The following is a 57671-nucleotide window of genomic DNA, read 5'->3' as shown; positions in this document are numbered from 1 at the left end:
CGAAGTCCTCGAAAGAGACCGTCTGCGTGGCGTTTTCGGCCGCATACCGGGCGAAATCAACGCCGGCGGCGATGATGTCGTTGCGCTGCGCGGCGTCCAGCACGAAATCGATCGGCTCGACCGCGGGCAACCCCTGAGCCTGTGCCCCGGATCGGGCGGCGTGCTCCGGCGCGGGCACCTCCAGCATGGCGTCCACGAAGGACAGGATGGTGGTGCCGTCCAGCCCGCAATGCTCGACATTGATGCCCGCCTGGCCGTCCTCGAAGACGATGAACGACACCGCCTTGTCGAACCAGCGGTTGGCACTGTCGCCGTGCAGCAACTGATCACAGGCGTGCAGCTCGTCGCGCGGCGCGAAGTCCTCCAGGCAGACACAGAACAGCGCGGTCTCGATGGTGTCCAGCGCCGCTGCGTTGGCCGGTTCGGCGAGCAACGCCTGCCTGCTCGCCGCCCATTCGGCGCGCGCCTTGGTGGTGAGATGTCCCACGGCGGAGTCGGTTCGGGTCGAACGCGCACCGGCCTTCAGCACCTCGCGCAGCCCGCAGGCCAGATCTTCCAGCGAGTGCGGCGCACCGTCCGGGCCGAGCACATCCATCCGGAAGATGCTGCCGCGGAAGAAGACCACCACATGCTTGGCATCGGACGGGCCCGGCCACTCCTCGCTGTAGGGCACCCGGACGCTGTCCTGGGTTTCGCCGGGGATGCGGGTCTCGGAGAACAGATACTTGTTCTGCCACATCGACAGGGCCTGCCCGCGCTGCAACACCGGCGGGATCGCCTCGGCGTCCAGGGAGAGCTTGTAATCGACTGCGGCGGAGATGATTCCGGCCGCCCGATCCACCTGGGTGGCGGCCGTGGAGGTGGCCAGCGTGGTGTCGTCGCGGAAGAGGAAGAAGAAGTTGGCGTTCAGGGCGATGCGGTCGCGCCTGCCCAGGTATCGCGACGGCCAGAACAGATCCAGCCAGCTGCCCACCCCAGGGGTGGCGTCGTATTCCGCGAGGGCCGCGTGCAGCGTGTGGCCGGGTCCGTCCGGGCGCAGCAGGTCGGCGACGGCGGCCTCGGTGGTCGCGAGTTCGTCCGCGGTCAACAGCGGCGCGCACCACTGCAGGAATCGGCCGCAGCTGTCCTCCAGCGTGGGCAGGGGCACCCGGGGCAGGCTGTCGTCGGCGGCGAAGGTGCGTTCGGTCAATGCTGGTCCTCGGTGTCGGCGTGGTGCTTGGGCAACGGTCGCGATAGGTAGAGCCCGGCGTAGAGCCAACCGTCGGTTTCCCGGTCGGTGGTGTCGATTCCCTTGGCGGACAAGGTGTTCAGCACCTGGGTCTGCTCGGTCGCGGAGGCGAACCTACGCTGCTGGAACAGACCGGGCGCCTGCTCGGTCCGGTAGCCGAGCGCGGCGAGTTCCGCGGCGATCGGGGCGAAGTCGAACATGCGCAGCACGAAGTGTGCCATCCATGGTCGCCGACGCGGATGCGCGGTGGCGACTCGGGACAGAGTTTTCTCGGTGACGTAGCCGATACAGCCGGTGGAGATGATCAGGTGGGCGGTGGCGAGTACCTCGCGCTGCTCGTCGGTCGGCTCGCCCGACTCGAGATCGGCATGCACGGTGTCGTGCAGCAGGCCGCTCTCCTTGGCGTAGGCGAGCGCGGGCGCGGAGGCATCCATGCCGAGGAAGCGGACATCGGTGAGACCGGTCCTGGCACCGAGTGTCGCGTGGTCGCGGGCGATGAGGGTGGCGCGATCGCCTGCCGCGGTGCGGTAGTGCTCGGCGAGCTCGCGCATGGTGGTGTCGAAACGCAGCAGTGCCGCGTTGACACCGTAGGAGCAGCCGAGGTCGAGCACGGTGGGCGTGGCGACCCGGGCGGAGGCGCGGAGCTCCCGGATCTGCTGCTGGAAAACAGGTTTCGCCAGTTCTGGAATGCGATAGTCGAGATCGGACATGCGGGCGTAGTAGTCGCGTGGATCGGGCCGGTCGTAGATATCGTCGAAGGAGGCTTTCCCGGTCGTGTGTAACGGCACTGCCACAGTCGTTCCTCTCGGGGTCGAGCGGTGTGTCCCGATCCCTGGGATGGATCGGGCCGTTCGGCTCAGTCGAGCAAGCGGTCACCGCGGACGACGTCGGCCGCGGCGGCCAGATGGTCGGGTAGCACCCGGCCGAAGAGTTGCCGGGTGCGCTCCACCGTGCCGATCACGCCGGGGCGGTCGGTGTAGGCGAAGATCGCCGAATGCCGTTGCGCGGCACCGGCGACCGGCGACACGCGGTGCAGCGAGAAGCGTCCCTGGAACAGCTGCAAGTCGCCGGGGCGCAGGTCGAGCCGCTGGATGAGGCGCTCGCCGGTGCCGTCGAGCACGGCGCGCACGTCATCGAGGTGCTCGGCCGTGGGCGTGCGAATGTTGGGGCAGTACTCGAAGATTCCGCCGGACTCGGCGGGCTGGGTCAGCATGCTGACGGTGAATTCGTTGGTGTCGAAGTGCCACGGATGCGACATGCCGGGGGCGACGACGTTCAGGCACAGCCCGGCCAGCGGGTCGGCGAATTCGTGCAGTTCGGCCAGGCCGAAGCAGTCCGCGACGAAACGCTGGAAGCGCGTGTCGATGTACAGCTGGTGGATCAGCGCGTCGCCGGGGATGCGGTCGCGCGGCACGAACGCGTTGCCGCGCTCGAGCACGATCCGCCCCGGATGATCTTCCGGCAGTTCGGTATCCAGCGGGATGTTGTAGGCGTTCACCCGCTCGACCTCGTAGTACGCGTGCGGGGCCATCGCCTCGCCTTGGGCCCGCAGCGTCTCGGTCAATTCCGGCCGGATGAAGCCGCGCAACACGGTGCAGCCGATCGCGGCCAGGTCGGCTCTGGCTCGCTGCACCGCGGCCTGCCGCTCGGCATCCGTCGGATTCGCGAGGGGATACCGTGCGGTATCAACGATCTCGTCGAGGACGCCCAACGCTGCCATGGCGACATTCTGGTAGAGCAGACCGCCGACACGCCCGAGATTCGGCGAGATTGCCGGTGATGGCAGTCACACCTATCTATCTGCGCGCACTCCCATTGCGGCACAGTAACTCTCGGTGAAGCGCGGTCGGGAGTGTCGAGCTCGGCCAGCTCAACCGCGCAGCTTCAGCGCCTGCTCGAGGTCATCGATCGTCAGCCCGACCAGGGTGTCGCGGAAGCTTCGCCCCGGTCCGTCGGGCACCGGAATCTCACAGGGGATAACGATCACCGCGCAGCCCGCCGCCTGTGCCGCGCGCGTGCCGGTCGGCGAATCCTCCACCGCGACACAGTCCTTCGGATCCACGCCGAGCAGCTCCGCGGCCCGCAGGTAGACGTCCGGCTCCGGCTTACCGAGGGCTACCTCGTCACCGCAGACCGACACGTCGAAGAAGTCGCGCCCCAGCGTGTTCAACCCGAACTCGGTGAGCGACCGCTTGGTATTGGTCACCAGCGCCGAGGCCAGCCCCGCCTCCCGCACCATCGCCAGCGCGTCTTCAGCACCCGGCCGCCACGGAATCGGACCGGTCATCAACTCGGTCACCCGCCACTCCAGGAACTCCCCCGCCGCCTGCAACGCCTCCACAGTCGGCGGCACCCCCAGCCCCTCGAAGATCATCCGCAACGCATCCACCCCCGACGCCCCGATCAGCGCATGCCGCAACTCATCGGTCATCTCATGCCCGTGCTCACGAGCCAACTCCCGAACCGCCACGTCCCAGAGCTTCTCCGAATCCAGCAGCGTGCCGTCCATGTCCCACAGGACGGCGGCTAGTCGGGGCGTCACGCGCCGGAACCGGAGATCAACATCCGTCCATTGTCCGATACCACCTGGATCCACCGGCTCTCGGATCTGGTCTCGCCGTTCTTCATGCGGTAGGTCAGCGAGACGACCGCGCGATTGTCGCCGCTCTGGGTGACCTTGCCGGCGCTGACCGAGCTGACCGTGCCCCACCAGCGGGAGTACTCGGTGTAGCCGCCGGTCTGGGCCTGATAAGAGGGTGTCAGCTGTGCCCAAGCTCCGGAGGTATTGCCCGGCAGCATGCTGTAGTAGCCCTGCACGAACTGGACGACATTGGCGGACTGGGGCGCGCCGAATGGCGTCGCCGTGACGGTCGGCGGCGGCACCGTCGTGGGAGCCGGGGTCGGGGTGGGCGACGGTGGGGCCGAGGACGGGGTGGGCGACGGGCTCGGCTGGGGGGTCGGGGCCGGCGGGGATTCCTGGGTCGTCGGTTCCTGTGGTCCGGGGGCCGCCGCGTTGGAGGGTGGTGCGGGGCTTTCGATGGACGAGGAGGGGGCTGCGGTCGCGGGTGGGGCGGCGGTGTCACCGCCCTTGCGGTCGTTGGTGAGCACGGCGATGAGGCCGATCACGGCGAGCACCACGACGAACGCGGTCGCGGCCAGGACGAGGGAGCGGTTGCGGGAGGGTCCGTTGTTCGTGCCGCCGGGCAGGGTGGCGGGGCCGGGGCGCGGCGGGATCGGGGGTTGGGCGGAAACGGATTCGGCGGCAGCGGAATTCGCCAGCGCGGCGGTCGCCACGATGGAGGTGGCGTCGTTGGCGTTCGAGGTGCTGCCGTCGGTGCCCGGGTGCGGGATGACGGTCGTCGCGTCGGCGCCCGGCGCGGGCAGGGCCTTGGTGAGCGAGGGGGTGCCGAGCTTCGGATCACGGCCTTCCGCAACGGCTTCGAGGGCTTGCTGCGCCTCCCGCATGGTCGGGCGCGCGTCGATCGTCGGGGCGAGCAGCCGCATCAGCACCGTGCCGAGCGCACCGGCGTGCTCGGGGTGCGGCACCTGGCCGCGCGCGACGGCATGCAGGACGGCGAGGGGGTTGTCGCTCTCGCCGAACGGCGGCTGACCTTCGACGGCGGCGTAAAGCGTTGAGCCGAGGGCGAATACGTCGGAGGCGGGTTCCGGGTTCTCGCCGCGTGCCACCTCGGGGGCCAAGTAGGCGGGGGTGCCCGCGAGGAAGCCGGTGGCGGTGACGGTGACGTCGCCGACCGCGCGGGAGATGCCGAAGTCGGTGAGTTTCACGGTGCCGTCGTCGCCGACGAGCAGGTTCGCCGGTTTCACATCGCGGTGCATGATGCCCGCATCGTGGGCGGCGGCCAGGGCGGCCGCGGCTTGCGCGCCGATGCGCGCGACCTCCACCGGCGGCAGGGTCCGTTTGCCGGAGAGTTTGGCCGCCAGGCTGGGTGCGTTCATGTATTCCATGACCAGCCAGGGCTGGCCGTCTTCCTCGGCGACGTCGAAGACGGTGATGGCGTGCGGATGGTGCAGCCGGGCCGCGATCCGGCCCTCGCGCATGGCGCGCAGCTTCGCCTCCAGCGCCGCGGTCCGGGACAGTCCGGGCGCGAGGATCAACTGCTTCACCGCGACCGTGCGCCGCAGGCGGACATCGGTCCCCCGCCACACAACGCCCATGGCACCTGTGCCGATCGGATCCGTGAGTCGATACCGTCCCGCGATCAATCGGTCCGCCGTCATGCTGTTGTGCCTTCCTGCTTACGCGCCGAGCTGGTCCTGCACTGGCGCGTACCGCCGGGAAAATCCCGAAAATGCCACGCGCCGAAGTCCTTTGCACCCGTATGCAGCGATGGCGACGCACCCGCCGACTGCCCCGGATGCAGTTGCAACGCCTCCGACAATGGCATACCCACCCGACACACATCCACCTCACCGAAACTCCCTGAGCAATCCCCCAGGTCAGCGCCGCGCCACGCCGAGACACGAAATACCCTCGGCGCGTCGGGATTTGCCCGAATCACGACATACGAGCAGGTAGCCAAGGCCCTCGCCGGACGCGAACAGTGTTCCGCGACACCGTGACCACCATCACTATTCGATCACGACAGTTATAACCGATTTCGCTGCACAACGGCCGTCCGCGGTGCCCGAAATTCGGGTTCACCAAGACCGCACACCCATTACATAAGCCGCACACCCGCTGTAGACGGTGTGCGGCTTACGTAAAAGGTGTGCGCCGGGTGAAAGTCAGGCGTTGAAGTACTTCGCCTCGGGGTGCAGGAGGACGAACGCGTCGGTGGACTGCTCCGGATGCAGCTGCAATTCCTCGGAGAGGACGACGCCGATGCGGTCGGCTTCCAGGAGGTCGACCAGTTTGGCACGGTCGTCCAGGTCGGGGCAGGCGCCGTAACCGAACGAGTAGCGGGCACCGCGGTAGCCGAGCTTGAAGTACTCCAGGACGTCGGCGGGGTCGGAGTCGGCGACCGCGTGACCGTCCAGGGTCAGTTCCTCGCGGATTCGGCGGTGCCAGTACTCGGCCAGCGCCTCGGTGAGCTGCACGCCGATGCCGTGCACCTCGAGATAGTCGCGATAGTTGTCGGCCGCGAAGAGTTCGTTGGCGAAGTCGGCGATCGGCTGACCCATGGTGACCAACTGGAACGGCAGCACGTCGACCTGGCCGGTCTCCTCGGCCCGCTCGCGCGAGCGGATGAAGTCGGCGATGCACAGGAAGCGATCCCGCTGCTGACGCGGGAAGGTGAACCGATACCGTTCCGGCGCACCGGGATTCGGCTCGGTGAGCACGATCACGTCGTCGCCCTCGGACACCGCGGGGAAGTATCCGTACACCACGGCGGCATGCTGGAGCACGTTCTCGGTGCTCAGCCGGTCCAGCCAGGCGCGGAAGCGCGGCTTGCCCTCGGTCTCCACCAATTCCTCGTAGCTGGGCCCGTCGCCGCCGCGCTGGCCGCGCAGACCCCACTGGCCCAGGAACAGCGCCCGCTCGTCGAGCAGCCCCGAATACTCGTGCAGCGCCAGGCCTTTCACCACGCGGGTGCCCCAGAACGGCGGGGTCGGCACCGGCACATCCGCGGCCACGTCGGAGCGCGCGGGCACCTCGATCGGCACCTCGACCAACTTGCGCTCCTCGGCGATGCGCTTGGACCGCTCGTGGCGCGCCTTGCGCTCGGCCGCCTTCTCCCGCTCCGCGATCGCCTCGGGGCTGTCGGGGTCGAGGCCGCCGCCACGCTTGCGGGTCATGATGTCGTCCATCAACCGCAGGCCCTCGAAGGCGTCGCGGGCGTAATGCACGTCGCCCTCGTACACCTCGGTCAGGTCGTTCTCGACGTAACCGCGGGTGAGCGCCGCGCCACCGAGCAGCACCGGAAACTGTTCGGCCACGCCCTTGGTGTTGAGCTCCTGCAGGTTCTCCTTCATCACCACGGTCGACTTGACCAGCAGCCCGGACATGCCGATGACGTCGGCCTTCTTATCTACCGCGGCATCGAGAATGGTCGCGATCGGCTGCTTGATGCCGAGGTTCACCACCTCGTAGCCGTTGTTGGACAGGATGATGTCGACCAGGTTCTTGCCGATGTCGTGCACGTCGCCCTTGACGGTGGCCAGCACGATGCGGCCCTTGCCGCTGTCGTCGGTGGCCTCCATGTGCGGCTCCAGGTAGGCGACCGCGGACTTCATCACCTCGGCCGACTGCAACACGAACGGCAGCTGCATCTGACCGGAGCCGAACAGCTCACCGACGGTCTTCATGCCGGAGAGCAGCGTCTCGTTGATGATCTGTAGCGGCGGCACTTCCTGCATCGCCTCGTCGAGGTCGGCCTCCATGCCGTTGCGTTCACCGTCCACGATCCGCCGCGCCAACCGCTCGAACAGCGGCAGCTGCGCCAACTCCTCGGCGCGCGAGGCCCGCGACGACGAGGTCGACACACCCTCGAACAGCCCCATCAGCTTCTGCAGCGGGTCGTAGTCCTCGCCGCGGCGGTCGTACACCAGATCCAGCGCGGTCTCGCGCTGCTCGTCCGGAATCCGCGCCATCGGCAGGATCTTCGACGCGTGCACGATCGCGGAATCCAGTCCGGCCTGCACGCATTCGTGCATGAACACCGAGTTCAGCACCTGACGGGCCGCGGGATTCAGGCCGAACGAGATGTTCGACAGGCCCAGGGTGGTCTGCACCGCGGGGTGCTTCTCCTTGAGCAGCCGGATGGCCTCGATGGTCTCGATGCCGTCCTTGCGCGACTCCTCCTGGCCGGTGCCCAGGGTGAAGGTGAGGGTGTCGATGATGATGTCGCTCTCCCGCACCCCCCAGTTGCCGGTGATGTCGGCGATCAGCCGCTCGGCGATCTCCACCTTCTTCGCGGCGGTGCGGGCCTGGCCCTCCTCGTCGATGGTCAGCGCGACCACCGCGGCGCCGTGTTCGGCGACCAGCTGCATGGTCTGGTGGAAACGGGATTCCGGCCCGTCGCCGTCCTCGTAGTTCACCGAGTTCACCGCGCAGCGCCCGCCGAGGTGCTCCAAACCCGCCCTCAGCACCGGGGTTTCGGTGGAGTCGAGCATGATCGGCAGCGTCGACGAGGTGGCCAGCCTGCTCGCGAGGGCGACCATGTCCTTGGCGCCGTCGCGGCCGACGTAGTCCACACACAGATCCAGCATGTGCGCGCCGTCGCGGGTCTGATCCTTGGCGATATCCAGGCACTTCTGCCAGTCCTCGGCCAGCATCGCCTCGCGGAAGGCCTTGGAGCCGTTGGCGTTCGTGCGCTCACCGATCATCATGATCGAGGCGTCCTGCTGGAACGGCACCGCCGTGTACATGCTGGACACGGCGGGCTCGTGCGCCGGGGCGCGGCGCGCGTCGATCGGCGGCAGCTTCGGCTCGATCTCGCGGACCGCCTCGGTCACCTGCCGGATGTGCTCGGGCGTGGTGCCGCAGCAGCCGCCGACCAGCGCGAGCCCGAACTCGGAGACGAAGCCGCTCAGCGCGACCGCCAGCTCCTCGGGGGTCAGTGGGTATTCGGCACCGTTCGCGCCGAGCACCGGCAGGCCGGCGTTCGGCATCACCGACACCGGAATCTGGGCGTGCCGGGACAGATGCCGCAGATGCTCGCTCATCTCGGCCGGACCGGTCGCGCAGTTGAGGCCGATCATGTCGATGCCGAGCGGCTCCAGCGCGGTGAGTGCCGCGCCGATCTCACTGCCGACCAGCATGGTGCCGGTGGTCTCCACGGTGACGTGGGTGATGATCGGAATGCGCCTGCCGAGCTGCCGCATGGCCTCGCGGCTGCCGGTGACCGCCGCCTTGACCTGCAGCAGGTCCTGGCAAGTCTCGATGAGAATGGCGTCGGCGCCGCCCTCGAGCATGCCGAGCGCGGATTCGGTGTACGCGTCACGCAGCGCGGTATAAGGAGCATGGCCGAGGGTGGGCAGCTTCGTGCCCGGCCCCATCGAGCCGAGCACATAGCGCGGCGTCCCGTCGGCGGACGGCCCCATCTCGTCGGCGACCTCGCGGGCCAGCCGGGTGCCGCGCTCGGACAGATCCCGGATGCGGTCCGCGATGTCGTAGTCGGCCAGGTTCGGCAGGTTGCAGCCGAAGGTATTGGTCTCGACGGCGTCGGCGCCCGCCTCGAAGTACGCGCGGTGGATGCTGCGCAGCACGTCGGGGCGGGTGTCGTTGAGGATTTCGTTGCAACCTTCCAAACCGAGGAAGTCGTCCAACGTGAGGTCGGCCGCTTGCAACATCGTGCCCATCGCACCGTCCCCGATCACGACGCGGCGGCGCAACGTGTCGAGTAGCGTGGTGTCGAACTCGGCGGGCAGTGACGCAGACATGAGGACCAGCGTAATGGTCCGGTCGGACAGACCGACCCCCCGAGCCGGGTGGACACGGACACACCTGCGCCGCCGACGCCGTCGAACACGCCGGGCCCGGCCACGGCATACGACACGCCAGTTCGCCGCACACATTAGGCTGACCGAGTGAACCCCAGTGAAACTCCCGATCCGGAACTGCCGACGTTGCGGGAACCGGTGCTGGTCGCGGCCTTCGAAGGCTGGAACGACGCGGGCGACGCCGCAAGCGGCGCCGTAGAGCATCTGGAATTGATCTGGGACGCGGAGCCGCTAGCCGAACTCGACTCCGAGGACTACTACGACTACCAGGTCAACCGGCCGACGGTCCGGCAGGTGGACGGCGTGACCAGGGAAATCCAGTGGCCCTCCACCATGCTCTCGGTCTGTTCGCCGCCCGGCAGCGACCGCGACATCGTGCTGCTGCGCGGCATCGAACCCAATATGCGCTGGCGCAGCTTCTGCGAGGACCTGCTGGAGTTCATCGAACAACTCGGCGTGCAAACCGTCGTCATCCTCGGCGCGCTGCTGGCCGACACTCCGCACACCCGCCCGGTCCCGGTCACCGGGTCCGCCTACAGCAAAGAAGCAGCGGAGCGTTTCAACCTGGAGCAGACCAGGTACGAGGGGCCGACCGGCATCACCGGCGTGCTGCAGGATCAGTGCGTGAAGGCGGGCGTGCCCGCGGTGTCGTTCTGGGCCGCCGTGCCGCACTATGTTTCGCAGCCGCCGAACCCGAAGGCCACCATCGCGCTGCTGCACCGGGTCGAGGACGTGCTCGATATCGAGGTGCCGCTCGGCGAATTGCCCACGCAGGCTGAGGAATGGGAGACCGCGGTCAACGAGATGACCGCAGGCGACGACGAGGTCAGCGAGTACGTGCGCTCCCTGGAGGAACGCGGCGACGCGGCGGTCGACGTGAACGAGGCGATGGCCAAGATCGACGGCGACGCCATCGCGGCCGAGTTCGAGAAGTACCTGCGCAGGCGCGGCCCAGGCAGCTTCGGACTCTGAACACGCCCGAGCGCCAGCGATTTCGGGTTTGCTCGGCGTTCACCAGGGGGCCGCTTGTTGGCCGGAATGCCGCTGCCCCCTATTCTTTTTAGGGTGACCTTTCCCTCGCTCGTCGCGCACCTGCGTAGTTTCGACGAGCGGGTCGCCGTCCTCTGCCCTGGCTCGCCCGGGGCGGATGGCGCGGCGCCGGAAACGGCGGCCGACGAGGCGCGGCGGGTCACCTACGCCCAGCTGGCGACGCTCGTCGAGGATTTCGCGGCCGAGCTCGGAACGAACCGGCGGCTCGTCGCGCTCGCGGCCCGCAACGATCTGCGTTCGCTCGTCGGGTATCTCGGCGCGCTCAGCGCAGGCTGCGTCGTGCTGCTCACCGCGGAAGTCACCGACGAGTTGCTGAGCGCCTACGATCCCGACGTGGTCATCGAGGACGGCCGGCCACACATCCGGCGCGCGACCTCCGCGCACACCTTGCATCCGGATCTCGCGCTGCTGCTCAGCACCTCGGGCTCCACCGGCTCACCGAAACTGGTCCGGCTCTCCTCGGCGAACCTGTTGGCCAATGCGGCCGCCATCGCCGAATACCTGGCCATCGGCCCGGACGACCGGGCGGCGACCACCCTGCCGATGTTCTACTGCTACGGGCTTTCGGTGGTGCACAGCTACCTGCTGCGCGGCGCGAGCCTGCTGCTCACCGAACGGTCGGTACTGGACGACGTGTTCTGGGACGAGTTCCGCGCCTGTCGCGCAACGTCTTTCGCGGCCGTCCCTTACACCATCGATCTGCTGGACCGAATCGGCTTCGCCCACATGGCATTGCCCGATCTGCGGTATGTCACGCAGGCGGGCGGCAGGCTCGCCCCCGACCGGGTCCGCGACTACGCCCGGCTCGGCGCACAGGCGGGCTGGGACTTCTTCGTGATGTACGGCCAGACCGAGGCGACCGCCCGAATGGCCTATCTGCCACCGGATTTGGCGGCCGAGCGACCGGACTGCATCGGGGTGCCCATCCCCGGTGGCGAATTCAGTCTGGAACCGATCGAGGAGACCGGCGGGCACCAGCCCGGGGTCGACCTCGGTGGGCACGCGACCGACACCGTGCCGCACGAACTGGTGTATCACGGACCCAACGTTATGCTGGGTTACGCCGAGTCGCCCGCCGATCTCGCGCTCGGGCGCACCGTAACCGCTTTGCGCACCGGCGATCTCGCCCGCCGCACCCCCGAAGGTCTGTACCAGGTGATCGGCCGCCGCAGCCGGTTCGCGAAGATCTTCGGCCTGCGCATCGATCTCCAGCGCCTCGAATCCGGGCTGGCGGCCGCGGGTTTCACCGTCTGCTGCACCGACGACGACGAACTGCTCGTCGTCGCCGTGGAGAGCCCCGCCAGCGATCCGACGGAGACCGCGGCGCAGCTGGCCGGGCTGCCCGCCGCGTCCGTACGAGTATGTGCCGTCGAGGAATTGCCGCGACTGGCCAATGGCAAGCCGGACTATCCGGCCGTTCGCACGTTGTCGGCACCCCCGCCGGAGAGCCGGGGCATCCGCGCGCTCTACGCGACCTCGCTCGGCCTCGACCCGGCGCTCATCCACCCGGACAGCACCTTCGTCGACCTCGGCGGCAATTCGCTGACCTACGTCACGACCGCGGCCAGGGTGGAACGCGCGCTCGGCAGGCTGCCCGCCGACTGGCCGACCATGACCGTCGCCGAGCTGGACCGGATCCCACACGGCGGCAGGCGGTTCGGCCGGACCGTCGACACCAGCACGCTGCTGCGCGCCGCCGCCATCGTGCTGATCGCAGGCACGCACATCGGCCTGTTCGTGTGGTGGGGCGCCGCGCACGTGCTGCTCGGCGTGGCCGGATTCAACTTCGCCCGCTTCGCGGTGACCGCCTCGCCGCGTGCCGAACGGTTGCGGCACGTGCTGCGCACGGTCGCGCTGATCGCCGTGCCGACCGCCGCATGGGTAGCCGTCACTTTGCTGTTCACCGACTACTACGGCTGGCAGAACGTGCTGCTGCTCAACAAGATTCTGGGCCCGCACGACAGCGACACCGCGGGGCATCTGTGGTTCATCGAGGTACTGGTCTACTTCATGGTGGCTGCCGCGCTGCTGCTGCGGGTACCCCTGGTGGACGCGCTGGAACGGCGCGCACCGTTCTGGTTCGCCATCGGCCTGCTCGCGCTCACCTTGGTGCTGCGCTATCAGCCGTTCGGTCTCTATCCGGCAAAGGATGTGCCGTTCTCACCGCTGGCCGTGTGGTTCGTCGCCATGGGCTGGGCGGCCGCGAAGGCGACGACGGCGTGGCAGCGACTCGTGGTCAGTGCCGTCCTGTTGGCCTGCGTGCCCGGCTATTTCGGCGTGCCGGATCGCGAGCGATTGGTGATGGCCGGGCTGCTCTTGCTCATCTGGCTGCCCGCGATCCGGGTGCCCGCCCTGCTCGCAGTCGTCGCGGCGGTGCTCGCCGACAGCTCGCTGTTCGTGTATCTGCTGCATTGGCAGGTGTATCCGCTGTTCGGGCAACACCATGTTGCGGCGTTGCTCGCCTCGCTGCTGGCCGGTGTGGCCGCGACGAGAGTGCTCGCGGAAGTGCGACGGCGATCGGGACGGACCACTCGCTGGGCGATACCCCACTGGTCCGGCGTGCCGTCGTGGCTGTCAGGTCTCGATGGTCCAGACCTGCGCCGCCGCCTCGCGCGCCAGCTTCGCTAGCAGAATATCCCGTGGGATCGTCTGGCCGGCAAGGTGATCGAGCGACGGAACCACTACGTGGTGCGCGTCCGCCCGCTTGAGCTCCTGGGTCAGCTCGACAAATGCCGTGCCGTCACCGGAAGTCGATTCATGGAACGTTGCGGCGAAGCAGAGCCCTTCCTCACGGGCGAGGCTGCTCATCGCATCCTCGAGCTCTGCACTGTGGCCATCGGCCAAATCGTCACGCAAGTATCCATAGATCAACGCTTCCACCCGAACCTCCGTTGGATTGGGTACCGCTGTTCTCATGTGGATCTCCCCCATTGTGGGGCACTGCGCCTTGCAAGAACAGATGCAATTGCATCTGGCTGTAACAAGAAGGGTCCGGCAAACTTTCCGCTCCCATGGGTCCAGCATGCACAACGCCAAACTGCGAATGCAGATGTCAACCCACTGACACCTATATGCCCTATCTCGGCCACCGGGCGTTAACTGGTGCGATACTACTGACGTGGCCGCTGGAGACGATCGACCCGTCTGGGCTGTCCGGATGCGTTCTGAACGCGATGCGCGGGGGTGGTCACAAGCAGATGCCGTCCGCGTGATGCGCGCCAAGTCATCCCACAACCTGCCGACAGACAGTACACTGCTGCGTAACTGGCGCCGTTGGGAATCGGGCGAGTCGCGGCCGGATGATTTCTATGCCCCTATCATCGCCGCCGCTTTCGACACCGTCACGGCGGCGTTCTTCCCCAAGGCCCGGCCGAACCGGGACGACGAGGTGCTCTCGGCAACGGGCATGGACACGCTGGAATTCATCGGCCGCCTGCGCATGTCGGACGTCTCGCCCGCCACCCTCGATGCCATCCGCATCACCGCGGAACGCCTCTGCTGCGAGTACTCCTATGCCGATCCGCACGAGCTGCACGCCGAGGGCACCGGATGGTTGCGGAGAATTACCTCACTGCTGGACGGCCGACTGACTTTGGCGCAGCACCGCGACATCCTGGTGCTCGCGGGATGGGTTGCGTTGCTGGTGGGTTGCGTGGACTACGACCTCGGCCGGCGCACCGCCGCCGAGGCGACCCGACGCGCGGCGTACTCGCTCGGCCAGGAGGCCGAGAATGCCGAGATCACCGGGTGGAGCGCGGAAATGGCGGCCTGGTTCGCGCTGACCCAGGGCAACTACCGGGGTGCGATCGACGCGGTCGACCAGGCCCTCGAGGCCAGCCGAAACCTGGGCGTCGGTGTGCAACTCGCGGCGCAGCGGGCCAAGGCGTGGGCGCGACTCGGCGACCGGCACGAGGTCGAAACGGCCCTCGATGAGGGCCGAGCAATTTTGGAGCGACTCGACCATCCGATCAACCTGGACAACCATTTCGTGGTCGACCCACAGAAGTTCGACTTCTACGCGATGGACTGCTGCCGCGTCGCGGGCGAGGATCGGCGCGCCGAGAGTTACGCCAACGAGGTCATCCGCAACTCGACCAGAGCCGACGGCACCGTTCGCAATCCGATGCGGGTGTCCGAGGCGCATCTCACCCTCGCGGTGGTCGCCGTGCGCAACCGCGATCTGGAACTCGCCGTCGATGAGGGACTGCGCGCGTTCGCGGGTAAACGCCGTTCACTGCCCTCGCTCATGTGGATCGCGGGCGAGGCCGCGCGGGAAATCATCGCCCGATACCCCGGGGATCCGCGCACCCGCGTGTATTTCGACCAGCTGCGCGCCCTCTCTACCGAGTGACCGGTACCGACTCCAGCGGCTGCCATCCCCTGTGACACACCCCGATTCCACGGCGAACATCCGGCAAACAGGACACGGCCACGCCGAACTGGGTACGTTCGCGTTGTCGGCGACCGGCCCGCTACTACCCTGTTCCCGGTGACCGACTCCGTCGACGGCTCAGCCATCGCCTCCGTCCTGTGGGACGACCGGCTGCGGCTGTTCTCCTTCGCCACCGCCGAGCGCCGCGCCGACTATCTGTGGGTGCTGCGCGCTTTCGACAGCGCCCGCGCCGCCTACGTAGTGCTGCTGCACGCCGACGATGTGGCGGAGTGGATCGAACGCAACGGACACAACCTGCGCACACCTGACCTGCTCGAATCGGAATCCGCGTCTGACGTCGAGAGCCAGCAACATATAGAGGACAAGTCGGCCGGTCGGTCCGGCGGCACCGCGCCGTCCGATGACACAGCGCAGGTCGGCGGCGCAGCACAGTCCGACAGTCCAGCGCAGTCCGGTAACCCAACGCAGTCCGACAACTCAGCGCAGTCCGATAGCGCAGCGCAGTCCGATAGCGCAGCGCAGTCCGATAACCAGGCGCAGTCCGGCGACACATCGCAGTCGGACAGCCCAGCTCACGCCGACGATGGTCCCGCGAGCGCCGCCGTCTGGTCCACCGAGCGCGGCGCCCGCCCGAACGCACCTCGCCTCACCGCCGCCGAAATCGGCCCGCTGCTCGATCAACTCCATCAGTGGGGAGTGCTGGAGCGCAGTTACGACGGCACCCGCGCCGCCACCCTGGCCGAATATCGGAACCGGCACTTCGTCTACCAGTTCTCCCAGGCCGGGTTCCAGGCTTACCGCGCGGTCGCGGGCGTACTGAACGCCCGGCTCGATGAAGCGTCGCTGTCCCGGCTGGTGCTGCCGGAGTTGCTCGCCGACCTGCACACCCTCGCCGCGGCCAATCGCGAGGGCGACGCCGAGCGGGTCTACCGCACGCTGCGCCGTCTCGACGCCGCGTTGACCGATATGGCAGCCCGCGCCGCACACTTCTATCTCTCCCTCGGCGATCTCGTGCGGACCACCGAGATCACCCCGGAATCCTTTCTGGCGCACAAGGACGCGCTGCTCGCGCACATGCGCGAATTCAGCCTGGACCTGGCCCGATTCACGCCACGGCTGGCGGGCGCGATCGCCGAGATCGAGGAGACCGGTGTCGAGGAGTTGATCGAGCGCGCCGCAGGCTGCGACGAACGGGTGCTGCTGAGTTTCGCGGAGCGGCAGGCCGATTGGCACGCACGCTGGGACGGGCTGCGGACCTGGTTCGTCGCGTCCGGCTCCGGCGAGCACGCGGGCACCACCGAGGCGGAACGGTTGCGCGAGGCGACCATGAGCGCTATCGCGGCCGTGCTCTCGCTGCTGCGCCGGGTCACCGAGACGCGGCGCGGCGGAGTGAGCCGGGAGTCGGCGCTGCGGCATCTGGCGGGCTGGTTCACCGCCGCGCCGAGCGCGGACAGCGCGCACGCTCTCTTCGACGCGGTGTTCGGCCTGGGCAGGCCGCGCCACCTGGCCATGGAGCATCCGGACGCGGACCTCATCCCCCCGCAGCGGTCCTGGTGGGAGGCGCCGCCTTTGGAGATCTCCCGCACCCTGGCCGAGACGGGCCGGCCGCCGTCGGCCGGCGCGCCCGCGCGAATCCATCGCAACGACGCCGGTATTCGACGGTTGCGTGAGGCGCAGCTGGACGCGCAACGGGCGCGGGCCGACGCGGCCAAATCGCTGGCCGCCGCCGACGTGCACGAGCGGGTGCTCGACGAACGCGAGACCGAGGTGCTGTTGCGGCTGCTCGACGCGGCGTCCACCGCGTGGGTGCCGGTGAGCGGCCGGGTCGCCGGGACCACCGGATCCGACAGCGGGGTCACGCTGACGGTGTCCGAGCACGACGGTTCTACCGTGGTGCAGACCGCACACGGGTTGCTGCATCTGAACAATCGCAGGCTCGAGGTGCGCCAGACCACCAAGACCCGGCCGCGCGGCGCCAAGGAGGCTCGATGAGACAGGCCCTGACGCCCGGCCCCGGGTGGCGCGGATGATGCACGGACGCAAGATCGATTCCCTTGCGCTGGACAACTATCAGCGCGCGGCCAGGGTGATCCTCGCCAATCATCTGGTGACCAGGACCTATCCGGATCGGATCGCGCTGCCGCTGATCCGCCGGTGGGCCACCGAACTGCGCGAGGACCTGGCCGAGCTGTTCGGCTACCGGTTGGAGGTCACCGAGACCACCGCCCGGGTGTTCCCCATCATCGACAGGCTGGACGCGGGCAAGCCTGCGCGCACGCCCGCCGACCGACTGTTCGATCGACGCCGCTACGCCTACCTCGCGCTCTCCATCGCCGCGCTCGGCCGGGCCGGCGACCAGACCACGTTGTCGGAGTTGGCCGATCAGGTCGCCGCGTACGCCGGCCGGGTGGAGGGACTGGAGCTGTCCACCGATCGCGCGGCCGACCGCGACGCCTTCGTGGACGCGATCGGCTGGCTGACCCATCGCGGCGCGCTCACCCTGGCCGACGGTGACGCGGGTGGCTGGGCCAGCGATCCGGAGGCGGGCGAAGCGCTCTACGACATCGACCGCCCGGTGGTGTTCGCGCTGTTCCGGCCGCCGCGCGCGCTGCAGCATCTGCACAGCGTGCGCGGGTTGCTCACCGAAGAAGCCGCGGGCGCAAGCGGTCCCGCGCACGCGCCGACCGCCGCCGACCTGGCGCGACGGGTGCGCCGGGCGCTGGTCGAGCGGCCGGTGGTGTACCTCGACGACCTCGAGCCCGCGGAACGGCCGGTGCTGGGGCAGGATCGGATCGTCGCCGACGTCGAGCTGTTCACCGGGCTGCGAGCCGAACGCCGGGCGGAGGGGGTCGCGCTGATCGACATCTCCGGGCGGCTCTCGGATATCCGATTCCCGAGCACCGGAACGTTGGCGCAGGTGGGGCTGCTGCTGGCCGGTGAGATCGCCGACCGGGTGCTCGACCTCGACAGCCCGCTCGAACAGCGCCCCGCCGCACCGGATCCGGGCGAGGCGCTCGCGGCGCAGCTGGACGGCGCGATCCCGGAATCGACGGTCTTCGCCCCGCTCGCCGAGTTGCGGGCGCTGGATGACTTTTCGGCACAGTCGGATTCGGCGTTCGATGCCGACGAGGACACCGAAGATCCGGTCGAGACAACGTATCCGGTGATCGATGCGGCGTGGGTGCGCGAGACCGTGCAGGCGCTCGCCGATCGGTACGGCGCCACCTTCGCCGCGCAGTGGCAGGCCGATGTGCCCGGCCTGACCACCGAGGTGGTGGCGCTGCTCGAACGGCTGCGCCTGGTACAGACGGTCGAGGACGGGCTGCTGGTGCTGCCCGCCCTGGCGCGCTATCGCGGCGCCGTCGTCACCGTGCGCGCCAAGCGCACCGAGGAACTGTTCGTCACCGCGGCCGACACCTATGGGTCCGACAGCATTGGCACGGAAGGGAACTGAGGCGATGTCGCTCATTCACGGCGGAGTGCGGTTCATCCCGACCCGCGCCGGAATCGTCAACCTGTGGGACTACCGCGACCAGGAATTCTGCTTCGCCGACGGCAGATTGGTGCTGCGCGGACCGAACGGGTCCGGCAAGACCAAGGCACTCGAGGTGCTGTTCCCGTTCGTGCTGGACGGGCGGATCGAGCCACGCAGGCTCAACCCGTTCGCCGGCGAAGAGCGCACGATGAAGTCGAACCTGTTGTACCGCAAGCAGGAATCGGCCTACTCGTATGTGTGGATGGAGTTCGCGCGCGGCGACTGGGACGACCCGGAGGCGGTGACCGTCGGCATCGGCATGCGGGCCACCCGCTCCTCGGACAAGGTGACCCGCTGGTACTTCGTGGCCGACGGCCGGGTCGGCGTGGACTTCTCGCTGATCGGACCCGACGACCGGCCGTTCACCCGCAAGCAGCTGGCCGAGCAGATCGGCACCGATGCCATCGTCGATCGCCCCGTCGAGTACCGCAACGCCATCGACGCCAGGATGTTCGGGCTCGGCACGCAGCGCTACGACCAGCTGATCAACCTCATCCTCACGCTGCGCCGCCCGCAGCTGGCGAAAAACCTGGACCCGCGCGGACTTTCGCAGGCGCTCACCGACGGCCTGCGCCCGCTCGACGAGCAGCTGATCCTGGACGCGGCCCGCTCGTTCAGCGACATGGAGGAGGTCGGCCGCACCCTGGAGGGGCTGGTGCACGCCGACAGCGCCACCCGCGCCTTCGTCGATGTCTACCGCAAATACCTTGCGGTGCAGGCCAAGACGGACGTCGACCAGTTACGCACCCGGCTCGACGCGGTCACCCACGCGAGCACCGCGCTGTTCGCCGCGACCGCGCTGCGCGAGCGGCGCGAGGCCGAACGCGCCACCGCCGAGACCCGCGCCGAGGACGCCGACCGCGCCTACGAGCAGGCGCTCGGCGACCGGGAGAACCTGCAGCGCTCCAGCGCGTACGAGGGCAAGCAGCAGCTCGACGATCTCGCCGACGCGGTCCGCCGGCTGGAGACCTCGGCCAGCGTGCACGGGGACAAGGCGCTCAAGGCGCGCCAGACCCTCGACCAGCGGGCACAGGAGGCCGAGCGGGCCCGCACCGCCGTGCGCACCGCCGCCGCGGCGCTGGCCCGTGGCGAGGACGAATTGCGTTCCGCCGCCGAGGAAGCCGGCATCAACTGGACGGCCCTGTCGGAGACGGCGCGGGCCGAGCAGCTCACCGCGACGGTCCGTGGCCACGCCGAGGAGCGCGATGCCGATGTGCGCGCGGTCCGGCAGGCCCTCGGGGTCATGGAGACCGCGGCCGCCGAACGCACCAGGGCCGAGCGGCTCGCCGAACGGGCACGCGAGTTGAGCGAGGCGGCCGCCGCCGAGGTCGCGCACGCCGAGGCGGCGGTGGTGCTGGCCCGCACCGAAGCCGCCGCGGCACTGCGCAAGTGGTGGGATGAGCACCGCGAGGTGTACGCCCCGCTCGGCAACGGACTGTTCGAGGCGTTGGATACCGCGCTGGCGCAGGCGGGTTCGGAGGAGGCGACGGTCGCGGAGGTGCTCGCCGAACGCACCGAGTCGCTGATCGACGAGATCCGCAACGAGCGCCAAGAAGCGCGCGGGCGCGCGGGGATCGCGCGCGAGCAGATCGCCGAGTTGACCGCTGAGCGGGACCGGGTCGCCGCGCAAAGCGATGACGCGCCACCGGCTTTCGCCGCGCGGGCCAGGAACACCGACGATCGGCCCGGCGCTCCGCTGTGGCGGCTGGTTCGCTTCGCCGATGACGTCGCACCGCAAGCCGCCGCGGGCATCGAGGCCGCCCTGCACGCCGCCGATCTACTCGACGGCTGGATCTGCGCCGAGCCGCCCGCGAAGTACGACTCGGACCAGTTCCTTGTCCCGCTGCCCGCCAAGGAACGGCCGAAGGGTCGCACGCTCGCCGATGTCCTTGTCGTGGAAGAGGATTCGAGTGAGCCGACGGTGCCCAGGCAGGCCGTCGCCGACGTGCTCGCCTCGATTGCCCTGCACGAGGGCAAGGGTGATCCGACCGCCGGTATCTCGGTGAGCACGGCAGGAGCCTTCCGGCAGGGCGTCCAGGTGGGCAGGCATCACAAGGCCGACGCCGAGTTCATCGGCGCCACCGCCCGGGCCCGCCGCCGCGAACTGCGGCTGACCGAGCTCGCCGCGGCGCTCGAGGCGGCCGATGAAGCCCTGCGGGCCGCCCAGGATCAGGAGGCCGACGCCAACGCCGAACTCGCGCGAATCTCGGCCGCCGCCAAGGCGTTGCCGCGGGCCACGGCGGTCGCCACCGCGTTGCGCGCGGTCTCCGAGACGGCGGGCATGATGCGCTCCCGCTCCGAGGCGGCCACCCAGGCCGAGCGCGACCTCGATCAGGCCGTCGCCGAGGCGACCGCGGTCGAGAAGAAGCTGCGCGCGGCCGCGACGAAACACCGGACGCCGCGCGATCCGCGCGAACTCGACGCCTTGGCCGCCGCCATCCGGCATTTCGAGAACACCGGCACCGGGCTGCTGCGGCTGCGCACCGAACACGAGCGGGAACGCGAGCGCGAGCGCGAGGGCAGCGATCGCCACGACGAGGCCAAGGATCTGGCCGAGGCGTTCGCCGAGGAGGCCGAGGCCGCCAAGTCGGGCTACCAGGAGCAGCTGCGCAAACTCGAAACCCTGCGCGAGGCCCTCGGTGCGGGCGCCGCCGACATCGATCAGGAACTCGAGCGGGCGCGCGCGAAGATCGAGGCGACCAAGGCCGAGCAGAAGGCGGCGCGCAAGGCCGCCAACGAGGCGATCGAGGCGATCGGCGACGCGGAGGCCGCCTATCGGACCGCGCACGAAGCACTGGGCACCGCGCTCAACGAGGTGCTCGCCGACGTGAAAGCCCTTGCCCCGTACGCCCGCCCGGACCTGCTCCGGCTGCTCGGCGCTACGTCCGAGGGCCGTTGGCCGAGCAGCGAGGCCGCCTGGTCCACGCCGGAACAGTTGCTGTATCGGATTTCCCAGGCGGGGCCGGAGGCCGAACCGCAGGTGCTGCCGGACGAGGTCGCCGAACTCTTCGAAAGTCTCACCACCGCAACCGCTTCGGTGCGGGCCAGCGAGGCGACGCGTAAGTCCACCCGCAGCGCGGTGACGGCGGCGCTACAGGAATTCGATGCCGCCCTCGCCGGATCCGGGCGCGACTACCGGCTCCAGTGGGACGCCGCGGACGGGCTCACCGTGGTGCAGGTGCAGGACGACGACGGCATGTCGGCGCTCGCCGATTTCGCCGCCCGCATCGACAGTGCGCGCAAAGACCAGGAGCTGCTGCTCACCGACGCCGAACGCCGCATCCTGGAGGACGCGCTGCTGACCGGGCTGGCCCAGCAGATCTACGAACGCACCAGCGACGCCCGCGATCTCATCGCCAGGATGGGCGCGGAGATGAAGCAGCGGCGGATGTCCTCCGGCAACACCATCGGCGTGCACTGGGTGCTCGCCGACACGCTCTCCGACCCGGCCCGGGCCATGTGCAAGCTGCTCGACCGTGACGCGTCGGCCCTCGGCGCGGACGAACTCGCCACCATCCGTGCGCATTTCGCCTCCGAGATCCGGACGGCGCGGGCCGCGCACCCCGAGCGCTCCTACCCCGAAATCCTGGCCGCGACCCTGGATTACCGCACCTGGCGGGTGTTCTCGTTCACCCTCATCTCCGCCGACGGCAGCGAGGACAAGCTCACCGTGGCCAGGCACAGCGCGCTCTCCGGTGGCGAGCAGTCCGTCTCGCTGCACCTGCCGCTGTTCGCCGCCGCCCACGTCATGCTCGACTCGGCCGACCCGCAGGCCCCGCGCCTGCTCGCGCTGGACGAGGCGTTCGCCGGTGTCGACGACAACGGCCGCAGCGAATTGCTCGGGCTCAGCGTGCAATTCGACCTCGACCTGTTCATGACCGGCTACGACCTGTGGATCACCTACCCGCACGTCCCCGGCTGCGCCCACTACGACCTCGCGCACGCCGCCGCCGAGAACACCGTCAGCGCAACCCTGCTCGTGTGGGACAGCGGCGACCTGCTCGCCGAACACGACGGCACCGACCTCACCGCCGCCCTCGGCTCTCCCAACCGGCGCCGCGTGCACTCCACGATCGAAGGTGGGATCGAACTGACAACGGTCGGCTAGGGCCTCTGTCGAAGTCCGGATCGGACTTCGACACAAAGCCTAGGCCTGCCGCAAAGTCCGGATTGGGACATTGCGGCAGGCCCTGGTACTCGGGTGACTAGTCGGCGGTGCGGCTGGTGAAGTCGAAGGAGCCGCCGTCGATGCCCCAGGAGATGATCCGTTCGGGGTGGATGCGGATGATCGCGCGTTCCTGGGGTGGGAACGGCGGCTCCTCGTCGTCGAGTGCCTCGGCGGTGCCGCGGACCTCGATGCCGCGAATAACGTAGGGGTCCAAGGAAACCTGTTGGTCGATGACGAACGAGACGCGGCTGCCTGCCTCGACATTTCGGAACTTACGACTGGCCTGCATGCGCATGCCGCCGATGTCGATCGTGCCGTCGGCGTTCACCCGATAGCTGGTCGGGTTGTTCTGCACGACGCCGTCGGGCGACACCGTAGCCAGGCGACCGATCCCGGCCTCGGCGAGGAACTGCTGTTCATTGGTGGTGAAGGTCATGTCGGTTACTCCTCGATTCGATATCAGGCGTGCCCGGCGATCGGCCGGAAGTTGTCGGGTGTGGAAAGTGCTGGGTCAGAACAGGATCAGCGCGGCGCACAGTCCGGCGATGGCGATGAACTGCAGGGGGACGCGGTACTTCAGCAGGCTGTCCCACTCGTCCTGCAGCGCACGGGCATTGGGCGGGATGATGCCGCTCTGCGCGGCGGCGGTCTGCTGGGCGTTGATCGGCTTGGCGATGCGGACGTACAGGGCCAGCCAGGTCAGCAGCGCCGCGACCGTGATCCCCGCCGCGACCGCGGCGCCGGTCTGCCCGGCCACAATCGCGATCAGCAGCGTGAGCACCGCGGTGACCACACCGCCCGCACCGACCACCGGCATGCGCTTGTCGCCGTAGTAGTGACCCCATCCCGCGCTCACGGTCACGGTCGCATCATCGAGCTTGCGGTAGACCGACCGCATGATCACCGCCCCGCAGACATCGGTGCCGTAGACGACGGCATTGGCGAGAACGGCGACTACGGCAATGATCTGGCCGGTGACGATGAGCATTTCGGCTTCCCTTTCCAAAATCTAGCAGCGCTAGAAGCTGGAGCAAAGGTAACATTCCGCTACTAGCTTGTCTAGCGTTGCTAGATTTCAGATCAGGTGCGCGACAGTCAGCGCGGGCCGTGGCTGAGGCCGAGCAGAGCGGCGACGATCTGGCCGGTGGAGTCGAGCATGTTCGCGAAGATGTCCTGCGGCACCAGCTTTCCGTTGCACCACAGCACATTGCAGTTCGACGGGGCGTACGGGCCGACACCGAAGAGGATCTGGGCGGTGTGTGCCGGGTCGACCCAGAAGGCGAGATCGTCGAGATCACTGATGATGGGGCCGAAGGTGTCGCCGTAGCGGTACGGGTCGTCGAACGGCTCGGCGGGCACGTCGGTGACGGCCGCGACCACCCGGCGCAGGAACTCTTTGTTGTCCGGATTCGATTCGGCGGCAAGGGAAGTCTGCACATTCCCGGTGTCGATGCCGCCGGGTACGCCGAGCCGGACGATCACCATGTCGCGGCTCGGGATCACCACGTTGAACTGGCCGAACGCGCCCACGAATGCATACAGGTCGCGGGGTGCGCCGGGGAACATCGGATGGTCGAACACCTTGGCGGTGGGCACCGTCGCGGTCTTGTAGGAGTCACCGGCATTGAGCCAGAACAAGAATCCGTAGCCACCGTTGGCATCGGTCGGCTGACGCGCCTGCCGGATATAGCCCGGATCGATCAGTTGCGTTCCGCCCCAGCGCCCTTCGTGCAGCAGGAGCAGGCCCAGCCGGGCGAGATCGTCGGCGCGCATCGCGAGACCACCGTTGACAGCGGTGTTTCCGCTGCGGTCACGCAGCCAGACCCACTGGTCGCGGGCAATACCCAACGGCTGCATGAGTTCTCGCTGGACGAAGTCCTGGAAGTCCGTGCCGGTGGTGAGCTCTACGATCTTCGGCAACAGGGCCAGCACGGCCTGGGCGTACTGGAAGGTCGTGCCCGGCTCGAAGGCGGGCGGGGTGTGCAGGGATTGCAGCACCTCGTCGGTGGCGATACCCGCGATATCGGCGGCCCAGGAGAAGCGCAGGCCGGTCGTCTGATTCAGCACCTGCCGGACGGTGAGTGCGGCATGCGCGGCGTCGGCCTGCGGGAAGAACTTGCCGAGCGGGTCGTCGAGGCCGAAGTAACCGAGCGTGATCGCGCGACCCACCGCGACCGAGGTGACGCCCTTGGACGAACTGGCCAGTGGCACCGGCAGATTGCCGGTGCCGGTGCGGTCACCGACCAGGCAGCCGTGGCGGTACACCTGGATCGCGTACGCGCCCTTGGCCGAGCCGAAGTTCAGTGCGTCGGTCAGTGCCGCGGGGTCGAAGCCGACGGTGGCCGGATCGACGCGTTGCACTGCTCGGCCTGCGGGCGGCTCGGCACACGCGGCGCTGGACTCCGCCGCGACGCCGGGTTCTGCCGCAGCGCTGGGTTCTGCCACGGCGCTGGGTTCTGCCGCAGCGCTGGGCCCCACCAGTGCGAAGGTGACCACAGCGGTGACACAGAGCCCACCGGCCCACGCCCGACGGAAATTCATGCTCGACCCATTTCTGTTCTGTTCCTTGCTGATTTGGTGGAGCTGTTGAGTGCGTCGGCGCTAGGTCAGCGCATTGGCGAGAGCATTGCGCTCCACGCTGAAGAAGGTCTTGTCGGCGGGCAGCCGCCAGTCGGGGCCGACGAAATACGCCTTCGCGACCTCGTCCCCGAACGCCTGATATCGCAGCCAAGCCAGCGCGGTGCCCGTGTGCAGATAGCTGTCCAGCCCGTCGACCGGCGAGAAATGGCTCACGCCACGGGCATTGGCGATCCACGCGGGCGCCTGGAACGACAGGTTGTATTGCCACCAGCGGACCCAGGCGAAGTCGGGCACCACGAAATCGTTGTAGCCGGTGAGGAACAGCGTCGGCACCGAGACGAGCGCACCCACCGCCAGCGGGCCCGGTTCGATGGCGAGCACGCCGCGCACCCGCATCGCCGGATCGATCGTCGATGCGATACCCGGGAACACCGTTCCCGCTTGCAGCGCCGCCTGCCCGCCGCCGGAATGACCGCCGAAGATCGTGCGGCTCAGATCGATTTTGTTGTACAGCGGCGAATTCGGATCCCGATCGGCGACCACGGCGGTGGCGACGCCGAGGGCAGGCACGTACACCAGCGAGTTGAAGAACTCGTATGGGATCACCACGACGAAGCCGTGGCTTGCCCACTGCCGGGCGAGTGCGTCGTACATTCCCGGGTTCGCGCCGAACCCGGAGGTGAACACCAGCAGCGGCGCCGCGGGAAGTTCGGCGATATCGGCCGGGTAGTAGGTGTTCACCCCGATCGGCGAGTCCAAGCCGTTGGGAAAGGCCTGGGTGCAGGTCATGTCGTCGCGGTTGCCGAGCATGTGCACGACGATGTGTTCGACCATGCCCCAGACCGATTCCTGACACGGATTCGTGCGCACCGGGGTCGCGACCGGATGAGGACCGGGCTTGTTGAACACGCTCTGCGCGGTGGTTCCCGGTTCGGGTATGTCCGCGGTCGCGGCCGGCGCCACCGTGGCGAACACCGCGATCGCAGCCGCCACCATCGCGGTCCCCGCGCGTATCCGAGTAGCAAACCTCATCATCGAGGGCTCCCTCATCCTCCGGCATCGTTGCCGGACCTGCCTATCCGATAGTGAAACCATTCAGTCTCGAATTGCAGACAGTACTCGGTAGTGGCCTACGACACAATGGGGTTCGGCACCGATCCAGGCCGGTCAGTCCCCTTTTGCCAGGTCGCGTCCCGCGATCCAGCCCCAGGTGAGCGCCGAAGCGATCGTCAGTCCGCCCGCGATCGTGCCGGGTCCGAACACTGCCGCAGCCGCGTTGCCCGCGGCGTAGAGACCGGGGATCGGCCGGTCGGACCAGTCGAGAACACGGGCGCGGTTGTCGGTGCGCGGGCCGCCTTTGGTGCCGACCGCGCCGGGGTACACGGGAACGGCGAAAAACGGTGGCTCGCTTACCGGTCCGAGATTCGGATGAGCCGCGGTCGGGTCGCCGAACGCGTGCTCGTATCGGGTACGGCCCCGCTGGAAATCGTCGTCGCGCCCGGCCTCCGCCATCGCGTTGAAGCGAGTGACGGTGTGCGCCAACGCCGCCGGGTCGATACCGATACGCTCGGCGAGTTCGGCGAGGTTGTCGGCGCGGATCAGCCAGTCCGGGGCGGGCGTGCCGGCGGGGATGCCCGCGACCGAGTATTTGGCGCGGAACTGCGCGTCACCGATGGCCCAGGCGGGCAGGTTGCGCGGCCGGTGGGTGTTGGGATCGAGATCAGCGAAGGCGCTCGCACAGTTGTGGCTGGTCTCGTTGACGAAGCGGCGGCCCGCGGAGTTCACCCACAACACATGGGGCAGTGACCGTTCCGGCAGGGTGAGCTGCGGTTGCGGCGTGGCGGCGGGATCGGGCCAGGTCCGATCCGGCGCCTGACAGGCAGGCCAGGACCAGTACTCGCCGGTGTAGGCCAGCGCCGCGCCGACCCGTCCGGCCATGCGCAGCGCGTCGCCGTGCTGGATCGGCGGCGTCACGGGATGGGTGAGCGGCCCGGACAACAGCTGCGTCCGCAGCGCCGGATCGTGCTCGAAGCCGCCGCTGGCGAGCACGACCCCGCGGCGTGCGCGAACGGCGCCGTCCGCGCGATCGATGCGCACGCCATCGACCCGGCCCTGCGCGTCGCGCGTCAGTTCCGTTGCGCGGCAGTCGCGAATCAGGCGCACGCCCGCCGTTCGGCAGCCGTGCAATAGCCCGACCACGAGCCCCGCGCCGAGTGTGACCGTCCCGGCGGCCGTGCGTTGGGCGATCAGTTCCATCGGCGGCGTGCCACCGGCGAACAGATAATGCTCCAGCACTTCCTGATTGGTCAGCACCGGGGCGAACAACGGTGCGGGCCAGACGAGTTCGTTCAGGTCACCCAGGTCGCCCACGGCCAGCGGACGGACCTCGACGTGCCGCGCGGTCTTGCCGCCGGGCAGCTCGGCGAAGGTGTCCGGATAGGCCGGAGCCGGGGCGAAGCGGATCGGCGAGTGCTCCTCCAGAAAGCGCACCACCTCGGGCACTGTCCGCACGAACGTTTCCACCATGGCGTCGTCGCGTCCGGGTGCGGCGGCACGGCAGTAGGTGAGCGCCTCGTCGAGGGAGTCGGACTCGTCCATCCGATGGTTCGCCGGGGCCCACACCTGCCCGCCGGAGACCGCGGTCGAACCACCCCACCGCGGCGACGCCTCCAGCACCACCACCTCCGCGCCGCCGTCGGCAGCGGCCAGCGCAGCCGCCAAACCCGCTGCGCCCGAACCGATCACGACAACATCGGCGTCGATCATGACTACCTCCTCGCTCTTTTGTTTATAAGTACACAAAAAAGCGGGAGGACTGTCAAGAGCGCGGAATCAGCCCGTCCAGCAGTGCGTTGAGCCCGAAGTCGTAGTTGTCCCACGCATGCGGCCACGCCGTGGCGAGCGCGGCGACCCCCGGGGTCTCCCCCGGGTCCGCGGCATCGATCATCGCGGTCTGGAAACTCACGCGGTCCGGATCGGAACCGGTGCGCGTCATCGCAATTCGGATCGTCAGCACACCGACGGTGTATTGCCACACCGCCCGGTACGCGGCACCCGCCTGCTCCGTGGAGAGCCCGCAGGCAACAAACGCCTGCAACAACTCCTCGAGCAACCACAGAATCGACCGACCGACCAGATTGCCACTCGCCAACACCCCCACCACCCACGGATGCGCCGCCAACTCGTCATGCAGAAACCGCCACAGCACCACCAGCCGCTGCCGCGGATCCTCGGGCAGTTCCGGCCGTTTCAGCGTCGCCGCCACCCGATCCAGCAAAAGCAACAGCAGCTCATCCTTGTCCCGGACATGCCGGTAAATCGCCATCGGCGAACTAGACAGTCGCTGCGCAACCGCACGCATCGTCAACGCATCGATCCCCCCGGAGTCCACAATCTCCTCCGCGACCAACAGAATCGCATCCCGCGACAGCCGGGCCGGGCGCCCACGGCGCCGCACCGAATCGTTCATCCCCGCAGTCTGACAGCCCGATGGCGGCGGGGACGTAACCCGCCTCGGCACCACCGAAGTCAACGGACGCTCGCGACTGCCTGGCGGGCGGGCATCGGCAGGCAAGCATCGCCGGGGGCGCTGAGCCTCAGCGAGCACTTGCGTCCGTACCCATCGACGGGCACGCGCCGGGTTCAGCAAGCACTGACAGGCCGGCCCCGGACAGGCCAGCGGGCAAGCGCCGTCGGGATCGCTAGGCGTCAGCAAGTACTGGCGTCATGGCCCATCGACCGGCACTCGCCGGGGTGGAAAGCGCTATCGGGCACTGACATCGGGCACACCGGCAGGCAAGCATCGCCGGGGCGCTGGGCCTCAGCGAGTACTGGTGTCGGGGCCCGTCGACCGGCACGCGCCGGGGGCGGAAAACGCAAGCGGGCGCTGACGTCCGGGCACACTGGCAGGCAAGCATCGCCCGGGGGCGCTGAGCCTCAGCAAGTACTGGCGTCCGGGCCCGTCGACCGGCACGCGCCAGGGGGAAAACGCAAGCGGGCGCTGACGTCCGGGCACACCGGCGGGCGGCGCCGGGCGGTACACACCCGCGGGTACCGATGCCGGGTACACCGGCGGGCAAGCATCGCCCGGGGGCGCTGAGCCTCAGCGAGTACTGGCGTCCGGGCCCGTCGACCGGCACGCGGCGAGGGGGTTAGGCGCTTGCGGCGCTTTCGTCTTGACGCACCGGCGGGCGCGCGCCGGGGCCGGTATGCGCTAGCGGGTACTGGCGTCCGGGCGCATCGGTGGGCAGGGGTGGCCGGGGGTGGTGGCGAGTTCGAAATGCCACCATTCGTTGTCGTACATGCGGCAGAGGCCCCAGTGGTTTCCGTTGGCTTCCAACCACTGTGCTCCGGCGAGCGGACCGACGTCGACCGCCTGCCCCGAGACGTGGGTCGACTCCTCGGGGGGCAGCACCCAGCGGCGGGCCGCGTCGGGTCCGCCATAGGTTGCCAAGCCGTCGTCCCACAACTGCTGCTGCTCATCGGGTGTGCGATAACCGGACGTGATCGACAGCGGCACGCCTTGCGCGTGCGCCTCGTTCTCCGCCAGCGTGTAAGCCACCGCGAGGCCGGGTTCCAATCCCTCGGTCCCCGCCGCCGACCCCATCGCCTCCCGCTGGTCGGCCGGCACCCGCTCCTCCGCCCCCGCCTGCGGTGCCATCAACCCCGTTGCGACCAGCGCGGGCAACACCGCCACCGGCAGCCCGAGTCCTAGTCGTTTCCGCACACCACTCCGCAACACCATGCCGGCGATGGTAACGGTCCGCGCCGTCGACCGCGCCGGTCGCCGGCGGCGCTCAGAGATCCTGCGCGGCCCGCAGAGCTACCGATACCCGGTCCATCGTCTCGGTGTCCGCGACGCCGACGCACTCGTCGAGCCGACTGCGCACGGTCGCTTCGGGGTGCAACGCCGAGGCCCATCCGTGCGGCGGGAGCTCGACGGCCAGCAGCCCGCCGGGATCGGAGTCGAGGACGTGCAAGGTCAGCACGACCTTCAGGTGCGGGTTCTCATTGATCGGGGCGGCACTGATGATCAGCCGACGGGTCGAAACGCCTGGACGGTTGATGATCGGCTCGTATCCCCATACTTCCCCGCGGTTCACGCGAGCCCGGATTCGCGCGCCGCAGCCTCGGTCTCTTCCGCGGCAGCCTCGGCGTAACCGGGGTTCGCGGCGTCCCACTCGACGTAGGACGCGACCGACTCACGGAGCGCTTGCTCCCGGAAGTGCCGCTCGACCCACGCGGAGACATTCCCACCCGCGGCCGCCGCCTGCTTGGTGATGTAGTCAGCCGTGGCCTGTTCGAGACTCAACGTCATCCGGGCCTTCATACTCAACATCATACGATGCCTCCGACCCGGGACGGAAGAACTTCGCGTGTCGCGCGGGCTGGGGCGGTCGGCGTGGCAAACGGCACAGGTTGTCCGCGGCGGGCCACTGACGAGGAGTCATAGTCGATGGGCATGGCCCATGCTTACCCGAAATCCGTTGGCTGGCAAATGCTTCATCCACAAGGAACGCGGGTTGTCCACAATCTATCCCAGTGCTGTGGATCACAGTGTGCGGGCGGTTGCTACCAGTCCGATTCGTGACAGTTGTGGCGTTGCCCCGAATCCGCTTGCCGCCCAACTGGAGCCGCCGACCCCGATCAGGCCGCGGACGGCACCCGAGCTGATGCGGCGGGTGGTCGCCCGCGGACCGGGCGGGTTGTGCACAGGTCGCAGCGGTGTACACATTCGCTCCCCAGAGATGTGAACAGCCACTACAACGGACAATTCGACTAGCGCACCGGACAATTCGGCCGTATCACTCGCGCAGCGGAGTGACCAGCGTGAGGTGGTCCCGTTCGATAACAGGTACTCGTGCGGACGCCGGGTGGCGAATCGCTTCCACCGCTTCACGATTGCGCCCGATCCGCTCGATGATTTCGCTGCCGTGATCGCGGGCGTAGGCAATGGCGATTTTGATCTTGCCGGTATGCAGGCTCGACTTCGCGCTCAGCACTTCGATGCGCCGCTCGACCGGCCCGTCCAATTCCTGTAGGCGGGCAACGACTTCCCAGACATCGGGGCCGGCGACCAACGCGGCGCGGCGATCGTTCATCGGCCCACGGAAAACAATGCCGGGATGGTCGAGCTGATCGACACCCTCCCGGATGAGGCGGTCTAGCAATGCGGTAGAAGTTGTACCCTCGCGTGCGGCGCGTGCGGCCAGCCTGCGACTGGCGGATTGTGAGAGACGCAGCGTTGTCGTGATGACCCTGGACGTACTCATTGTCCTCCTCGATCTTCAATGGCAGCTGAGATCAAACGGCACCCTGAACCAACGATGTACATCGCTAAGGGTGCCTCGCGAAACGGCCAGGTCACCCCGGCGATCGGGGTGACATCGGGATGTCCGCACAAAAGCCTCACCGAAAATCAAACGCCCAGTTCACCCCTCCTGCTCAGGGTCGGCGTCGCGAAATCGGAGCCCATTCCCCGCCGTATGCCGCGAAATCTCCGGCGGGATCGCTTACCGCCGAAACGATTTCCACGGCGCGTTCCGGCAAACGACACCGGTCATCAGTGCGGTGCGGTCAAGGATGATGCGAGTCTCCACCGACCGACCTCGATACCGCAGCCGACGAACAGTTTCGCTCGAAAGCGATCGACGTGCTTCGCGACGGTACACACCGAACACATTCTGCTGCGCATGATTTGCGTATCGGTCTGCCCCGGAGCAACGCAGCAGAACGCCGCATGGAACGCGGTTATCGCCCACGAAAGAATGGCGACCGGAAATGGCGCGAGCACTATCCCCCGACAACGGACGACGGCGTCACCTGCGATTCGAGAGTGTGCAACACCCAGCGATCCTTCCCATCCGCCTTGGCCCGATAAAGCGCGGTATCCGCCGCATCGAGCAACGCCTCGGCCTGCGTGCCGACCACAGCCGTCAGCACCGCGCCGATACTGGCCGACATCCGCAACCGCAGCGCTCCGATGGAGAACGGATCGACGAGCGCCGATTGCAGACTGGTCGCCACGGCGGTCACCCCGGAATGGTCGGCCGGCGGCGGGATCACCGCGACGAACTCGTCGCCACCGATGCGCGCGACCGGACACCGGAAATCGAGCACGCTCTCCTGGAGCCGCGACGCCACCGCCGCCAGCACCTGATCACCGGTCCCGTGCCCGTACCGATCGTTGACGTCCTTGAATCCGTCGATGTCGATGAAACACAACCCGACCCGATCCTCGATGTCCGCCGTGGCGATCATCGCCTCCACCCGTTCCAGCAGATGCCGCCGGTTCGGCAACCCGGTGAGCAGGTCGTGCCGAGCCTGCCGATGTAGCTCGTCGCGCAGCCGATGCTGCTCGGTGACGTCCTCACCCACCGCGAGCAGATAGTCGTCCTGCCTGCCCACCCCCTTGACGAAGGTGATGGCGAACGCGGCCCACCCGTAGCTGCCGTCGGCGCGCACGAGACGTTGTTCGAGCTTCACGGTGCCGTTCCCGTTCGGCACCAACTCCCCGTACACCAGGGTGCGGATGTAATCCCGGTCGTCGGGGTGCGCGAAGTCGTAGACCGACGCGCCACGCAGTTCGTCGACCGGCACACCGAGCATGTCGGTCAGGCCGCGGTTGGCGTCCAGCAGGGTGAAATCGGTGTCCACGATCGCGATCGCGACCGCCGCATTGTCGAAGACGACCCGAAACCTGTCGTCGGCCGCGCGGCGGGCTTCCTCCCGAGCCTGTTCGACCGATTGCCGTTCGAGGAAGAACTGCCGATGCAGTTCCGCCCCGTAACCCTGGCCGAACGCCGCGAGCAGCGCGGAGAGCCGGTACCCACAGTCGGGATGCTGCTCACCCAGCCGGTACAACACCTTCGCCGACGCGACCGGCACCTCCGAACCGAGCACCCCGGCCGCCACCAGCGCGGCACCCGCATCCGCGGCAACGCTCGCGTCGAACGGATCGGCGTGCAGACCTGCCACCATCTCCCCGACCAGGCTGGCCAGCAAGCGCAGCGTCTCATGGGGCGGCACCGGCATGCGGCACACCGTGGACAGCGCGTGCCACCACCCGTGCGCCAGTACGTTTCGTTCGGTCTCTTCCACCACGACCCCCTGCTAGTTCGGCCGTCGCTCACCCGCTCGACAGTGACACGTCTAGCACGCGCGGAATCCGTTCGCACGGAAGTATTCCCAGTGTTGGCCAAAGCATCAGGTCGGTGCTGTCCGAGGGTTACCGATTCGTGCTGCAAGCCGGCGCACCAGACCTGACCAGGGTGGACCGGGTGCTCGGACAGCCCGCTCGTCACGATTGGGAACACATTCGCTCCACATTGGTAACGAGAACCAGCGTTCAGGCGACTCTGCTATCACAAGCAACAATCGCGCAGTGGATACTGAGCAGCCACAACAGATTACGGTTGCCCCTCGCCGGAATCTCACTGAAAGAAGCAGGACGATCAGCCGCCGACAACCCCGAGGTCAGGACCGTAAGCGCCCACTGTGGATGCTCGGCCTGATCGCTCCCTCGTGTGCCTTACTGCCCTCGCAGCTCGTGCTGCACACCGGCGCGCCCGTGTTCTGGTGGATCGGCCCGGTGATCGTGTTGATCGCGATTCCGGTGCTGGACTGGGTCGTCGGCGAGGACGGTGCGAACCCGCGCGACGAGGACTACGAATTGCTCTCCGGCGACCGCTATTACCGCTGGTGCACCTACCTGTTCCTACCGATCCAGCTGTTCGGTCTCGGCATCGCGTGTTACCTGTGGGCGGGCGAGGAACTCACGATCGTCGACAAACTCGGTCTGGCCGCCACGCTCGGCTTCGTCAGCGGCATCGGCATCAACGCCGCGCACGAACTCGGGCACCGGGTCGAGCACCTGGAACGCTGGCTGGCGAAAATCGCGCTCGCCCAATCGGCATACGGCCATTTCTTCGTCGAACACAACCGCGGCCACCACGTGCGGGTCGCCACGCCCGAGGATCCGGCCAGCGCCAGGCTCGGCGAGTCACTGTGGGAGTTCCTGCCGCGCAGTGTGAGCGGCGGTTTCCGGTCGGCGATCCAGCTCGAACGGGAGCGGCTCACGCGCAAGGGCCGAGGCTGGTGGGACGTGGACAATCACATCCTGCAGGCGTGGGCGATGAGCGTGCTGCTGTTCGGCACGTTGGTCGCGCTGTTCGGCTGGCAGATCCTGCCCTGGCTGGCGCTGCAGGCCGTGATCGGCATCGGGCTGCTGGAGACGGTGAACTACGTCGAGCACTACGGCTTGTTGCGGGCCCGCCGCAGCGACGGCAAATACGCCAGGTGCTCACCGCGCGACAGCTGGAACAGCGACCGGCTGGTCACCAACATCTTCCTGTTCCATCTGCAGCGGCACAGCGACCACCACGCCAATCCGGGACGCCGGTACCAGACGCTGCGCAGCTCGGCGCACGCACCACAGCTCCCGGCCGGCTACGCGACGATGGTCCTGCTCGCCGCCGTCCCGCCGCTGTGGCGCCTCGTGATGGACCACCGAGTGCTCGCCCACTACGGCGGCGACATCACCCTCGCCAACGTCCAGCCGCCCAAGCAGGGGCGCCTGCGCGCCACCCTGGCCTACCGGCGCGCCACCGGCTGAGCGGGCGGACGTTCGCGACCGCCCGCCTTCCTCAGACCTTCTCCGCCGAACGCGTGCGCACGCGCAGGGCGATCGGCTTCTGGGTTTCGGCGAAGAAGTCGTTGCCCTTATCGTCTACGACGATGAACGCCGGGAAGTCTTCGACTTCGATCTTCCAGACGGCTTCCATGCCGAGCTCGGGGTATTCGAGCACCTCGACGGACTTGATGCAGTCGAGCGCGAGGCGGGCGGCGGGGCCGCCGATGGAGCCGAGGTAGAAACCGCCGTGCTCGTGGCACGCCTTGGTCACCTGGGCGGAGCGGTTGCCCTTGGCCAGCATGACGAAAGAGCCACCCGCGGCCTGGAATTGGTCGACGTAGGAGTCCATCCGGCCCGCGGTGGTCGGCCCGAACGAGCCGGACGCGTAACCCTCGGGAGTCTTCGCCGGGCCCGCGTAGTAGACGGCCATCTCGCGCAGGTACTCCGGCATCGGCTCACCCGCGTCGAGCCGTTCCTTGATCTTCGCATGCGCGATGTCGCGGGCCACCACCAGCGGACCGGTCAGCGAAAGCCGGGTCTTCACCGGATATTTCGACAACTCGGCGCGGATCTCCGACATCGGCCGGTTCAGGTCGATCCGCACCACATCGCCGCCGAGGATCGACTCGGTCTGCTCCGGCAGGTAGTGCGCGGGCTCCCGCTCGAGCTGCTCGAGGAACACGCCCTCCGGAGTGATCTTGGCCAGCGCCTGCCGGTCCGCCGAGCAGGACACCGCGATGGCCACCGGGCAGCTGGCGCCGTGCCTGGGCAGCCGGACGACACGCACGTCGTGGCAGAAGTACTTACCGCCGAATTGCGCGCCGATGCCGAAGGATTGGGTGAGCTTGAACACCTCTTCCTCCAGCTCCAGATCCCGGAACCCGTGCGCGGCAAGCGATCCCTCGGTGGGCAGGTTGTCGAGGTAGTGCGCCGAGGCGTATTTGGCTGTCTTCAAGGCGAATTCGGCGCTGGTACCGCCGATCACGACCGCCAGGTGGTACGGCGGGCAGGCCGCGGTGCCGAGCGAGCGGATCTTCTCGTCCAGGAACTCCAGCATGCGCGTGGGGTTCAGCACGGCCTTGGTCTCCTGGTACAGGAACGACTTGTTCGCCGACCCGCCACCCTTGGCCATGAACAGGAACTTGTACATCGGATGCGCGGGATCGCCTGGCGTGGAATACAACTCGATCTGCGCGGGCAGGTTGGTGCCGGTGTTCTTCTCGTCCCACATGGTGATCGGGGCGAGCTGGGAGTAGCGCAGGTTCAGCTTGGTGTAGGCGTCGAACACGCCGCGGCTGATCCATTCGGCGTCGTCGGCGCCGGTCAGCACGCCCTCGGACTTCTTGCCCATGACGATCGCGGTGCCGGTGTCCTGGCACATCGGCAGGATGCCGCCCGCGGAGATGTTCACGTTCTTCAGCAGGTCCAGCGCGACGAAGCGGTCGTTGCCGCTGGACTCGGGGTCGTCGATGATCTTGCGCAGCTGGGCCAGGTGCGTCGGGCGCAGGTAGTGGCTGATGTCGTGCATCGCCTCGGCGGTCAGCAGGCGCAGCGCCTCCGGCTCCACCTGCAGGAAGGTCCGGCCGTTGACCTCGAAGGTGCGGACGCCCTCGGTGGTGAGCAACCGGTACGAAGTGTCGTCGGCGCCGATCGGCAACAGGTCTGAATAACGGAAGTCCGGCGCGGTCACGGGACGCACTCCTTCGGGCTGGGCCTTGGCTGTTGCTCAGCCGGGCTGGTCACAGGCACAGCGAGCGTATCCACCCCGCAACGTCACACGATGCTTAGGCAAGGCTTATCTCTAGTAGTTGCCACAAAAGGTTGCACGTTCAACCCCGGTAGTGCTACCTGTCGTCTCACACAAAACGATCGGACGTCCAAGCGTCCGTTCGCCGCAACAACCGTCGCGCGACGCACAACGACGCGCGACAATGTATGACACGCCAGAGTTTGGAGCGCTATCGTGACCGATCCCCATTGGCTCGATGACGTCGAAATGCGCGCCTGGGTGGGCTTTGTGCGCACCCGCGACCTCATCGCCGCGGCGGTCGGGCGGGACTCGACGCGGGAGTCGAACCTCACCTACGTCGAGTACTCGGTGCTCGCCTTCCTGAGCAAGTCCGCGGACCACCGCTGCACCTTCGCCGACCTGGCCGCGCAGCTGGAGTGGTCGCAGAGCAGGCTCTCGCACCAGATCACCCGGATGGAGAAGCGCGGGCTGGTGGTCCGCGAGCCGATCCCCGACGACGCGCGTCGCACCGCGGCCCGGCTCACCCCGCGCGGTGCCGAGGTGCTGACCGGTGCGGCGCCCGCGCACGTGGTCAGCGTGCGCAAGCACATGATCGACGTGCTGGACCGGCAGCAGCTGGCCGCGCTCGCCGACATCTACGACACGCTGCTCGCGCATCATCGACAGCCGGCGAACGACAACTGACCACTCAGGCGGAGGTGGGCGCGGCCACCGCGCGCACTGGCGCGGCAGGCACACCCAGCGCGCGCTCGAAACCAGCGGGCACCACCAAATCGCCGCGATCGAGTTCGGCGACACTGGTTTTGCGCAATCCGAGCAGCGCCGAGTCGATCCCGCCGCGCAGGATGTCCAGGACGTTCTCCACGCCCGCTTGACCATTGGCGGCCAGTCCCCACAGGTACCCGCGCCCGATCATCACCGCGCGAGCGCCGAGCGCCACCGCCTTCACCACATCGCTGCCGCGCCGGATGCCGCCGTCCAGCACCACCTCGATCTGTGAGCCCACCGCGTCGGCCACCGCGGGCAGTGCCCGGATGGCAGCGGGGGTGCCGTCGAGGTTGTTGCCGCCGTGGTTGGACACCGAGATGGCGGCGACGCCCGCGTCGACCGCACGCAGCGCGTCGTCGACCCGGATGACGCCCTTCAGCATCACCGGCCCGCCCCACTGCTCGCAAATCCATTGCACGTCAGCCCAATCCGGCGGCGGCGTGCCCATCCATTCGCCGTAGGCGCCGAAGAACCCGGGGGCGGGTCCGTCGCCGAGCGCCATGTTCGGCGCGGTGAGATCCGGGATGTGCCCGGCCTTCGCGTACGTCACGAGCCAGCGCGGCCTGGCCAGCGTCTGCGGCGCGAACTTCAGCATGGTGCGCAGGTCGAGCTTCTCCGGGATGACTGGGCTGCCCCAGTCCCGGCCGTGCGAGAACGACCAGTCCAGGGTGAGGATCAGCCCCACCGCACCTGCCGTCTTCGCCCGGTCCATCCGCTGCAGGATCTCGTCTTTGCTGCCACACCAGTACATCTGGAAGAAGGTCGCCGGGTTGGCCGCGACCACCTCTTCGATCGGCTTGCTGGCGAAGGAGCTGAGCCCCATCGCGATGCCGCGGGCCGCCGCCGCCCGCGCGACGGCCACCTCGCCGTCCGGGTGCACCGCCTGTACACCGGTGGGCGAGATCATGACGGGCATCGAAAGCTGTTGGCCGAGCACGGTCGTCGACTGGTCGCGAGTACCTATCGGGCCAGCGACGTGCGGGGCGAAGCCGAGTTCGGTGAATGCCTGCTGGTTGTCCTCGATGGTCTGGCCGCGCTCGGATCCGGCGATCAGCGCGCCGTACACCGATTTCGGCAGTCTCTTCTTCGCACGCCGCTGCGCTTCGGCAACGGTTTCGAACCACGGGTTCATGGTCGGACGGTCCTTTCCAGGGCGGCTACCGGCCACCACAGCCGGGTTCGGTCGAGCAGGTCGGTGGTGAGGTGGTCGAGCAGGGTCGCGCCCTCGTCGGCGGTCGCGCCGGTCGGGTCGCCGAGTACGCCGTTGGCGCTGACCGCGCGGACTCCGGCGTCACGCAGCAGCGGCATGAGCTGGGTGAGCGGGCGGACGTCGCCGGGTTCGGCGCGGTCCAGCCGCACTCGCTCCGGCGTAAGTGCCAGTTGCACAGCGGTTTCCGAGCGGCCCGCGTGCAGATCGCCCTGGTAGCGCGGCAGATACACGCGCACGTCCCGGGATTCGCCGCGCAACAGGGTCTTCGCGCGCCGCAACGGTTCGAGGTTGCCGCCGTGCCAGTTGACCAGCAGGATGCGGTCGAAAGTGTCCGTCGCCGAACGGCACAGCTCGACGATGAGCAGCTCCAGCGCGGTCTGCCCGATGGACAGTGTGCCGGGGAAGCCGGCGTGCTCGCCGCTCGCTCCGTACGGGATCGCCGGTGCGACAAGCACATCCGGGCGCAACGCGGCGAGGCGAGCGCACAGTGCCGCGGCGATGTCGGTATCGGTGGACAGCGGCAGATGCGGTCCGTGCTGTTCGGTCGCGCCGATCGCGACGGCGAGAATCCCGCCCGTGGCGGCCCGCTCCCCGGCCTCGGGCGAAGTGAGATCGGCCACCGCACAACTGTGGCCTGCGACACTTTCGAACATATCGGGAGATTATCGTCAGCCACTGACATAATCAATACCCGTGACAGCCAGGACCACCCGCGGTCGCCCGCGCGGCACCACCAAACGCGAGCTCGAACTGATCGCCATGCGGCTGTTCACCGAGCAGGGCTTCGACGACACCACCGTCGAGCAGATCGCCGCCGCGGCGGGGATCAGCGGCCGCACCTTCTTCCGCTACTTTCCCACCAAGGCGGAGGTGCTCTGGTACCAGTTCGATGACGAAGTCGCCGCTCTGCGCACCGCGTTCGCCGCTGTGCCCGACGATGTTCCGATGATGACCGCGGTGCGCCGAGTTGTCGTGAACGCCAATCGGTATCGGGCCGAGGATGTGCCCGAGCTACGGACCCGCATGCAGCTGGTCGCCACCAACCCGGCCTTGGCCGCCACCGCGGGCGCGCACTACGACGCCTGGGAACGCGCGGTCAGCGACTTCGCCGCGCGCAGGCTGGGCGAACCGGACAACGCGCTGATCCCGCTGGCCGTCGGCCGCACCACCCTGGCCGCCGCCCGCGCCGCCTTCGATGCCTGGCTGGCCCGCGCCGACGCGGATCTCACCGTTTACCTGGAGGCCGCGTTGAGTGGGCTGGAACGCGGTTTCGCCCCACCACCGTGAATCGCACGCGAACAACCGGCAGGTTTCATCCGCAACTGGGTTGGGGTATGACTAGGCTCGGTGTCGGTCGCACGACCGAACGATCATCCCGACTCAAACCGTCGAAAGGGGCAGGAGTTTTCATGTCCGAGGTGTCCATGAGCCTTTCGGCGGATTCGCTGAGCGGACCGGTCGACAATCTGCTTCCGCAGTTGGTCGAGCATCTGCGTCAGAATCGCACCGCCCTGCGCGAAGAGTGGGCTCGGCGGATCACCGACGCCCAGCTCCTGACCGCGATGACCCCGGAGGAGATCTTCTCCGAGGCGACCTCCGTCTACGACAACTACGTCGAGGTGCTCGAGACCGGTAGCGTCGAGGCGCTGCAGGCCTACGCCCGCGACTTGTCCGAGCGCATCATTCCGAGAGGAGTCGAGACCGACGAGGTCCTCGGCATCGTCCTCCTCCTCCGCGACGTGCTCGCCCGCTCGCTGTTCGAGAAGTACCAGGCGGACTTCCAGCTGCTCAACGCGGTGCTCGACGCCTACGAACCGGCCGCCAACCGCATCGCCAACACGGTGGGCGTCTCGTTCGTGCAGGAGCGCGAGCGCGTCATCCGTCAGCAGCAGGAAGCCATCCGCGAGCTGTCCACCCCTGTTCTCCAGGTCCGTGAACAGCTGCTCATCCTGCCCATCATCGGCGTGCTGGACAGCCAGCGCGCCCGCCAGCTCACCGAGCAGCTGCTGCGCGCGATCCGGGCCAACCGCGCCAAGGTGGTCGTCATCGATATCACCGGTGTCCCGCAGATCGACTCCACCGTGGCCAACCACCTGGTGCAGACCGTCGACGCGTCCGGCCTGATGGGCGCGAACGTGATCATCACCGGCCTGTCCTCGGAGATCGCGCTGACACTGGTCACCATCGGCTTGGATCTGTCGAAGATGAACGCGGTCGGCGACCTCCAGGGTGGTATCGAAGAAGCGGAACGTCTGCTGGGCTACGAGGTTTCCCGAGTCGCCGAGCGGGTCACCGAACGCGACGGCCGCTAGATCGGGGCGGGCAGATGCCGGTACCGATTCTCAAACAGGGCACCTATCTCATCGCGTCGGTGCAGTCCGCACTGACCGACGCCGACACCGAACGCCTGCAGGACGACCTGATGAAACAGGTCAGCAAGTATCGAGCGCACGGCATCATCGTCGACGTCACCGCGATCGACATCATGGATTCCTTCGCCGCGAGATCGCTGCGTACCATCGCGCACATGACGCAGCTGCGCGGCGCCGAAACGGTGATCGTCGGGCTGCAGCCGGAAGTCGCCTTCGCCATGGTGCAACTCGGGCTCACGTTCGAGGACATGCACACCGCCCTCGACCTCGAAGAGGGCCTCGCCTGGCTCAACAAAAAGACGGCGAGCCCACGCCAGCGAGATGGTCGTGACAGTGGCCGCTGAGAACCTGGTGATCGCGGTCAGAGTGTCGGGCGACATCGTGATCGCACGTCAGGCCGGCCGCGAACTCGCAGCGAAGCTCGGATTCACACTGACAGACCGCACCATGATCTCCACGGCGATCTCCGAAATCGCCCGCAACATCACCAGTTACGCAGGCAGCGGCGAGATCCGGCTGCTGGTCGACGACCGGGAGGGCCGGCAGGCCCTGGTGGTACAGGCCGAGGACCAGGGGCCCGGCATCCTCGACATCCCCCGCGCACTGGAGGACGGCTACTCGACCGGGCGCGGCCTGGGACTCGGTCTCCCCGGCGCGCGCAGGCTGATGGACCGGCTCATCGTCGACTCGGCACCCGGCAAGGGCACGTTGGTGGAGATGTGGAAGTGGGTACCCAACGGTGCATGAAGACGGGTTCATCGGCCGAATCGAGTGGGCGGTGGCCGGTCGCGCGCTGCCCGGCCAACGCGTCTCCGGTGACCGCGGCCTCATCCTCGACACCGGCGGCGGCACCGTCCTTTTCGCCGTACTGGACGGACTCGGGCACGGTGCCCCCGCGGCCGACGCCGCCGACCGCGCCGCGCAGGTGCTCTCCGAGAACCGCGCCGAACCGCTGGACGTGCTGATGGTGCTGTGTCATCGAGCCATGGCCGACACCCGCGGTGCCGCGGTCTCGCTCGCCCTGTTCGACCCCGGCGACACGGTGCGCTGGCTCGGCGTCGGCAATGTCGAATCCCGGGTACTGACAGTTACTCCCGCAGGACTCGCCAGTCGCGCGAACATCTTGCTCACCGCGGGAATCGTCGGCTACCGACTGCCGCAGAATCTGCAACCGCAGACCATTCATGTGCGCCCCGGCGACCTGCTGCTGATGTCCACCGACGGCATCGTGAGCGAATCCGCCGATGCGATCGATCTCTCGAAATCAACCGCGGAGATCACCTCCGACATCCTGGCCAAGCACGCCAAGGACACCGACGATGCGTTGGTGCTCGCTGCCCGCCACCGCGGCTCGGCGCAAGGCCTGCCGTCATGAGGGGCCGCGCCGGATGACAGCACTGGCCGACTTCCTCGACGAGTACGCGAAAGCCCTACGGCGGCACCTGGATTCACCGAGCCAGGGCACCTTGGCCGAGGGCTACGAGCTCGGCCGGCGAGCGTTGGTCGAGGGCATCAGCCTGCTCGATCTCAACGAAAACCACTTCCGGGTGGTGCAATCCGCCGAGCATGCGGCGGGCATCGGCGGCGGCGACTCGCGACTGGCCGAGTCGGCGCTGGAGTTCTTGCTGCAAACCCTTGCCGCACTGGACATCGCGACCCGCGGCTATCTCGACGGGGTCGGCCGCTATGAGCAACAGCGTTCGCGCGCGGACGATCTCGCGGGCCGTGATGCCTTCCGCACCGCGTTGGTCGAGTCGCTGCAGGACGGTTTCTTCGTCGCCGATTCGCACGGCGCCATCGTCGAGGTCAACTCGGCGTTCGGCGCGCTGACCGGGTACGGCGCCGCCGATGTGCCGTTCGCACTGCCGCATCCGTGGTCGATGCCGGACGGGCTGGTCCTTTCGAGCGACCTGCAAGCAGTCGCTACGGGCCGCTACCCCGATCTCGGTACCGAGGCACAGCGTTTCGTCATTCCGATCCGGCACCGCGACGGCCGCACCGTGTGGCTCGCGGTGAGCACCAGCGCGCTGATCAAGCCGGAGAACAACGAACGCATCTTCGTCGGCACCATCCGCGATGTCACCGCCGAGCACGACGCGCAGGCCCGCGATCAGGCGGCGTCCCGGTTGGCCACCGCAGTGGCCGCCGCGACGAGCGTGGTGGAGGTGCTCGCCGTCGGCCTCGACGAGGTGCGGCGCACGGTGGGCGCGCAGACCGCGGTGGTGGCGGTGTGGCCGAGCAGACACGTCGAGCCGGAGGTGTACGTCTCCGGCGCGGAGGGCGCGAACGGTCCGGAGAACGCCGAACTGGACGCGCGGGCGCGGGCCATGCTGGAACGGGCCAGACGCAGACCCGGCCGCAGCCTGTTCGCGATCCCGGAGGGCACCGAGAGCTCCGAAGGCATCGTCGCGCCGCTCGGCGAAACCGGTGACGCCGCACTGTGGTTGCGGTTCGCCGCGCCGCGCGCGATCAGCGCCGCCGACTGGACGCTGTTCTCGCTGCTGATCGGACACCTGAGCCTCGCGGTGCAGCGGGCGCGCAACTTCGACCAAGCACGCTCGACCTCCCTCACCTTGCAGCGGGCCATGCTCGGCCCCATCGAACTGCCGCCGCGGTTCTCGGTGCATTACGAGCCCGCGCTGCCGCCGCTGGAGATCGGCGGCGACTGGTACGACGTGGTGCCGTTGCGCGACGGCACCATCGGCGTGGTGGTCGGCGACTGCGTCGGCCGCGGGTTGTCCGCCGCCGTGGTGATGGGTCAATTGCGTACGGCCGCAAGGGCATTACTCTTGCGCGGGGCCGGTCCCGCGCAGTTGCTCGCCGAGCTGGACACCGTCGCGGGACGCATCCCGGGGGCGATGTGCACGACCGTGTGCGCCGCTGTGCTCGACCCCGTGCGCGGGCTGGTCCGTTACAGCAGCGCGGGCCACATGCCGCCGATCCTCGCCGATGTCGAAGCGACCGGCCGGTTGCTGGAGGGCGGGCGCTCGGTTCCGCTGGCCACCTTCGATCCGCCGCGCCGCCCGGAGGCGACCACCGCGTTGACACCAGGGTCGACGCTGGTGCTGTTCACCGACGGGCTCGTCGAACAGCGCGGCATCGACATCGACGACAGCTTCGCCAAGATCGCCGCCGTGCTCGCCGACACCTCGGCCAAACTGCCCAGGGAAGTGGCCGACGCGGTGCTCTCGCGCCTGCGGCCCGCCGCCGGGTACGACGACGACGTCGCCATGGTGGTCTATCGCCAGCCGCCCGCCCCGCTGCGCCTGGAGGTCCCCGCGCACCCGGATGAGCTTGCGGCACTGCGCCGTACGCTCAAGACCTGGCTCGCCGCCGCCGCGGTGCCGCACGATCTCGCCTCCGATCTGGTGGCCGCCGCGAACGAGGCGTGCAGCAACAGCATCGAGCACGCCTACCGCAACGGCGCCGTGCCGAGCGGCCGCCCCGCGAGCACGGATCGCTCGATGGGTCGCGTCAGCAAGACCCTGCGCGACCCCGCCGCCGACATCAATCGCGTCCAGTTGAGCGCCACCTGCAACACCGAGACCGTGGTGATCACCGTGACCGACGCGGGCAGTTGGAAGCCGCGCTCCGCCGATCCCGGCTACCGCGGCCGCGGCATCGACATGATGCGCGCGCTCACCGAGGAGCTCGACATCGACCACACCGGGCCCGGCACCCGGGTCCGAATGTCGGTCACCCTGCCCGCCATCACCTTCCCGGTGGCCAACCCGCTGCGCGGCACCAACCGCCACCTCTAGGGCCTGTCGCAAAGTCCGGCCGAGTTTGTATCGGCGACGACGACAACGCGGCCAGCCAGCGATCCATCCCCTGGATGGGACTTCGCGACAGGCCTAGGGGAACGCAGCGTCCTTTTGCCGCCAGCACCGGGTGGTCGCGCGCGGCATCGTTGGCGCATGCATCGCGTTGTTGATCTCAAAGTTCTCTATTTCGGTACGCCGGTGGTGTTGATCGGCACCCGGAATCCGGACGGGACGGCTAATTTGGCGCCGATGTCGTCGGCGTGGTGGCTGGGCGATCAATGCATGCTCGGGATGGGTACCAGGTCTCAGACATCGCGGAACCTGGCGCGCGAACGGGAGTGCGTGCTGAATCTGCCGTCCGCGGACCTGGTCGAGGCGGTGGATCGGCTGGCGCTGCTGACCGGTTCGCCGGAGATGACGCCGCACAGGGTCGAGAAGGGGTATCGCTATGAGCCGGACAAGTTCGGGGCCGCCGGGCTCAGCGAGGTCCCCGGAGAGGTCGTCGCAGCGCCCCGGGTCGCCGAATGCCCGATTCAGCTCGAATGCGAGCTGGTGTCCGCCGCACCGTTCGGCGTCGACACCGGGGCCACCGCGCACACCGTGCGGGTACTGCGCGCGCATGTGACCGACGAGCTGATCACTCCCGGCACCGACCACATCGATCAGCTGCGCTGGGATCCGCTGATCATGAAGTTCTGCGAGTTCTTCGGCGGCGGTACGCAGCTGTTTCCCTCACGGTTGGCCGAGGCGTGGCAGATACCGCGCCCGGCGACCAGCCGTTGAGCCGACCGGCCGAATGCTTCTATTGCGAAGCGCCGCAACGGCAGGTTCGACCGGCGACCTTACGGTAGTGTTTGACCTTATGAACGCGCCGAGGTTGCGAATTCGCCGCTACTTGTGTGTTGTGATGTTGTGACCAACACTTCCGGAGACGCGTATCCCCTCGCGGACACGATGACCACCACCGTCGCCTCACAGGATGGTGCGACGGTCCTCACGGTGGTCGGCGAGGTCGACCTGGCAACCGCCCCCGCGCTGGAGAGCTCGATCGAGGCGATCCTCGACGGCAAGCCCGCGGTCCTGATCATCGATCTGACCGCAGTCAGCTTCCTCGCCTCGGCGGGGATGGCCGTGCTTGTCGCAACACATCAGCGTGCGGGTGAGAACACCGCGATTGCCGTCGTTGCCGACGGCCCCGCCACCAGCAGACAACTGCGGATGACCAACCTCGATCAGGTCTTCGCCGTGCACTCCACGCTGCAGGAGGCGCTCGCGGGGTTCCAGAACCGCTGAGCAGTTCGCTCGGCCAGATGCTGAGCATGCAAATGACCCCAAAGGCTGGGCAGGCTATGGCGGGCAGGGCGACAATCCCTGCCCGCCAACGTCATCCGTGGTTCAGCAGAGCTCGCGCAGCTGCTCGATCAGCTTGACGCGCTCGGCCGGGGTGGCGGCCATCGGCACGACGTTGAGGACGGTGACGCCCGCTTCGGCGAAGGCGGCGACCCGTTCCTTGACGTAGCCTGCGGATCCGATCAGCGAGGTGTCGCGGGCCAGCGCATCCGGGACGGCCTTGGCCGCCTCTTCCTTCTTGCCCGCCAGGTAGAGCTCCTGGATGCGGTCGGCCTCGGCGCCGTAGCCGTACTTGGTGGCCAGCGTGTGATAGAAGTTCTTGCCCTTGGCACCCATGCCGCCGATGTAGAGGGCCAGGTGCGGCTTCACGAACTCCAGCAGCGGCTCGACGTCGTCGCCGATGGCCAGCGAGGGGCTCGCGTAGACGTCGAGGTCGCCGAGCTGCGGGTCGCGCTTGGCGAAGCCGGCGTCGAGCGACTCGCCCCAGATCTGCTTCGCCCGCTCCGGCAGGAAGAAGATCGGCTGCCAGCCCTCGGCGATCTCGGCGGTCAGCTCGACATTCTTCGGGCCGATCGAGGCGAGCAGCACCGGAATCCGTTCGCGCACAGGGTGATTGATCAGCTTCAGCGACTTGCCGAGGCCGGTGCCCTGCCCCTCGGGCAGCGGGATCTGGTAGTACTTCCCGTGGTACTCGAGGCGCTCGCGGCGCCACACCTTGCGGCAGATCTCCACCAGTTCCCTGGTGCGCCCGATCGGCGCGTCGTAGGGCACGCCGTGGAAGCCCTCGATCACCTGCGGGCCCGACGCGCCGAGACCGAGGATGAACCGGCCGTCGGAGACGAAGTCGAGGCCGGCCGCGGTCATCGCGGTCAGGCTGGGGGTACGGGTGTAGATCTGCAGGATGCCGGAGGCCAGCTGCAGCCGCGTCGTCTTGGCCGCGAGGTAGCCGAGCGCGCTCACCGCGTCGAACGAGTACGCCTCGGGGACGAACACGATGTCCAGTCCCGCGCGCTCCAGGTCGGCGACTTCCGCCGCCGCCTCTTTGAAACCGCCCGAGTAGTTGATGCTCAATCCGATCCGCATAGCACTCAACATAACGGCGGGTATGGCTCCGCGCCGCACCGGACCGCTGTACCGGGGGCAGTCCCGCAGCAAACGTGGTCGGCCAACCGGTAGCGTTGACCGCGCACTCCCCGCCCACGCCGCTCTCTGAAAGGCCTCTGACCCGTGTCGCAGCCGAGCACATCGTCCCAGGAAACTGCGCCCTCGTTCGGCGAGGCCACGCTCGCGCAGTACCTGTCCGAGCTGGCCGCCAAGGTGCCCGCACCCGGCGGTGGCGCCGTGGCCGCGCTGCACGCCGCGCAGGGTGCCGCGCTCGTCGCGATGGTCGGGCGCTACACCACCCGCGCCAAGGATGCCGAGAACCGCCCCGTGGTCGACCGGATCATCGAGGCCGCCGACGCCGCCCGCGCGCGTTCGCTCGCCCTCGCCGACGCCGACGCCGCCGCGTTCACCGCGGTAGGCGCTGCCTACAAGCTGCCGAAGACCACGCCGGAGGAAGAGGCCGCCCGCACCGCGGCCATCAACGCGGCGCTGATCGAGGCCGCCCGCGTGCCCGCGACCGTGGTCGACGAGGCCGACGAGGTCCTCTCACTGGCCACCGAGCTGTTCCCGATCGGCAACCCCAACGTGGTCACCGACATCGGCGCCGCGGCCGACGCCTGCCGCGCGGCCGCCGCGAGTTCGCAGCTCAATATCGAGATCAACGTCGCGTCGCTGCCCGCCGCGGACGGCGACCGGTTCGCCGCCGTATTGCTGCGCATCGAAGAAATCGTCGCGCGCGCCGACGGACTGCACGCCGACGTGGTGCACGCGGTTCGGGGCTGACAACGCGTTTCCGTACCGCGCGGCCGGGTATGTCGGCGAAGACAGCCGACAGAGCCGAGGAGGTAGCCGTGCAGATCGGATACAAGCTGGCCGCGGAGGCATTCGGGCCGAAAGAGCTGATGCGCCAAGCGGTTCGGGCGGAGTCCGCGGGATTCGATTTCGTCGAGATGAGTGATCATTACCACCCCTGGCTCGACGTTCAGGGGCATTCACCGTTCGCGTGGACGGTACTGGGCGCGATCGCCGCGCAGACCGACCGGATCGGGCTGGCGACCGGGGTGACCTGCCCGACCGTCCGCTACCACCCGGCGATCATCGCGCAGGCCGCGGCGACGCTGGCGCTGGTGTCCGACGGCCGGTTCACCCTCGGCGTCGGCTCCGGCGAGCGGTTGAACGAGCACATCGTCGCGCGGGAGTTCCCTGACGCGCGCAAGCGTCAGGAGATGCTGCGGGAAGCGCTGGAGATCATCCGCCTGCTGTGGCGCGGTGGGTATCGCTCCTACGACGGCCGCTACTTGTCGTTGTCGGACGCGCGAGTCTTCGACCTGCCCGACGAGCTGCCGGTAATCGCCGTCGCCGCCAGTGGTCCGCCGTCCGCGCGCATCGCCGCCGAACTCGGCGACGGACTGTTCGCCACCGAACCCAAATCCGAGATCGTCGAGCGATACCAGGAGGCAGGCGGCAACGGACCGCGCTACGCGGAGGTGCCGATGGCTTGGGCGCCCGACGAGCAGACCGCCGCCAAAGCCGTCCTCGAAACGTCGCGCTGGGCGTTGACCGGCTGGAAGGTGATGAGCGAACTGCCCAACCCGGTCAACTTCGACGCCGCGTCCAAAACCGTGCGCATCGAGGACGTGCTCGAGCAGTTCGCCTGCGGATCCGACCCCGCCCGTTATGTCGAGGTGGCTCAGCAGTTCGTCGATGCGGGCTTCGACCACCTGGTCATGCAGAACGCCGGGCCGGATCCGGACGGTTTCATCGACTTCTTCCAGCAGGAGCTCGAACCCCGCTTGCGCCAGCTCACCCCTAACTGAGCGCGCGCGGTCAGACGAATCCGCCACAATCCGCGCCGCACTCGGGCAGCGGGCCCGCACTCTCGGGATCCGCACTGGCTCTCGGGATCCGCACTCGATATTCGGGCCCGAAGTCGGTGCGGATCCCGAGACATGGTGCGGCTGTTGGCCTCAGCGGTTCCGTTCACGATCGACGGGACGTGCGGGCGGAACCCGGGGTGCGGCTGATCTGCACGAACGGTCGTGCGATGGGTGTTTCGTCTGGTTTGCTCAGGGGTGGGGCGGGTAGGCAGCATAGAGAAGGCAATGGTGGTCGGTGACGACTACAGAACGGTCTTGGTGACCGAGTACCTGCCTACCCACACCATCTCGAAGGGGTGGAGCCATGAGGCACGTAATACAACATCTTTTCTTAGCGATCTTGGTCGTTGCGCTGGGCGCGTTCGCGTCCGGACCGGCGACGGCAACACTGGCCGGGACGCCGCACACCAATTCGGTCGAATCCATCGGACCGTCGAACGGCAACGTCGTGGGTGTCGCGCATCCGGTGACCATTCGATTCGGCGAGGCAGTCGCCGATCGCGCCGCCGCAGAGCGCGCGGTCGACATCCGGGCGACGCAACCGCTGGGCGGAACATTCGCGTGGACCAACGATCGGGAAGCGGTATGGACGCCCACCGGGTTCCTGCCCGCCAACTCCCGCATCACTGTCGGCGTGGGTAACACCCGCACCGAATTCAATACCAACGCAGGCGTTTTCGGTGACGGCAACATGTCGGATCACACGTTCACGCTGACCGTCGGCGGCATCCCGCGGACGATGCCCGCCTCGTACGGCAAGCCGGGCTTCCAGACCCCGTCGGGCACCTTCCCCGTACTGGAAAAGGATGAGGCCGTCGTGTTCGATTCCCGGACCATCGGGATCCCGCTGAGCTCGCCCGAGGGCTATGTCATCAACGGCGAGTGGGCCGTACGTCTTACCTGGGGTGGTGTTTACATCCACTCCGCCCCGTGGTCGGTCGGTGATCAGGGCAACGCGAACGTCAGCCACGGCTGCATCAACCTGGCCCCCGAGAACGCCGAATGGGTGTTCCACACCATCAGCCCCGGTGACCCGGTAACCCTGCACTGGTAAACCCGCCTCGCACCCGCGACCCGGCGCACCGCCCCGGCAAGATACCGTCGGCGATGCGCCGGTCACGAGTGGGAGGACACGACCAATGCCCGAGTTCCGCATCCAAACCCCTTGCGACGCAGAGGAAGCCGAGTTCCATCGACTGTGGGCCCGTGGGCGCTGGTCACTCCGACGGACGCCGCTTCGATCCTGAGCGAGTTCACCGCGCCATGGTGGGTATCAGGCGGCTGGGCCATCGACGCGTTCACCGATTCCGCACGCTCAGGACCTACGTGGACCGTCATCACCCAGCTCACGAATGGTTGCCACTCATGACATGATCTGATGACTGGGACACATAGTCCCACTCGACGGACCTCGCAGGAGTTGACAGATGACGACCGCACCACGCTCGGATATCGAATTCCAGTCGGACGGCAGCACGGTTCGGGGGTGGCTGTATCGGCCGGCGACCGCGAGTGGCGCGGTTCCCGTGGTGGTGCTGGCGCACGGTCTCGGTGCCGTCAAGGAGATGCGGCTCGATGCCTTCGCCGAGCGGTTCGCGGCTGCCGGATTCGCCGTGGTGGTGTTCGACTACCGGCATTTCGGCGCGAGCGACGGTGAACCGCGGCAGCTGTTGAGCATTCGCCGTCAGCTCGCCGATTGGTCGGCGGCGATCGACTACGCGGCGGCCCTCGACGGTATCGATCCGGCTCGAATCGCCTTGTTCGGAACATCTTTCAGTGGCGGGCACGTGTTGCGCGTTGCGGCACAAGACAAGCGGGTCGCCGCCGTGGTCTCGCAGTGCCCGTTCACCGATGGTCTCGCCTCGGCACCCACCGTCGGATTCCGACCGTTGCTCGCCATCGCCGCGCGCGCAGGCTTGGATCTTGCCGCCACGGCATTGCGCAGGCCGCCGGTCACTGTGCCGCTCACCGGCGAACCGGGCCGGACCGCGTTCATGAACGCACCGGACGCGGCCCCCGGCTACACGGGTCTGGTGCCGCCGAACTTCACCCACCCCAATGCCGCCGCAGCCCGGCTCGGGCTGACCCTCCCCCTGTACCGTCCCGGCCGCAGCTTGCGCAAGATCGAGGTTCCGGTGTTCCTGGGCGTCTGCCTGAGCGACACCGTCGCCCCCGCCCGCCAAACCCTGCGTTACGCGGCAGCCGCCGGACCCAATGTCGAAGTGCACGAGTACTCGGCGGGCCACTTCGACATCTACGTCTCCCCCGACTTCGACAAGGTGGTGGCCGACGAAACCGCCTTCCTGGTCGAGCAGCTACGCCCGAGCTGAGGGCGAATCGCTAAGCCACCACACTCAACGCATCGTCGCGGGAGACCAGCGCCGCATACCGACCATCGAGCTCCATCAACTCCTGATGCGACCCACGTTCGACCACGCGTCCATGGTCGAGCACGACGATCTGATCCGCATCCCGGATAGTGGACAACCGGTGCGCGATGGTGATGGTGGTGCGGTCGACCGAGAGCGCGTCGATGGCCTGCTGAACTTCCAGCTCGGTGCGGGTATCGAGCGCACTGGTGGCCTCGTCCAGCACCAGGATCGGCGGGTTGCGCAGCACCGCGCGGGCGACGGCGAGTCGCTGCTTCTCCCCACCGGAGAACCGGTAACCGCGCTCGCCGACCAGGGTGTCGTAGCCGTCGGGCAGGCTCATGATGTGCTCGTGGATCTGCGCGGCACGCGCCGCCTCGTGTAGTTCCTGTTCTGTCGCATCGGGTTTGGCGAAGCGCAGATTGTCCGCGACCGTCGCATGCAACAGGTACGTCTCCTGGGACACCACACCTACCGCGGCGGCGAGATCAGCGAAGGACAAGTCCCGCACGTCTTTCCCGTCGATCGTGATCCGCCCAGAACTGACGTCGTAGAGCCGGGCCACGAGGTAACCGAGAGTGGTTTTCCCGGAACCGGTTTCACCGACAATGGCCAAACTCGACCCGGCCGGGACGGTGATGTCGATGTCGCTCAGCACATCCCGGCTCTGCGCTCCATACGAGAACCCGACATGCTCGAACCGCACCGCCCCGCTGACCTTCCCGAGCGCGACGGGCCGAACAGGCTCCTCGATATCGGGTTTCAGGTCCAGATACTCGAAGATCCTGCTGAACAACGCCATCGAGCTCTGCACCTCGACCCCGGTCGACAGCAACTGCACCATCGGCCGCAGCAACGTGGTCTGCAAGGTGGTGAACGCGACCAGCGTGCCGATCGACACCAGCGGTTTCCCGGTGGTGACCGCGAGCCCCGCCGCCCAGTAGATCACCGCGGGCATCGCCGACATGACGATGGTGATGGTCGACTGCCGCCACCGCCCCGCCATGCTCGCGCGAATCTCCAGATCGACCAGCCCGCGCGATTCCCGCGCGAAACTGTCGACCAGCGCGGGCGAGCGCCCCATCGTGCGCCCGAGCAGGATGCCGCTCACCGACAGCGACTCCTCCACGATCGCCGACATCCCTGCCATCTTTTCCTGGCGCTGACCGGTGATCTTGCGGCGTTCACTGCCGACCCGTCTGCTGATCCAGACGAAGAACGGCAGCATGACCAGCGACACCATGGTGAGCCGCCAGTCGAGCACGATCATCGCGATCACCGCCGCGACCACCGTGGTGAAGTTCGAGACCAGCGACGTCGCGGTGGAGGTGACGGTCGACTGCATGCCACCGATGTCGTTGGCGATGCGCGACTGCACCTCACCGGTGCGGGTTTTGGTGAAGAAGGACAACGGCATTCGCTGCAGTTGCGCGTAGACCGCGGACCGCAGGTCGTGCATGACGTCCTGGCCGACGGTGGTCGAGATATAGGTCTGCAGCACGCCGAACACACTGGTCAGCGCGGCGACCGCCACCATTCCGGCAGCAAGCAGGGTGAGCAGTCCGGTGCGCCCGTGCGGCAGCGCGTCGTCGAGCACCGCGCGCAGCATGAACGGCGAGGCGAGCGCGACGACCGAGGAGAGACATACGAGGGCGGCCACGAGGGCCAGCCGGGCCCGGTAGGGCCGGAACAGCCGGACGATCCGGCGAAGCTGATGCGGGGGCTGCAAAGGCGCCTCCTTCCGAGGAACTACGTGATGAAACTGAGCATGACTCATAATTGTTCCCGAAACAATGAGTTATGCTCAGAATCATGGAGTCCGCCGACACCGACCTGCCCGAACTGTTCCTGCGCGCGGCCAAACGCATCCGCCGCAACCAGGTGGGCAAGCTGGCCCCGCTCGGCCTCACCCCTGCGCAGGCCCGCGCCCTGCGCATCATCGGTCACCAGCGGGAACCGCTGCGGATGGCCGACCTGGCCGACCGCCTCGGCATCGTGCCCCGCTCGGCCACCACCCTCGTCGACGCCCTCGCCGCCGCCGACGTGGTCACCCGCGCCCCGGATCCGGACAACCGCCGCGCCACCCTGGTCACCCTGACGCCCGCCGGCCAGGCCACCCTCGCGAGGATGGCCGACGCCCGCCGCGAGGCCGCCGAAGAACTCTTCGCCACCCTCACCTCCGACCAGCGCGAAACCCTGCGAGACCTGCTGGCCACCCTCGATTCCGCCACCTGCTAGCGCAATGCCGACCGGATACCACCCGGCCGTACCCCTCGGGCAGCAAACGGGCAGTATTCTGCCCGGAGCGACGGCGAAGTCGGCTGGACATACGCGTCTACACGTTGCTGCATTTCGGGAACGGTGCGGATAACCTGGCGATATGACCTGACGAAGGTGGGGCGATGGATCGACCGGAGATGGGCTCACAGCCCGGATACGACTATGGGCGGGGGCCGCAAATGATGAAACCTGGTGTGCCGGAACAACGGTACGCACCGGATGACCGGTACCAGGGTACTTATTCCGACTGGGTGGACCGGCAGCCCGCGCCGGAACCGGAGCCGGATTACGAACCCGATTACTTCGAAGACGAGTTCAGTGGGCTGATCGATCGGTCCAAGCGAAATCGTTCGCCGCGCCGCTGGGCGGTGCCGCTGCTCGGCGTGGTCGGTGTCGCCGCCCTGGCCGCCGCCGCCGTCGTGTTCTTCTTCGGCGGCGACGCGGAACCGCCCACGGCCGCGACCAATCCGCCCCGGATCGGCGAGCCCGCCGCCTCCTCGGCCACCCAATGTACGGCCGAGCGGGTCGGCAACCGGATCAAGGGCAACGACCCGGGCAACTTCGACTCCGGCCCCGGCGCGATCTTCGCCTTCCAGCACGCGTACTACGTCGCGCGTTCCGGCGAGGAGGCCCGCGCCGCGACCACCCCGGACGCGGCGGTCGAGCCCGCGGCGGCCATCCAGCGGGGCATCGACAGCGTGCCCGCGGGCACCACCTACTGTGTCGCGATCACCCCTGGCGCGTTCGCGGGCCAGTACATGGTGGTGGTGACCGAGAACCGGCCGGGACGCCCGCCGGTCACCTACAACCCGCAGCTCGTCACCACCACCACCGGGGCCGGGCGCACCCTCATCAGCGCCATCAGCCCCGGCCAATAGCCCTGGCGCTCAGGCGAATTCGTACTTGGCGACGACTTCCTCGTCCAGCTCGATCCCGAGCCCCGGCCGCGACGGCACCTGCACCTGGTTGGCCCCGTACCGCAGCCGCGTCTCCGGCGTGAGCAGCAGTTCGAAGTTGTAGATGCCCTTCTCCAGCGCGAAGTACTCCACGACCAGCGTGTTGGCGACCGCGCCGCACAGGTGGACGTGCAGATTGTGATGCCAGTGCGGCGCCATCTGCAAGCCGAAGGCGTCGGCGGCGTGCGCGACCCGCAGCCACTCGGTGACCCCGCCGACCACCCCGGCGTCGGCCTGCAGGATCGACGCGGCGCCCGACTCGATGAGCTGCCGGAATTCCCAACGGGTCTGGTGTATTTCGCCGGTGGCGACCGGTGTGCGGATCTGCCGGGCGAGTTCGCCGTGCCCGGCGATGGCGTCCGGCCCGAGCGGTTCCTCGAACCACCACAGCTCCCGATCACCCGCCGCCCGCTCGAAAGCCTGGATGGCCGTGCGTGCTTCGTGCACGGAGCGGTAGGCGTTGTTGGCGTCGAGGGCGAGTCGGCCGGTGTCGCCGATCGCCTCGATCGCGGCCGCGACCCGGCGCGCGTCCTCGCCCACGCTCAGTCCGCCGACCTTGATCTTGTGATCGGTAAAGCCTTGGCCCGCATTGAATTCGATCTCCTTGCGGACGGCGTCGGTCCATTCGCCCTCGTCGGGGCGGTAGTAGCCGCCGGAGGCGTAGGCGGGCAGCGGAGTTGTCGCGCCGCCGAGCATGCTGGCCAGGGGTAGCCCGGCGCGTTTCGCGCGCAGGTCCCACAGCGCGATATCGATGGCCGACAGGGCCCGCAGCACCGCGCCGCGACGGCCGGCGAGCAGCGCCTCCTGATACGCGCGGCCCCACAGTCCGTGCACGTCATTGTGGTCGGCGCCGAGGTAGACCGGCGCGAGCACGTCGTCGACCGCGCATTTGGTCAGCGTGCCGACGCTGGTTCCGGCATAGGTGTAGCCGAGTCCGGTCGCGCCGGTGTCGTCGGTGACCTCCACCAGCACGTAGTGCCGATCGGTCAAGTCGCGGTTGGACATTCGGGTCGGCTTGTCGACCGGAATGCCGACGACGCGGGCCGAGATTCGAGTGATGGTCATCGAGTGCTCCTCGCGGATGGGGCGGTGCGTACCGCCTGGATGTTGGCGAATTCCGTAGCGCCGTAGGTGCTCAGCTCCCGGCCGTGCCCGCTGGCCTTGACCCCGCCGACGGGCAGGCGCGGGTCGGATTCGGAGATCCGGTTCACGAACACCGATCCCGCCGCGACCCTGGCCGCCAGTTGCTCGACCCGGCCGAGGTCACGACCCCAGATCGAGCAGCTGAGGCCGTACGCCGAGGCCTCGGCGGCGGCCAGCGCGGCGGCCGCCGAATTGACCGAAAGCACCGCGCCGAGCGGGCCGAACGTTTCCTCTTGGAAGGCAACGGAATACGTGTCGGGCACCGCGACGATGGTCGGCGTGAACCAGGCGCCCGGACCGGTATCGCTGGCGCCGCCGACCAATACCTCGGCCCCGCCGGCCACCGTCGCGGTCAACTGCCTGCGCAACTCGTCCCGCAGGTCGGCGCGGGCCATCGGGCCGATATCGGTGCCCGGCAGGGTCGGATCACCGACCGCCAGCTTGCCGAGTTCGGCCACCATCGCCTCGGTGAACTCGGGAAAAATCTTCTGCTCCACAATGATTCGCTTCGCCGCGATGCAGCTCTGCCCGGCATTGAGGAACCGGGAGCGCACCGCTGCCGCCGCCGCGTCGGGCACCTCGGCGTCGGACAGCACGATGAACGGATCGGACCCGCCGAGCTCCAGTACCACCTTCTTGACCGCTTGCCCGGCCCTGGCGCCGACGATCGCGCCGACCCGATTGCTGCCGGTGAACGCCACCGCCGCGATGCGCGGATCCTCGATGAGCGCGCCGATCCGCTCCGGCGGCAACACCACGCTGGTCAGCACTCCGGTGCCGTACACCTCGTCGAACAGGCGCTGCACGGCCAGCGCGCACCCGGTGACATTGTCGGCGTGCTTGAGCAGCACCGTGTTGCCGATCGCGATGGCGGGCAGCATGGACCGAAAGACCTGCCAGAACGGATAGTTCCACGGCATGATCGCCAAAAGCACGCCGAGCGGCCGGATTCGGATCTGGCCGCTGTCGGGGAACACGTCGACCGACTGTGGCGCAACGAGTTCGGCGACGTGATCGGCGTAGTAGTCGCAGGTGAACGCGCACTTCTCGATCTCGGCGATGGCCTGGCCGATCGGTTTACCCATCTCGGTGGTGATGAGCAGCGCGGAAGTGTGCGCGTCGGCCCGCAATCGGGCGGCCAGCAGGCGCAGCCGATCGGCCCGGTCCTTGACCGGTTCGTCGGCCACGCGACGTGCGGCCGCGACGGCTCGATTGAGCAGCGCGGACAACTCATGGTCGGAGGTGAAAGCGTAGGCCTCGAGGGGACTTCCATCGGCGGGGTTGACGGTGGTGATCATCGGACCGCCTCTTCGGCCGACCGCGACGCCAGCCAATCCTGGAAGCGTCGACCGAGGATCACCGGGTTCTGCAGCAGCTTCGGCGCATCGGTGGCATTGCCGACCGCGATGCGCACATGCAGAAACACCGGGCCCTCCAGACTCAGCACCTCGGCCAACCGTGCCGCGAGCTCTTCGGGATCGGCTGCGCGTCGCACCGTCCAACCCGCCGCATCGGCTAGCTCACCCAAATCGATGCGTGAGCCGTAGGTCGGCAAATTGGCCGTCGCGCCGTACACTCCGTTGTCCAGCAACACCATCACCAGCTTCGACGGCCGCAGGAATCCGCCGGTGGCAAGCACATTTGGGTTCATCAGCAGCGATCCGTCACCTTCGATCGCCACCACCTTCGGCACCTCCGTGTCCGCGATGCCCAGCGCGATGCCGGTCGCGACGGAACCCG

General features: G+C 68.2%; 48 protein-coding genes (2 of these 48 running past the window's edge). 22 read left to right on the top strand and 26 right to left on the bottom strand.

All coding sequences use genetic code 11. The features are described from left to right. The 6 genes from IBX18_RS36975 to metH form a co-directional block, all read right to left on the bottom strand. On the bottom strand, nucleotides 1-1189 hold the 5' portion of the coding sequence (locus IBX18_RS36975) for a choline/carnitine O-acyltransferase (RefSeq protein WP_194838081.1). The gene continues 626 nt to the left of window position 1, outside the view; only the first 1189 of its 1815 coding nucleotides appear in the window; the start codon lies at nucleotides 1187-1189; the stop codon falls past the left edge of the window. After that, nucleotides 1186-2022, bottom strand: coding sequence for a class I SAM-dependent methyltransferase (locus IBX18_RS36970; protein WP_306796571.1), 837 nt, complete (start codon nucleotides 2020-2022; stop codon nucleotides 1186-1188). Before IBX18_RS36970 ends, IBX18_RS36975 begins: the two co-directional genes overlap by 4 nt. 62 nt (nucleotides 2023-2084) lie before the next feature. Then, nucleotides 2085-2948 carry an arpA protein gene (locus tag IBX18_RS36965; protein ID WP_194838080.1) on the bottom strand — a complete coding sequence of 288 codons (864 nt, stop codon included), beginning with the start codon at nucleotides 2946-2948 and terminating at the stop codon, nucleotides 2085-2087. Nucleotides 2949-3098: 150 nt separating this feature from the next. Further along, on the bottom strand, nucleotides 3099-3770 hold the full coding sequence (locus tag IBX18_RS36960) for an HAD family phosphatase (RefSeq protein ID WP_306796570.1): 672 nt from the start codon (nucleotides 3768-3770) through the stop codon (nucleotides 3099-3101). Then, nucleotides 3767-5467, bottom strand: a complete 1701-nt coding sequence (locus IBX18_RS42900) for a serine/threonine-protein kinase (protein WP_194838079.1) — start codon at nucleotides 5465-5467, stop codon at nucleotides 3767-3769. Before IBX18_RS42900 ends, IBX18_RS36960 begins: the two co-directional genes overlap by 4 nt. Nucleotides 5468-5974: 507 nt before the next feature. Further along, a complete protein-coding gene (metH, locus tag IBX18_RS36950) occupies nucleotides 5975-9571 on the bottom strand; it encodes a methionine synthase (RefSeq protein WP_194838078.1) in 3597 nt (1198 codons plus the stop codon). A 147-nt stretch (nucleotides 9572-9718) separates the two neighbouring features. On the opposite strand from metH, the gene IBX18_RS36945 reads away from it, so the two are divergent. Together IBX18_RS36945 and IBX18_RS36940 are read left to right on the top strand one after the other, a co-directional pair. Next, nucleotides 9719-10603, top strand: coding sequence for a PAC2 family protein (locus IBX18_RS36945; protein ID WP_107657725.1), 885 nt, complete (start codon nucleotides 9719-9721; stop codon nucleotides 10601-10603). A 93-nt stretch (nucleotides 10604-10696) separates the two neighbouring features. Further along, a complete protein-coding gene (locus IBX18_RS36940) occupies nucleotides 10697-13309 on the top strand; it encodes an AMP-binding protein (RefSeq protein ID WP_306796569.1) in 2613 nt (870 codons plus the stop codon). On the opposite strand, the gene IBX18_RS36935 is transcribed toward IBX18_RS36940, so the two are convergent. After that, nucleotides 13256-13561 (bottom strand): hypothetical protein, encoded by a 306-nt coding sequence (locus tag IBX18_RS36935; RefSeq protein ID WP_107657727.1) that lies wholly within the window; start codon nucleotides 13559-13561, stop codon nucleotides 13256-13258. The genes IBX18_RS36940 and IBX18_RS36935 overlap by 54 nt on opposite strands. Nucleotides 13562-13892: 331 nt before the next feature. Between IBX18_RS36935 and IBX18_RS36930 the strand changes: the two genes are divergently transcribed. The 4 genes from IBX18_RS36930 (at nucleotide 13893) to IBX18_RS36910 (ending at nucleotide 22717) form a co-directional block, all read left to right on the top strand. Then, nucleotides 13893-15032 (top strand): XRE family transcriptional regulator, encoded by a 1140-nt coding sequence (locus IBX18_RS36930; RefSeq protein WP_147143428.1) that lies wholly within the window; start codon nucleotides 13893-13895, stop codon nucleotides 15030-15032. Nucleotides 15033-15170: 138 nt separating this feature from the next. After that, the gene (locus tag IBX18_RS36920; protein ID WP_306796568.1) at nucleotides 15171-17066 is read left to right on the top strand and encodes a TIGR02677 family protein; all 1896 of its coding nucleotides are present in this window, start codon (nucleotides 15171-15173) and stop codon (nucleotides 17064-17066) included. 37 nt (nucleotides 17067-17103) lie between these two features. Next, nucleotides 17104-18528: a TIGR02678 family protein gene (locus IBX18_RS36915; RefSeq protein WP_194838176.1), complete on the top strand. Its 1425-nt coding sequence runs from the start codon at nucleotides 17104-17106 to the stop codon at nucleotides 18526-18528. A gap of 4 nt (nucleotides 18529-18532) precedes the next feature. Beyond that, complete coding sequence (locus IBX18_RS36910; protein WP_194838076.1) at nucleotides 18533-22717, top strand: TIGR02680 family protein; 4185 nt, start codon at nucleotides 18533-18535, stop codon at nucleotides 22715-22717. 97 nt (nucleotides 22718-22814) lie between these two features. On the opposite strand, the gene IBX18_RS36905 is transcribed toward IBX18_RS36910, so the two are convergent. The 11 genes from IBX18_RS36905 to IBX18_RS36855 all read right to left on the bottom strand — a co-directional run bounded on the left by IBX18_RS36905 (nucleotide 22815) and on the right by IBX18_RS36855 (nucleotide 33460). Then, nucleotides 22815-23213, bottom strand: coding sequence for a PPOX class F420-dependent oxidoreductase (locus IBX18_RS36905; RefSeq protein ID WP_194838075.1), 399 nt, complete (start codon nucleotides 23211-23213; stop codon nucleotides 22815-22817). 75 nt (nucleotides 23214-23288) lie between these two features. Further along, nucleotides 23289-23765, bottom strand: coding sequence for a DUF1772 domain-containing protein (locus IBX18_RS36900; protein WP_194838074.1), 477 nt, complete (start codon nucleotides 23763-23765; stop codon nucleotides 23289-23291). Nucleotides 23766-23872: 107 nt separating this feature from the next. Next, nucleotides 23873-25318 (bottom strand): serine hydrolase, encoded by a 1446-nt coding sequence (locus IBX18_RS36895; RefSeq protein ID WP_194838073.1) that lies wholly within the window; start codon nucleotides 25316-25318, stop codon nucleotides 23873-23875. 60 nt (nucleotides 25319-25378) lie between these two features. Continuing rightward, nucleotides 25379-26392 carry an alpha/beta hydrolase gene (locus IBX18_RS36890; protein WP_194838072.1) on the bottom strand — a complete coding sequence of 338 codons (1014 nt, stop codon included), beginning with the start codon at nucleotides 26390-26392 and terminating at the stop codon, nucleotides 25379-25381. A gap of 132 nt (nucleotides 26393-26524) precedes the next feature. Continuing rightward, the gene (locus IBX18_RS36885) at nucleotides 26525-28123 is read right to left on the bottom strand and encodes an FAD-dependent oxidoreductase (protein WP_194838071.1); all 1599 of its coding nucleotides are present in this window, start codon (nucleotides 28121-28123) and stop codon (nucleotides 26525-26527) included. Between the two features lie 52 nt (nucleotides 28124-28175). Further along, nucleotides 28176-28826, bottom strand: a complete 651-nt coding sequence (locus tag IBX18_RS36880) for a TetR/AcrR family transcriptional regulator (RefSeq protein WP_194838070.1) — start codon at nucleotides 28824-28826, stop codon at nucleotides 28176-28178. 744 nt (nucleotides 28827-29570) lie between these two features. Continuing rightward, nucleotides 29571-30017: a M15 family metallopeptidase gene (locus tag IBX18_RS36875; protein WP_373889264.1), complete on the bottom strand. Its 447-nt coding sequence runs from the start codon at nucleotides 30015-30017 to the stop codon at nucleotides 29571-29573. A gap of 136 nt (nucleotides 30018-30153) precedes the next feature. After that, nucleotides 30154-30459 carry a hypothetical protein gene (locus IBX18_RS36870; protein WP_194838068.1) on the bottom strand — a complete coding sequence of 102 codons (306 nt, stop codon included), beginning with the start codon at nucleotides 30457-30459 and terminating at the stop codon, nucleotides 30154-30156. Then, nucleotides 30456-30698 carry a hypothetical protein gene (locus tag IBX18_RS36865; RefSeq protein ID WP_194838067.1) on the bottom strand — a complete coding sequence of 81 codons (243 nt, stop codon included), beginning with the start codon at nucleotides 30696-30698 and terminating at the stop codon, nucleotides 30456-30458. The genes IBX18_RS36870 and IBX18_RS36865 overlap by 4 nt, the downstream gene beginning before the upstream one ends. A 463-nt stretch (nucleotides 30699-31161) precedes the next feature. Further along, nucleotides 31162-31458, bottom strand: coding sequence for a hypothetical protein (locus IBX18_RS42530; RefSeq protein WP_228542352.1), 297 nt, complete (start codon nucleotides 31456-31458; stop codon nucleotides 31162-31164). A 691-nt stretch (nucleotides 31459-32149) separates the two neighbouring features. After that, nucleotides 32150-33460, bottom strand: a complete 1311-nt coding sequence (locus tag IBX18_RS36855) for a sensor domain-containing diguanylate cyclase (protein WP_306796567.1) — start codon at nucleotides 33458-33460, stop codon at nucleotides 32150-32152. A gap of 397 nt (nucleotides 33461-33857) precedes the next feature. Here IBX18_RS36855 and IBX18_RS36850 point away from each other — a divergent pair, with 397 nt between their 5' ends. After that, nucleotides 33858-34970, top strand: a complete 1113-nt coding sequence (locus IBX18_RS36850; RefSeq protein ID WP_194838066.1) for an alkane 1-monooxygenase — start codon at nucleotides 33858-33860, stop codon at nucleotides 34968-34970. Between the two features lie 31 nt (nucleotides 34971-35001). On the opposite strand, the gene IBX18_RS36845 is transcribed toward IBX18_RS36850, so the two are convergent. Continuing rightward, a complete protein-coding gene (locus IBX18_RS36845) occupies nucleotides 35002-36678 on the bottom strand; it encodes a fumarate hydratase (protein WP_194838065.1) in 1677 nt (558 codons plus the stop codon). Nucleotides 36679-36951: 273 nt separating this feature from the next. Between IBX18_RS36845 and IBX18_RS36840 the strand changes: the two genes are divergently transcribed. After that, nucleotides 36952-37422, top strand: coding sequence for a MarR family winged helix-turn-helix transcriptional regulator (locus tag IBX18_RS36840; RefSeq protein WP_107657739.1), 471 nt, complete (start codon nucleotides 36952-36954; stop codon nucleotides 37420-37422). A gap of 4 nt (nucleotides 37423-37426) precedes the next feature. Here IBX18_RS36840 and mftD read toward each other — a convergent pair whose 3' ends face one another. Then, nucleotides 37427-38638 (bottom strand): pre-mycofactocin synthase MftD, encoded by a 1212-nt coding sequence (mftD, locus tag IBX18_RS36835; RefSeq protein WP_194838064.1) that lies wholly within the window; start codon nucleotides 38636-38638, stop codon nucleotides 37427-37429. Further along, nucleotides 38635-39369, bottom strand: coding sequence for a mycofactocin biosynthesis peptidyl-dipeptidase MftE (gene mftE, locus IBX18_RS36830; RefSeq protein ID WP_194838063.1), 735 nt, complete (start codon nucleotides 39367-39369; stop codon nucleotides 38635-38637). The genes mftD and mftE overlap by 4 nt, the downstream gene beginning before the upstream one ends. A 40-nt stretch (nucleotides 39370-39409) precedes the next feature. Between mftE and mftR the strand changes: the two genes are divergently transcribed. From mftR to IBX18_RS36790, 8 genes are all read left to right on the top strand, one after another. Next, the gene (mftR, locus tag IBX18_RS36825; RefSeq protein ID WP_107657742.1) at nucleotides 39410-40003 is read left to right on the top strand and encodes a mycofactocin system transcriptional regulator; all 594 of its coding nucleotides are present in this window, start codon (nucleotides 39410-39412) and stop codon (nucleotides 40001-40003) included. Nucleotides 40004-40125: 122 nt separating this feature from the next. Next, nucleotides 40126-41028, top strand: coding sequence for an STAS domain-containing protein (locus tag IBX18_RS36820; protein ID WP_107657743.1), 903 nt, complete (start codon nucleotides 40126-40128; stop codon nucleotides 41026-41028). Nucleotides 41029-41042: 14 nt separating this feature from the next. Further along, a complete protein-coding gene (locus IBX18_RS36815) occupies nucleotides 41043-41432 on the top strand; it encodes an STAS domain-containing protein (RefSeq protein WP_107660644.1) in 390 nt (129 codons plus the stop codon). Then, a complete protein-coding gene (locus IBX18_RS36810) occupies nucleotides 41410-41835 on the top strand; it encodes an ATP-binding protein (protein ID WP_107657744.1) in 426 nt (141 codons plus the stop codon). The genes IBX18_RS36815 and IBX18_RS36810 overlap by 23 nt, the downstream gene beginning before the upstream one ends. Beyond that, on the top strand, nucleotides 41828-42463 hold the full coding sequence (locus IBX18_RS36805; protein ID WP_107657745.1) for a SpoIIE family protein phosphatase: 636 nt from the start codon (nucleotides 41828-41830) through the stop codon (nucleotides 42461-42463). Before IBX18_RS36810 ends, IBX18_RS36805 begins: the two co-directional genes overlap by 8 nt. A 13-nt stretch (nucleotides 42464-42476) precedes the next feature. Next, the gene (locus IBX18_RS36800; RefSeq protein ID WP_194838174.1) at nucleotides 42477-44849 is read left to right on the top strand and encodes a SpoIIE family protein phosphatase; all 2373 of its coding nucleotides are present in this window, start codon (nucleotides 42477-42479) and stop codon (nucleotides 44847-44849) included. 156 nt (nucleotides 44850-45005) lie between these two features. After that, nucleotides 45006-45635 carry a flavin reductase family protein gene (locus IBX18_RS36795; protein ID WP_194838062.1) on the top strand — a complete coding sequence of 210 codons (630 nt, stop codon included), beginning with the start codon at nucleotides 45006-45008 and terminating at the stop codon, nucleotides 45633-45635. Between the two features lie 171 nt (nucleotides 45636-45806). Further along, nucleotides 45807-46145, top strand: a complete 339-nt coding sequence (locus IBX18_RS36790; protein ID WP_194838173.1) for an STAS domain-containing protein — start codon at nucleotides 45807-45809, stop codon at nucleotides 46143-46145. A gap of 102 nt (nucleotides 46146-46247) precedes the next feature. On the opposite strand, the gene IBX18_RS36785 is transcribed toward IBX18_RS36790, so the two are convergent. Then, nucleotides 46248-47285, bottom strand: a complete 1038-nt coding sequence (locus IBX18_RS36785; RefSeq protein WP_194838061.1) for an LLM class F420-dependent oxidoreductase — start codon at nucleotides 47283-47285, stop codon at nucleotides 46248-46250. A 144-nt stretch (nucleotides 47286-47429) separates the two neighbouring features. Here IBX18_RS36785 and IBX18_RS36780 point away from each other — a divergent pair, with 144 nt between their 5' ends. The 4 genes from IBX18_RS36780 (at nucleotide 47430) to IBX18_RS36765 (ending at nucleotide 51513) form a co-directional block, all read left to right on the top strand. Next, a complete protein-coding gene (locus IBX18_RS36780) occupies nucleotides 47430-48089 on the top strand; it encodes a cyclodeaminase/cyclohydrolase family protein (protein WP_135231857.1) in 660 nt (219 codons plus the stop codon). A gap of 68 nt (nucleotides 48090-48157) precedes the next feature. Next, nucleotides 48158-49123, top strand: coding sequence for a TIGR03557 family F420-dependent LLM class oxidoreductase (locus IBX18_RS36775; RefSeq protein WP_194838060.1), 966 nt, complete (start codon nucleotides 48158-48160; stop codon nucleotides 49121-49123). 364 nt (nucleotides 49124-49487) lie between these two features. Then, the gene (locus tag IBX18_RS36770; RefSeq protein ID WP_194838059.1) at nucleotides 49488-50237 is read left to right on the top strand and encodes a L,D-transpeptidase; all 750 of its coding nucleotides are present in this window, start codon (nucleotides 49488-49490) and stop codon (nucleotides 50235-50237) included. Between the two features lie 373 nt (nucleotides 50238-50610). Beyond that, nucleotides 50611-51513 (top strand): alpha/beta hydrolase, encoded by a 903-nt coding sequence (locus IBX18_RS36765; protein ID WP_194838058.1) that lies wholly within the window; start codon nucleotides 50611-50613, stop codon nucleotides 51511-51513. Nucleotides 51514-51523: 10 nt separating this feature from the next. On the opposite strand, the gene IBX18_RS36760 is transcribed toward IBX18_RS36765, so the two are convergent. Beyond that, a complete protein-coding gene (locus IBX18_RS36760) occupies nucleotides 51524-53329 on the bottom strand; it encodes an ABC transporter ATP-binding protein (protein ID WP_194838057.1) in 1806 nt (601 codons plus the stop codon). 35 nt (nucleotides 53330-53364) lie between these two features. Between IBX18_RS36760 and IBX18_RS36755 the strand changes: the two genes are divergently transcribed. Together IBX18_RS36755 and IBX18_RS36750 are read left to right on the top strand one after the other, a co-directional pair. After that, nucleotides 53365-53790, top strand: a complete 426-nt coding sequence (locus IBX18_RS36755) for a MarR family winged helix-turn-helix transcriptional regulator (RefSeq protein WP_194838056.1) — start codon at nucleotides 53365-53367, stop codon at nucleotides 53788-53790. Nucleotides 53791-53954: 164 nt separating this feature from the next. Then, nucleotides 53955-54710, top strand: coding sequence for a hypothetical protein (locus IBX18_RS36750; protein WP_194838055.1), 756 nt, complete (start codon nucleotides 53955-53957; stop codon nucleotides 54708-54710). A 9-nt stretch (nucleotides 54711-54719) separates the two neighbouring features. On the opposite strand, the gene IBX18_RS36745 is transcribed toward IBX18_RS36750, so the two are convergent. The 3 genes in view from IBX18_RS36745 to IBX18_RS36735 are tightly spaced (each overlapping or abutting the next) and all read right to left on the bottom strand, a layout consistent with a single transcriptional unit that may run on beyond the window. Beyond that, nucleotides 54720-55853 (bottom strand): mandelate racemase/muconate lactonizing enzyme family protein, encoded by a 1134-nt coding sequence (locus tag IBX18_RS36745; RefSeq protein ID WP_194838054.1) that lies wholly within the window; start codon nucleotides 55851-55853, stop codon nucleotides 54720-54722. After that, nucleotides 55850-57229 (bottom strand): aldehyde dehydrogenase family protein, encoded by a 1380-nt coding sequence (locus IBX18_RS36740; protein WP_194838053.1) that lies wholly within the window; start codon nucleotides 57227-57229, stop codon nucleotides 55850-55852. Before IBX18_RS36740 ends, IBX18_RS36745 begins: the two co-directional genes overlap by 4 nt. Then, nucleotides 57226-57671: the 3' portion of a thiamine pyrophosphate-dependent enzyme gene (locus IBX18_RS36735; protein WP_194838052.1), read on the bottom strand. Its footprint extends 145 nt past the window's final position; only the last 446 of its 591 coding nucleotides appear in the window; its start codon lies beyond the right edge, outside the window; the stop codon is at nucleotides 57226-57228. Before IBX18_RS36735 ends, IBX18_RS36740 begins: the two co-directional genes overlap by 4 nt.

The organism is Nocardia sp. XZ_19_369 (assembly GCF_015355715.1).
Taxonomy (GTDB): Bacteria; Actinomycetota; Actinomycetes; order Mycobacteriales; family Mycobacteriaceae; genus Nocardia.
The sequence above is the reverse complement of the archived record's forward strand: the minus strand, read 5'-3'. Positions and strand labels throughout refer to the sequence as shown.

Excerpts from the sequence above, each read along its gene's own strand:
- IBX18_RS36790 (WP_194838173.1), top strand. The coding sequence starts at position 45,807 with ATGACCACCACCGTCGCCTCACAGGATGGTGCGACGGTCCTCACGGTG.
- IBX18_RS42900 (WP_194838079.1), bottom strand. The coding sequence starts at position 5,467 with ATGACGGCGGACCGATTGATCGCGGGACGGTATCGACTCACGGATCCG.
- IBX18_RS36820 (WP_107657743.1), top strand. The coding sequence starts at position 40,126 with ATGTCCGAGGTGTCCATGAGCCTTTCGGCGGATTCGCTGAGCGGACCG.
- mftD (WP_194838064.1), bottom strand. The coding sequence starts at position 38,638 with ATGAACCCGTGGTTCGAAACCGTTGCCGAAGCGCAGCGGCGTGCGAAG.
- IBX18_RS36800 (WP_194838174.1), top strand. The coding sequence starts at position 42,477 with ATGACAGCACTGGCCGACTTCCTCGACGAGTACGCGAAAGCCCTACGG.
- IBX18_RS42530 (WP_228542352.1), bottom strand. The coding sequence starts at position 31,458 with ATGAACGATCGCCGCGCCGCGTTGGTCGCCGGCCCCGATGTCTGGGAA.
- IBX18_RS36915 (WP_194838176.1), top strand. The coding sequence starts at position 17,104 with ATGCACGGACGCAAGATCGATTCCCTTGCGCTGGACAACTATCAGCGC.
- IBX18_RS36910 (WP_194838076.1), top strand. The coding sequence starts at position 18,533 with ATGTCGCTCATTCACGGCGGAGTGCGGTTCATCCCGACCCGCGCCGGA.
- IBX18_RS36765 (WP_194838058.1), top strand. The coding sequence starts at position 50,611 with ATGACGACCGCACCACGCTCGGATATCGAATTCCAGTCGGACGGCAGC.
- IBX18_RS36755 (WP_194838056.1), top strand. The coding sequence starts at position 53,365 with ATGGAGTCCGCCGACACCGACCTGCCCGAACTGTTCCTGCGCGCGGCC.
- IBX18_RS36740 (WP_194838053.1), bottom strand. The coding sequence starts at position 57,229 with ATGATCACCACCGTCAACCCCGCCGATGGAAGTCCCCTCGAGGCCTAC.
- IBX18_RS36770 (WP_194838059.1), top strand. The coding sequence starts at position 49,488 with ATGAGGCACGTAATACAACATCTTTTCTTAGCGATCTTGGTCGTTGCG.
- metH (WP_194838078.1), bottom strand. The coding sequence starts at position 9,571 with ATGTCTGCGTCACTGCCCGCCGAGTTCGACACCACGCTACTCGACACG.
- IBX18_RS36795 (WP_194838062.1), top strand. The coding sequence starts at position 45,006 with ATGCATCGCGTTGTTGATCTCAAAGTTCTCTATTTCGGTACGCCGGTG.
- IBX18_RS36930 (WP_147143428.1), top strand. The coding sequence starts at position 13,893 with ATGCGCGCCAAGTCATCCCACAACCTGCCGACAGACAGTACACTGCTG.
- IBX18_RS36865 (WP_194838067.1), bottom strand. The coding sequence starts at position 30,698 with ATGATGTTGAGTATGAAGGCCCGGATGACGTTGAGTCTCGAACAGGCC.
- IBX18_RS36890 (WP_194838072.1), bottom strand. The coding sequence starts at position 26,392 with ATGATGAGGTTTGCTACTCGGATACGCGCGGGGACCGCGATGGTGGCG.
- IBX18_RS36965 (WP_194838080.1), bottom strand. The coding sequence starts at position 2,948 with ATGGCAGCGTTGGGCGTCCTCGACGAGATCGTTGATACCGCACGGTAT.
- IBX18_RS36880 (WP_194838070.1), bottom strand. The coding sequence starts at position 28,826 with ATGAACGATTCGGTGCGGCGCCGTGGGCGCCCGGCCCGGCTGTCGCGG.
- IBX18_RS36810 (WP_107657744.1), top strand. The coding sequence starts at position 41,410 with ATGGTCGTGACAGTGGCCGCTGAGAACCTGGTGATCGCGGTCAGAGTG.
- IBX18_RS36885 (WP_194838071.1), bottom strand. The coding sequence starts at position 28,123 with ATGATCGACGCCGATGTTGTCGTGATCGGTTCGGGCGCAGCGGGTTTG.
- IBX18_RS36900 (WP_194838074.1), bottom strand. The coding sequence starts at position 23,765 with ATGCTCATCGTCACCGGCCAGATCATTGCCGTAGTCGCCGTTCTCGCC.
- IBX18_RS36895 (WP_194838073.1), bottom strand. The coding sequence starts at position 25,318 with ATGAATTTCCGTCGGGCGTGGGCCGGTGGGCTCTGTGTCACCGCTGTG.
- IBX18_RS36850 (WP_194838066.1), top strand. The coding sequence starts at position 33,858 with ATGCTCGGCCTGATCGCTCCCTCGTGTGCCTTACTGCCCTCGCAGCTC.
- IBX18_RS36745 (WP_194838054.1), bottom strand. The coding sequence starts at position 55,853 with ATGACCATCACTCGAATCTCGGCCCGCGTCGTCGGCATTCCGGTCGAC.
- IBX18_RS36760 (WP_194838057.1), bottom strand. The coding sequence starts at position 53,329 with ATGAGTCATGCTCAGTTTCATCACGTAGTTCCTCGGAAGGAGGCGCCT.
- IBX18_RS36875 (WP_373889264.1), bottom strand. The coding sequence starts at position 30,017 with ATGGCACCGCAGGCGGGGGCGGAGGAGCGGGTGCCGGCCGACCAGCGG.
- IBX18_RS36815 (WP_107660644.1), top strand. The coding sequence starts at position 41,043 with ATGCCGGTACCGATTCTCAAACAGGGCACCTATCTCATCGCGTCGGTG.
- IBX18_RS36905 (WP_194838075.1), bottom strand. The coding sequence starts at position 23,213 with ATGACCTTCACCACCAATGAACAGCAGTTCCTCGCCGAGGCCGGGATC.
- IBX18_RS36750 (WP_194838055.1), top strand. The coding sequence starts at position 53,955 with ATGGATCGACCGGAGATGGGCTCACAGCCCGGATACGACTATGGGCGG.
- IBX18_RS36785 (WP_194838061.1), bottom strand. The coding sequence starts at position 47,285 with ATGCGGATCGGATTGAGCATCAACTACTCGGGCGGTTTCAAAGAGGCG.
- mftE (WP_194838063.1), bottom strand. The coding sequence starts at position 39,369 with ATGTTCGAAAGTGTCGCAGGCCACAGTTGTGCGGTGGCCGATCTCACT.